Source organism: Gordonia sp. p3-SID1431 (assembly GCF_025143765.1).
GTDB lineage: Bacteria > Actinomycetota > Actinomycetes > Mycobacteriales > Mycobacteriaceae > Gordonia > Gordonia hongkongensis.
Genome location: NZ_JAMBDT010000009.1, coordinates 1 through 57671, shown reverse-complemented (window position 1 = coordinate 57671; position 57671 = coordinate 1). Strand labels below are relative to the sequence as shown.

Annotated in this window: 48 protein-coding genes and 1 tRNA gene (1 of these 49 running past the window's edge); 25 read left to right on the top strand and 24 right to left on the bottom strand. The window is 66.0% G+C overall.

The features are described from left to right. The 5 genes from M4D77_RS04375 to M4D77_RS04355 all read left to right on the top strand — a co-directional run. Positions 1-723, top strand: the final stretch of a protein-coding gene (locus M4D77_RS04375; RefSeq protein ID WP_259935625.1) for an NADH-quinone oxidoreductase subunit M. Its footprint begins 882 nt before the window's first position; only the last 723 of its 1605 coding nucleotides appear in the window; its start codon lies beyond the left edge, outside the window; its stop codon occupies positions 721-723. After that, positions 723-2495, top strand: coding sequence for an NADH-quinone oxidoreductase subunit NuoN (gene nuoN, locus M4D77_RS04370; protein ID WP_259935624.1), 1773 nt, complete (start codon positions 723-725; stop codon positions 2493-2495). The genes M4D77_RS04375 and nuoN overlap by 1 nt, the downstream gene beginning before the upstream one ends. A 191-nt stretch (positions 2496-2686) precedes the next feature. Beyond that, positions 2687-3565 (top strand): LysR family transcriptional regulator, encoded by an 879-nt coding sequence (locus tag M4D77_RS04365; protein WP_259935623.1) that lies wholly within the window; start codon positions 2687-2689, stop codon positions 3563-3565. Next, positions 3562-4488 carry a serine hydrolase gene (locus tag M4D77_RS04360; RefSeq protein ID WP_078111828.1) on the top strand — a complete coding sequence of 309 codons (927 nt, stop codon included), beginning with the start codon at positions 3562-3564 and terminating at the stop codon, positions 4486-4488. Before M4D77_RS04365 ends, M4D77_RS04360 begins: the two co-directional genes overlap by 4 nt. A gap of 99 nt (positions 4489-4587) precedes the next feature. Next, entirely contained in the window at positions 4588-6360 is a 1773-nt protein-coding gene (locus tag M4D77_RS04355) for a penicillin-binding transpeptidase domain-containing protein (protein ID WP_259935622.1), read from the top strand. A 67-nt stretch (positions 6361-6427) separates the two neighbouring features. On the opposite strand, the gene M4D77_RS04350 is transcribed toward M4D77_RS04355, so the two are convergent. The 3 genes from M4D77_RS04350 to M4D77_RS04340 all read right to left on the bottom strand — a co-directional run bounded on the left by M4D77_RS04350 (position 6428) and on the right by M4D77_RS04340 (position 10640). Then, entirely contained in the window at positions 6428-8029 is a 1602-nt protein-coding gene (locus M4D77_RS04350; protein WP_259935621.1) for an alkaline phosphatase, read from the bottom strand. 86 nt (positions 8030-8115) lie between these two features. Beyond that, positions 8116-9795: a nuclease-related domain-containing DEAD/DEAH box helicase gene (locus M4D77_RS04345; RefSeq protein WP_247451021.1), complete on the bottom strand. Its 1680-nt coding sequence runs from the start codon at positions 9793-9795 to the stop codon at positions 8116-8118. A 125-nt stretch (positions 9796-9920) separates the two neighbouring features. Continuing rightward, complete coding sequence (locus M4D77_RS04340) at positions 9921-10640, bottom strand: NrtR DNA-binding winged helix domain-containing protein (RefSeq protein WP_259935620.1); 720 nt, start codon at positions 10638-10640, stop codon at positions 9921-9923. A 141-nt stretch (positions 10641-10781) separates the two neighbouring features. Here M4D77_RS04340 and M4D77_RS04335 point away from each other — a divergent pair, with 141 nt between their 5' ends. From M4D77_RS04335 to M4D77_RS04320, 4 genes are all read left to right on the top strand, one after another. Next, positions 10782-12050: a VWA domain-containing protein gene (locus tag M4D77_RS04335; RefSeq protein WP_247451017.1), complete on the top strand. Its 1269-nt coding sequence runs from the start codon at positions 10782-10784 to the stop codon at positions 12048-12050. Positions 12051-12093: 43 nt separating this feature from the next. Beyond that, complete coding sequence (locus M4D77_RS04330; RefSeq protein ID WP_247451016.1) at positions 12094-13590, top strand: ADP-ribosylglycohydrolase family protein; 1497 nt, start codon at positions 12094-12096, stop codon at positions 13588-13590. Positions 13591-13679: 89 nt separating this feature from the next. Then, positions 13680-14231 carry an LppP/LprE family lipoprotein gene (locus M4D77_RS04325; protein ID WP_259935619.1) on the top strand — a complete coding sequence of 184 codons (552 nt, stop codon included), beginning with the start codon at positions 13680-13682 and terminating at the stop codon, positions 14229-14231. Positions 14232-14315: 84 nt separating this feature from the next. Then, positions 14316-15422, top strand: coding sequence for a protein kinase domain-containing protein (locus M4D77_RS04320; protein ID WP_259935618.1), 1107 nt, complete (start codon positions 14316-14318; stop codon positions 15420-15422). A gap of 66 nt (positions 15423-15488) precedes the next feature. Here M4D77_RS04320 and M4D77_RS04315 read toward each other — a convergent pair whose 3' ends face one another. The 3 genes from M4D77_RS04315 to M4D77_RS04305 form a co-directional block, all read right to left on the bottom strand. Further along, the gene (locus tag M4D77_RS04315; protein WP_137810108.1) at positions 15489-16229 is read right to left on the bottom strand and encodes a hypothetical protein; all 741 of its coding nucleotides are present in this window, start codon (positions 16227-16229) and stop codon (positions 15489-15491) included. Positions 16230-16439: 210 nt separating this feature from the next. Further along, positions 16440-19670 carry an exodeoxyribonuclease V subunit beta gene (locus M4D77_RS04310; protein ID WP_259935617.1) on the bottom strand — a complete coding sequence of 1077 codons (3231 nt, stop codon included), beginning with the start codon at positions 19668-19670 and terminating at the stop codon, positions 16440-16442. Between the two features lies 1 nt (position 19671). Then, positions 19672-22473 carry a PD-(D/E)XK nuclease family protein gene (locus tag M4D77_RS04305; RefSeq protein ID WP_259935616.1) on the bottom strand — a complete coding sequence of 934 codons (2802 nt, stop codon included), beginning with the start codon at positions 22471-22473 and terminating at the stop codon, positions 19672-19674. Positions 22474-22727: 254 nt separating this feature from the next. Here M4D77_RS04305 and M4D77_RS04300 point away from each other — a divergent pair, with 254 nt between their 5' ends. From M4D77_RS04300 to M4D77_RS04290, 3 genes are read left to right on the top strand one after another with little or no spacing between them, the layout of a single operon-like run. Continuing rightward, positions 22728-23609 (top strand): TY-Chap domain-containing protein, encoded by an 882-nt coding sequence (locus M4D77_RS04300; RefSeq protein WP_247451008.1) that lies wholly within the window; start codon positions 22728-22730, stop codon positions 23607-23609. 60 nt (positions 23610-23669) lie between these two features. Next, a complete protein-coding gene (locus M4D77_RS04295; protein ID WP_065631191.1) occupies positions 23670-24149 on the top strand; it encodes a 5' nucleotidase, NT5C type in 480 nt (159 codons plus the stop codon). A 10-nt stretch (positions 24150-24159) separates the two neighbouring features. Continuing rightward, positions 24160-25227, top strand: coding sequence for an HNH endonuclease (locus M4D77_RS04290; protein WP_137810112.1), 1068 nt, complete (start codon positions 24160-24162; stop codon positions 25225-25227). On the opposite strand, the gene M4D77_RS04285 is transcribed toward M4D77_RS04290, so the two are convergent. After that, positions 25211-25855: a hypothetical protein gene (locus tag M4D77_RS04285; protein ID WP_259935615.1), complete on the bottom strand. Its 645-nt coding sequence runs from the start codon at positions 25853-25855 to the stop codon at positions 25211-25213. The two genes, M4D77_RS04290 and M4D77_RS04285, sit on opposite strands and share 17 nt — an antisense overlap. A gap of 198 nt (positions 25856-26053) precedes the next feature. On the opposite strand from M4D77_RS04285, the gene M4D77_RS04280 reads away from it, so the two are divergent. Together M4D77_RS04280 and M4D77_RS04275 are read left to right on the top strand one after the other, a co-directional pair. Next, the gene (locus M4D77_RS04280; RefSeq protein ID WP_065631193.1) at positions 26054-26278 is read left to right on the top strand and encodes an amphi-Trp domain-containing protein; all 225 of its coding nucleotides are present in this window, start codon (positions 26054-26056) and stop codon (positions 26276-26278) included. A gap of 254 nt (positions 26279-26532) precedes the next feature. Continuing rightward, positions 26533-27051 (top strand): OsmC family protein, encoded by a 519-nt coding sequence (locus M4D77_RS04275; RefSeq protein WP_259935614.1) that lies wholly within the window; start codon positions 26533-26535, stop codon positions 27049-27051. A gap of 130 nt (positions 27052-27181) precedes the next feature. Here M4D77_RS04275 and M4D77_RS04270 read toward each other — a convergent pair whose 3' ends face one another. After that, the gene (locus M4D77_RS04270) at positions 27182-27727 is read right to left on the bottom strand and encodes a hypothetical protein (RefSeq protein WP_065631195.1); all 546 of its coding nucleotides are present in this window, start codon (positions 27725-27727) and stop codon (positions 27182-27184) included. A gap of 180 nt (positions 27728-27907) precedes the next feature. Here M4D77_RS04270 and M4D77_RS04265 point away from each other — a divergent pair, with 180 nt between their 5' ends. Beyond that, positions 27908-28633, top strand: coding sequence for a GNAT family N-acetyltransferase (locus tag M4D77_RS04265; RefSeq protein WP_259935613.1), 726 nt, complete (start codon positions 27908-27910; stop codon positions 28631-28633). 16 nt (positions 28634-28649) lie between these two features. Here M4D77_RS04265 and M4D77_RS04260 read toward each other — a convergent pair whose 3' ends face one another. After that, positions 28650-29072 carry a hypothetical protein gene (locus M4D77_RS04260; RefSeq protein ID WP_259935612.1) on the bottom strand — a complete coding sequence of 141 codons (423 nt, stop codon included), beginning with the start codon at positions 29070-29072 and terminating at the stop codon, positions 28650-28652. An 86-nt stretch (positions 29073-29158) separates the two neighbouring features. After that, positions 29159-29395: a hypothetical protein gene (locus M4D77_RS04255; protein WP_259935611.1), complete on the bottom strand. Its 237-nt coding sequence runs from the start codon at positions 29393-29395 to the stop codon at positions 29159-29161. A 120-nt stretch (positions 29396-29515) separates the two neighbouring features. On the opposite strand from M4D77_RS04255, the gene M4D77_RS04250 reads away from it, so the two are divergent. Beyond that, on the top strand, positions 29516-30487 hold the full coding sequence (locus M4D77_RS04250) for a hypothetical protein (protein WP_259935610.1): 972 nt from the start codon (positions 29516-29518) through the stop codon (positions 30485-30487). Between the two features lie 13 nt (positions 30488-30500). Here the strand turns inward: M4D77_RS04250 and M4D77_RS04245 are convergent, their stop codons facing one another. After that, positions 30501-33869 carry a DEAD/DEAH box helicase gene (locus M4D77_RS04245; RefSeq protein WP_259935609.1) on the bottom strand — a complete coding sequence of 1123 codons (3369 nt, stop codon included), beginning with the start codon at positions 33867-33869 and terminating at the stop codon, positions 30501-30503. 129 nt (positions 33870-33998) lie between these two features. Here M4D77_RS04245 and M4D77_RS04240 point away from each other — a divergent pair, with 129 nt between their 5' ends. Beyond that, a complete protein-coding gene (locus M4D77_RS04240; protein ID WP_259935608.1) occupies positions 33999-35783 on the top strand; it encodes a DUF3556 domain-containing protein in 1785 nt (594 codons plus the stop codon). Between the two features lie 28 nt (positions 35784-35811). Here M4D77_RS04240 and M4D77_RS04235 read toward each other — a convergent pair whose 3' ends face one another. Next, positions 35812-36768, bottom strand: coding sequence for a DMT family transporter (locus M4D77_RS04235; RefSeq protein ID WP_171011641.1), 957 nt, complete (start codon positions 36766-36768; stop codon positions 35812-35814). A gap of 36 nt (positions 36769-36804) precedes the next feature. Between M4D77_RS04235 and M4D77_RS04230 the strand changes: the two genes are divergently transcribed. The 3 genes from M4D77_RS04230 to M4D77_RS04220 all read left to right on the top strand — a co-directional run bounded on the left by M4D77_RS04230 (position 36805) and on the right by M4D77_RS04220 (position 39789). Further along, positions 36805-37401 carry a TetR/AcrR family transcriptional regulator gene (locus M4D77_RS04230; protein ID WP_226512227.1) on the top strand — a complete coding sequence of 199 codons (597 nt, stop codon included), beginning with the start codon at positions 36805-36807 and terminating at the stop codon, positions 37399-37401. A gap of 101 nt (positions 37402-37502) precedes the next feature. Further along, entirely contained in the window at positions 37503-37979 is a 477-nt protein-coding gene (locus tag M4D77_RS04225) for a hypothetical protein (RefSeq protein ID WP_249356385.1), read from the top strand. 73 nt (positions 37980-38052) lie between these two features. Then, on the top strand, positions 38053-39789 hold the full coding sequence (locus tag M4D77_RS04220; protein WP_259935607.1) for a SulP family inorganic anion transporter: 1737 nt from the start codon (positions 38053-38055) through the stop codon (positions 39787-39789). A gap of 21 nt (positions 39790-39810) precedes the next feature. Here M4D77_RS04220 and M4D77_RS04215 read toward each other — a convergent pair whose 3' ends face one another. The 4 genes from M4D77_RS04215 to M4D77_RS04200 all read right to left on the bottom strand — a co-directional run bounded on the left by M4D77_RS04215 (position 39811) and on the right by M4D77_RS04200 (position 46004). Further along, entirely contained in the window at positions 39811-41133 is a 1323-nt protein-coding gene (locus M4D77_RS04215) for a CdaR family transcriptional regulator (protein WP_259935606.1), read from the bottom strand. Then, complete coding sequence (locus tag M4D77_RS04210; RefSeq protein WP_259935605.1) at positions 41130-42551, bottom strand: NAD(P)/FAD-dependent oxidoreductase; 1422 nt, start codon at positions 42549-42551, stop codon at positions 41130-41132. Before M4D77_RS04210 ends, M4D77_RS04215 begins: the two co-directional genes overlap by 4 nt. After that, a complete protein-coding gene (locus M4D77_RS04205; protein ID WP_259935604.1) occupies positions 42548-44410 on the bottom strand; it encodes a DUF3556 domain-containing protein in 1863 nt (620 codons plus the stop codon). The genes M4D77_RS04210 and M4D77_RS04205 overlap by 4 nt, the downstream gene beginning before the upstream one ends. A gap of 127 nt (positions 44411-44537) precedes the next feature. Continuing rightward, entirely contained in the window at positions 44538-46004 is a 1467-nt protein-coding gene (locus M4D77_RS04200; RefSeq protein ID WP_137810122.1) for a class I adenylate-forming enzyme family protein, read from the bottom strand. Positions 46005-46275: 271 nt separating this feature from the next. Between M4D77_RS04200 and M4D77_RS04195 the strand changes: the two genes are divergently transcribed. Further along, positions 46276-47781 carry a sigma factor-like helix-turn-helix DNA-binding protein gene (locus tag M4D77_RS04195; RefSeq protein WP_259935603.1) on the top strand — a complete coding sequence of 502 codons (1506 nt, stop codon included), beginning with the start codon at positions 46276-46278 and terminating at the stop codon, positions 47779-47781. Between the two features lie 28 nt (positions 47782-47809). Here the strand turns inward: M4D77_RS04195 and M4D77_RS04190 are convergent, their stop codons facing one another. Continuing rightward, the gene (locus M4D77_RS04190; RefSeq protein ID WP_238994992.1) at positions 47810-48496 is read right to left on the bottom strand and encodes an AMP-binding protein; all 687 of its coding nucleotides are present in this window, start codon (positions 48494-48496) and stop codon (positions 47810-47812) included. 290 nt (positions 48497-48786) lie between these two features. Between M4D77_RS04190 and M4D77_RS04185 the strand changes: the two genes are divergently transcribed. After that, on the top strand, positions 48787-49455 hold the full coding sequence (locus tag M4D77_RS04185; RefSeq protein ID WP_159369866.1) for an MspA family porin: 669 nt from the start codon (positions 48787-48789) through the stop codon (positions 49453-49455). 47 nt (positions 49456-49502) lie between these two features. Then, complete coding sequence (locus M4D77_RS04180) at positions 49503-50183, top strand: MspA family porin (RefSeq protein WP_238994991.1); 681 nt, start codon at positions 49503-49505, stop codon at positions 50181-50183. A 63-nt stretch (positions 50184-50246) separates the two neighbouring features. Here the strand turns inward: M4D77_RS04180 and M4D77_RS04175 are convergent. The 5 genes from M4D77_RS04175 to M4D77_RS04155 all read right to left on the bottom strand — a co-directional run bounded on the left by M4D77_RS04175 (position 50247) and on the right by M4D77_RS04155 (position 52214). After that, positions 50247-50337 (bottom strand) — tRNA-Ser (locus tag M4D77_RS04175). Between the two features lie 77 nt (positions 50338-50414). Continuing rightward, positions 50415-50624, bottom strand: a complete 210-nt coding sequence (locus M4D77_RS04170; protein ID WP_058250988.1) for a CsbD family protein — start codon at positions 50622-50624, stop codon at positions 50415-50417. Between the two features lie 170 nt (positions 50625-50794). Then, on the bottom strand, positions 50795-51064 hold the full coding sequence (locus M4D77_RS04165; RefSeq protein ID WP_259935602.1) for a hypothetical protein: 270 nt from the start codon (positions 51062-51064) through the stop codon (positions 50795-50797). A 123-nt stretch (positions 51065-51187) separates the two neighbouring features. After that, the gene (locus M4D77_RS04160; RefSeq protein WP_203235883.1) at positions 51188-51652 is read right to left on the bottom strand and encodes a nucleoside deaminase; all 465 of its coding nucleotides are present in this window, start codon (positions 51650-51652) and stop codon (positions 51188-51190) included. Positions 51653-51671: 19 nt separating this feature from the next. Then, positions 51672-52214 (bottom strand): tRNA adenosine deaminase-associated protein, encoded by a 543-nt coding sequence (locus tag M4D77_RS04155; RefSeq protein ID WP_058250986.1) that lies wholly within the window; start codon positions 52212-52214, stop codon positions 51672-51674. 78 nt (positions 52215-52292) lie between these two features. Between M4D77_RS04155 and M4D77_RS04150 the strand changes: the two genes are divergently transcribed. Beyond that, positions 52293-53267, top strand: coding sequence for a prephenate dehydrogenase (locus M4D77_RS04150; RefSeq protein WP_065631209.1), 975 nt, complete (start codon positions 52293-52295; stop codon positions 53265-53267). 50 nt (positions 53268-53317) lie between these two features. On the opposite strand, the gene M4D77_RS04145 is transcribed toward M4D77_RS04150, so the two are convergent. Then, positions 53318-53872 carry a putative glycolipid-binding domain-containing protein gene (locus M4D77_RS04145; protein ID WP_082652894.1) on the bottom strand — a complete coding sequence of 185 codons (555 nt, stop codon included), beginning with the start codon at positions 53870-53872 and terminating at the stop codon, positions 53318-53320. Positions 53873-54032: 160 nt separating this feature from the next. Next, positions 54033-54818 (bottom strand): hypothetical protein, encoded by a 786-nt coding sequence (locus M4D77_RS04140; protein ID WP_068972623.1) that lies wholly within the window; start codon positions 54816-54818, stop codon positions 54033-54035. 618 nt (positions 54819-55436) lie between these two features. Between M4D77_RS04140 and helR the strand changes: the two genes are divergently transcribed. After that, positions 55437-57563: an RNA polymerase recycling motor ATPase HelR gene (helR, locus tag M4D77_RS04135; protein ID WP_259935601.1), complete on the top strand. Its 2127-nt coding sequence runs from the start codon at positions 55437-55439 to the stop codon at positions 57561-57563. Positions 57564-57671: the final 108 nt, after the last annotated feature.

Below are 57671 nucleotides of genomic sequence, written 5' to 3'. Positions count from 1 at the left end.
TTCCCGGACGCGTCCCAGTACTTCGCGCCCCTCGTCTGCGGACTCGCGGTCGTCAGCATCGTCTACGGCGCGGTTCTGGCCATCGGACAGACCGACGTGATGCGGCTCATCGCCTACACGTCCATCTCGCACTTCGGCTTCATCATCCTCGGCATCTTCGCGATGACCGACCAGGGCCAGACCGGGTCGACGCTCTACATGGTCAACCACGGGATCTCCACCGCCGCACTGTTCCTCATCGCCGGCTTCCTCGTATCACGTCGTGGGAGCACCCTGATCGCCGACTACGGCGGCGTGCAGAAGGTCGCGCCCGTCCTCGCCGGCACCTTTCTCGTCGCCGGGCTCGCCACCCTCTCGCTCCCGGGGCTGGCCCCGTTCATCAGCGAGTTCCTGGTTCTCATCGGCACCTTCACCCGCTACCCGGTGGCGGCGGTGATCGCCTGCTCGGCGCTCGTCCTGTCGGCGATCTACATCCTGTGGACTTATCAGCGCATGATGGGCGGACCGACGAAACCGGCCGGCGACCGCTTGTCGTCGATGCGGGACCTGGCGGGTCGCGAACTCGTGGTCGTCGCTCCGCTGCTCGCCCTCCTCATCGCGCTGGGGGTGTATCCGAAGCCGATGATCGACCTGATCGATCCGGCGGTACAGGCAACGCTCACCACTGTCGGCGTCGAGGCGCCGGAACCGGCCGTCGCCGAGTCTGATCCGGAGGGCAACTGATGACATCGACCACCCTCGTCGACGGTCCGATGACGCTGGCCGCCATCGACACCCCCAGCGTCGAATACGCATCTCTCGCACCGATGCTCATCGTGTTCGGCGTCGGGGTCGTCGGGGTGCTCGTCGAGGCGTTCGCGCCGCGTCGTCTGCGGTATCCCCTGCAACTCTCGCTCGCGCTCGGCGGGTTGGTCGTCGGGTTGGGTGCCCTGATCGCGGTGGCGGTCGCGCAGACACACGATGGCGCGAACGGCGAGTTCGCGATGTCGGGTGCGGTCGTGATCGACCGACCGGCGCTGTATCTACAAGGGCTGCTGCTGATCATCGCGGTCATCGCCGTCGGGTTAATGGCCGAGCGCCGACTCGAGCGAGTGGTCGCACCGGTGACGATGCGAAGGCTCGCCGGGGTCGGCGGCGGAGACGACGCGATCACGCGTGGCGGCCCGGCCGGTGGCGGTGTGGACGCCGACATGTTCACCCCCTCCGGTGCCTCGGTACCCAACACCGATGCCGAGTTCGAGGCCACCCGCGCCGGAGCGGTGACGACCGAGGTCTTTCCCCTGGCCCTGCTCGCGGTGGGCGGGATGATGCTGTTCCCGGCGTGTGGGGACCTGCTCACGATGTTCATCGCGCTGGAGGTGTTCTCGCTCCCGCTGTATCTGCTGTGCGGACTGGCCCGGCGCCGGCGCCTCATCTCGCAGGAAGCCTCCCTGAAGTACTTTCTGCTGGGCGCCTTCTCGTCCGCGTTCTTCCTGTTCGGAGCGGCCTTCGTCTACGGCGCCACGGGTTCGCTGAACCTCTCGACGATCGGTGCGTCGATCTCGACGACCGCCGACAGCGGCGGTGACACCACGCTCGCACTCATCGGGCTGGCGCTGCTCGCCGTCGGCCTGCTCTTCAAAGTGGGTGCGGTGCCGTTCCATTCGTGGATTCCGGATGTCTACCAGGGCGCTCCGACGCCCGTCACCTCGTTCATGGCCGCCGCCACCAAGGTCGCCGCTTTCGGCGCGTTGCTCCGGGTCTTCTACGTCGGTTTCCCGGGCCTGCGTGAGCAATGGGAACCCGCGTTGTGGGCGGTGGCCATCGCGTCGATGGTCATCGCCTCGGTCATGGCGGTGACCCAGAACGACGTCAAGCGGATGCTCGCGTACTCGTCCATCGCGCACGCCGGGTTCATCCTGCTCGGCCTGATCGCCTTCGACGAGGCCGGACTCGGCGCCACGCTGTTCTACCTCGCCGCCTACGCGTTCACCACTCTCGGCGCCTTCGCCACCGTCGCCGTCATCCGCGAGCCCGACACCGACTCCAGTCCGTCCGCCCGTACAGTCGCCATCCACGGCACGGCACCGCTGCCGCGAAACCCGCACCTGTCCGGCCGCGAGGCCACCGACCTCACCCAGTGGTCGGGGTTGGGGCGCCGTTACCCGCTGGTGGGCGCCATGTTCTCGGTGTACCTGCTCTCGTTCGCAGGCATCCCGCTGACCAGTGGCTTCATCGCCAAGTTCGACGTCTTCGCCGCAGCAGCCGGTTCCGGCGGCGGCGTCCTAGTGGTCATCGGCGTCATCAGCAGCGCCATCGCCGCCTACGTCTACGTCCGCATCATCGTCGCCATGTTCTTCGACGACGTTCCCACCTCCGGCGCCCCGCACGTGGTGAAACCCAGTGTGCTGACGACGACCGGCATCGCCCTGTGCACTCTGATGACGGTCGCCCTCGGCATCTTTCCGCAACCGCTGCTCGACCTCGCCGACGCGGCAGCGGTGTTCTTGCGCTGACAGATGATCAGGAACGGATCCGTCAACGAAACGTCGACCACTGCGGAGTTGTGCAGGATCGTGCACGGTCACGCGTCGAGTTGGGGCATTTGGGTCCGGTATGCGACGCATACTGCCCCAACGTCAGGCGCTGTGTGTGGTCACTTCCCAGCTGAAGCCTTCCCGGGTGCAACCATGCCATCCTGGAACCCGTGGATCTGATCAGGCACTTGCGGTTCTTCGTCGCCGTGGCCGAGGAGGGCCACTTCGGCGAGGCCGCGGCCCGCCTGGAGATGACGCAGCCGCCGGTGTCGCAGGGTCTGCGTCGCCTGGAGAAGCAGCTGGGACTCCAACTCATCCGACGTACAACTCGCGGCGCCGAACTCACCGATGCCGGACGCGAACTGCTTCCGCGCGCACGTCTACTCGTCGACGACGCTTCGAGATTCGTCGGCGAGGCCCGTCGGCTCCACGAGCGGACCGAGGTATTGCGTTGGGGTATCCCATCACTGGTCGGCCCGACGATCACGGCCACGCTGGCACGCCGCATCGCCGGGGTCGCGTCCGGACAGGACACGATCAGCTCCTCGACCGTCGATCTCATCGAACAGGTGTCGGCCGGGTCACTAGACCTCGCGGTTGTCGAAGCGCCCTGTGTCACCGGCTCTTTGAGCACCGGCCCGATCGTCGTCCTCAAGCGTTCGGTCGTGGTGCCTGCTTCGCATCCGACAGCGTCCGCCGATCGGCCGCGCCTGCGTCACCTGGCCGGGCTGCGCTTCTGCCACACGCCACGGTCGTTCAACCCGCCTGCGCACGACCAGCTGATCGACCGGCTCCGAGAGTCCGGCCTCGACCCGCAGCTGAATACGGTGACCTCCGCCGACCAACTGCTGGCCGCGGTCGCCGCCGGGCACGCCTTCGCGCTGACCGTCGATCGCGGTGTCCTCGCCGCGGTCGATGCCGTTCGCTGCCTGTCCGTCGGACCGGACGCCACCGCGCTGCGCCTTCGCGTCGTCTACCGCGAACCCGGCCTCAGCGAGGTGGCGGAGGTCGTCACCGCCGCCCTCTACCGGATCGGCAAAGCGACGTGAGCTCGTCGGCGCCCCTGCCCGAGTCGGTCCGCACCGAGCTCGACCGCGCTGTCCACGAGACCTTCGCCGACGCCGGCTGTTCGGGGTGCGTGCATGTTCGGACGATCGGTCCGGCGCCGGTCGAGTACTGCCACGACGCCGACACCCCGGTCGTCCTCGCGTCGGTGTACAAACTCGCGGTGCTGGTCTCCCTGTGCCGGATGGCAGATCGCGGCGACATCGATCTCACGGCGTCGATCACCATCGATCCCACCCGGTGGGCGCAGGGCCCGACCGGGCTCGCACTGTTCTCGGACCCGGTGGCCGTGTCCTGGCGTGACCTGGCCACGTCGATGATGACCGTCTCGGACAATGTCGCCGCCGACGTCATACTCGCCCACATCGGACTGCCGCAGATCCACGACGACCTGGTCGACCTCGGCCTCACGCACACCCGCATCGTCGGTGGTGTCGCCGAATCGCACGCACGTCTGCAGCGGGAGACCGGCACGAGCACCGTTGCCGAGGCGTTCGCCGCCCTGGCCGATCCCGACTTCGACGCCTCGGTCAGCGCCTACGACGCCGCCTACTCCAGTGCCGCGACACCGCGCGACTGCACGACGCTGCTCGACGCAATCTGGACCGATCGCGCAGCGTCCGCGGCGTCGTGCGAGTTCATTCGCCAGACGATGAGGAAACAGGTCTTCACCTCGCGCCTCGCTTCGGGGTTTCCGTTCCGACGGGTGAGCGTCGCGGGAAAGACGGGCACGCTCGTCGCCGTTCGCAACGAGATCGGCGTCATCGAGTTCCCCGGCGAAGTGCCGATCGCGGTCGCGGTGTTCACGATGAGCGCGAGATCCGAGATGGCGCTACCCGAGGTCGACCGCGCCATCGGAGAGGTGGCCCGCGTGATCGTCACCGAACTCCGAAGACCGGACGACTGAGCGGAAACTCGCCCAGGAACAGCGACGATAGCGAACCACTATCGGCCGATCGCGTGCCGAAACTTGGCATCGCTTCGTCCCGATGGGTTGGCTCGGGTCATGCGTCGATGGTGGGCACTGGTGAGTGCATGTGCGGTGATCGTGGGCACGGTGTCGGGTTGCTTCCTGCCCTCAGACTCACCTGAGGACGCGCTACGGTCGTTCGCGGCCGCGCTGCAGGAGGGCGATGCCACCAGGGCCGCGGCCCTCACCGATGATCCGGCCGCGGCAGGCGCGGCGATCACCGCCATGTTCGACGGCATGGGCCGCACGCCCAAGCTCTCGGTCGCGGCCGACCTGGTCGACGACAAGGAGGTCAGCGGCACACTCGACCATCGCTGGCAGATCCGCGATCGGAGCGTCGAGTATCAGACCTCTGTCGTTCTCGCCGAGTCGGATTCCCAATGGAAGATCCGGTGGCAGCCCTCCGTCCTGCACCGGCAACTCCGTGCCGGGGAATCGTTCTCGTACACCGACGATCGCGCCTACCGGACGCCGGTCCTCGACACCAACGATCGGCCGCTCATGACCTGGCAGGCCGTCACCCTGGTCGCGTTGCAACGCGCGCAACTCGATTCGGCGGAGATGCTCGCCCGCGCCCTCCGACCCGTCGAACCCGGTATGACCGCCGCCGGTATCCGCGCGGCCTTCGCAGGCTACAATGCGCCGCAGCACACGGTGATCCGGCTCCGCGAGTCCGATCTCCGGCGCGTCCGGCGCTCGGTGGAGTCGATTCCGGGTGTCGCGCTCAGCGAGCAAGGCGCGCTGCTCAGCGCCACCAGAGCACTGCATTCGCCGGCGATGTCGGGACTCGAGGAGATCTGGCGCGAGCACATCGACGCCACGGCGGGGTGGTCCGTCCAGATCGTCGGCGCCGACGGCACACCCACTCATCTCGTCGACTCAGCGCAACCCGGTGTCACGCCACCGGTACGCACGACCCTCGATCGCGATGTCCAGACCCGAGCACAACTCGCCGTCGACGGCGAACGACGCCCTGCCATGGTCGTGGCCATCAAGCCGTCCACCGGGGGCATCGTCGCCGTCGCGCAGAACGACGCCGCCGACAGGTCGGGATCGGTCTCACTGTCCGGGCTCTACCCTCCGGGTTCGACGTTCAAGACCATCACGACCGCAGCAGCACTGGACGCCGGAGCCGTGCAACCGACGTCACAGGTCCGCTGTCCTGGCCGCACCACGATCGAAGGTCGGACGATCCCGAACGAGGACGACTTCGACCTCGGGACCGTGGCACTTTCAACAGCTTTCGCGCGCTCGTGCAACACGACGATGGGCGCCCTCGCGAACAGGCTGCCCGACGACGCGCTCACCGCCATGGCACGACGGTTCGGCATCGGCGCGGACTACACCGTTCCGGGCCTGACGACCGTCACCGGGTCGGTGCCCCGCGCCGATTCACCAGCGTTGCGGGTCGAGAACGGCATCGGTCAGGGTACGGTGACCGTCAGCCCCTTCGGTCTCGCCCTGGCCGAGGCGAGCCTCGCGCGCGGTGAGACCGTGACCCCCGGCCTGGTTCGCGGAAGGGACACGACGGGAGACGTGGAACCGCAACAGATCCCGGGCGACGTCACTCGTGCACTCCGAAGCATGATGCGCGACACGGTCACTCGCGGCACGGCCACCGCACTCCGCGACATCCCCGGTCTCGGCGGAAAGACCGGCACGGCGGAGTACGGCGACAACAAGAACCCGCACGGCTGGTTCGCCGGCATCGTCGGGGACCTCGCGTTCGCGACGCTCGTCGTCGGAGGCGGGTCGTCCGCACCCGCTGTCGAGGTGACCGGAGAGTTCCTGCGGCCGCTGAGCGAGTGAGCGCTTCCGCAAAGTGCGGGAAAGGTACCGGATTCCGGGACGAATCCCGCACTCTGTCAACGGGTCGTCACGACGCCGGCTCGAGGTCCTTTCGGTACAGGGTCTTGCCCGACGCGTCGACCAGATCCACGCTCAACACTTTGGTCCTGCCGTCGATCGTCACCTCGCCGAAGTGTTGAAACCCCTCCGCCGGTGACACATTCGACCCGGTAGGTGCATGGACGAATTGGTACTCGGCACCGAATGTGCTGTCCAACGGGCTCTCCGGGAACGCACCGGCGTGCAACGGTCCGGCGACGAACTCCCAGAACGGCGCAAAATCCTTGAAGCCGGCGCGGTCAGGCTCGTAGGAGATCGCGGCGGTGTAGTGGACATCGGCGGTCAGGAACACCACGTTCCGGACGTTCTTCGTCTGAGACAGGATGCGGGAGAACGCGATCTCACGACCAAGCGGATCGCCGGCATCACCCTGGGCCACCGCTTCCATTGCCTTCGGACCGTCCGGCGGTGTCGTGTTCTTGTCCGCCACGACGATGCTTAGCGGCAGGTCATTGGCGACGATCTTCCAGGTCGCCGTCGAACCCCGCAGTCCGTCGATGAGCCACTGGGTCTGTTCCGGACCGAGCAAGCCGTCGACGTTGTCCCCCGACCACGCATCGGGGTTCGGGTCCTTGTGGCTGCGCATGTCGAGGATGAAGACGTCGAGCAGTGGACCGTATGACGCCCTGCGGTACAGACGATCCGAGGCACCGATCTCGACGGGTTGCCATTCCTGCCAGGCCTGACGTCCGTTGCGCGCCAACACGTCGACGCTCATCTCGGTGTATCCCTCGCGGCCCTGCCCCTCGAGACTCTCCCCGGGGAACCAGTTGTTGACGACCTCGTGGTCGTCCCACTGCACCAGTTGCGGGACTGATCCGACGAAGCGTCGGAAGTGGTCGTCGGTCAGGTTGTACGCGTAGTTTCCACGAAACTGATCGACGGTCTGCGCCACCTGCGCCTTCGCCGGACTGGTGATGTTCCGATAGGTCTTGCCGTCGTTCTGTTCCTGAGTCGCCTCGACCGGGTTGTCGGCGTAGATGGCGTCACCGGAGTGGATGAAGAACTGCGGATCACGGTCGGCCATGGTGGCGAAGATGGTCATCCCGCCCATATCGGGGTTGATGCCCCACCCCTGCCCGACCACGTCGCCGGACCACTGGAACCTGATGTCGCCGTCTCGTACCGGAGCTGTCGTGAAGATTCCGGTCGCCGGTTCGGAGAGCGCGCCGTCCTCACCTTCGAAGGTGACGCGATAGTGCACGGTCTGGCCGGGCTCCAGGCCGGCCACCCGCAGTCGGCCGGTCCCGTCGCCGGCGGGCGTCACCTGCGGTCCGCGGAATTTCCGTGCAGCGCCGAAGGACTCGCTCGATGCGGTCTCGACGATCATGGTCGCCGGCCGGTCCGACCGCGCCCACACCAGCGCCCCTCCGCTGGTCACCTCGCCGGTGGCCACCCCGTGGGTGAGGACCGGCCGGTTTCTGACCAGACTCGGCGTCGCCGAACCAGGATTCGACGACCCGCAGGCTGCCAGCGCGGACCCGACCGGGACGAGGAGCGCCCCCGTAGCGGCAGTCCGCAGAATCGTGCGCCTGGACGTGGGACGGTCTGCTCGATGAGGTCGGGCCATGGGCGCCAGCGTGGCGTAGCACTTCCAATGGCTGGTGAAGCGCAGGTGAAGTCTCGGCGTCCGTCCGGCTCGCGCGCGGCAACACATCAGCGAGATCTACGCGTTCCGTCCCCTGATGGAACGAGACGCCGGGCCACCTCGGGACCGCCGACCTCCAAAACGAATTGCGGGTCTCCGCAAACGATCAACTGATCACGCGCCCGAGACAGCCCGACGTAGAGCCGCTCGCGTGACCGCTCCCACGACTTCTCCTCGTTGAGCGCAAGCACGATGACGCGCCGTTCCAGACCTTTGAAACCCAGCACGTGACCGTAGAAGACCTGTTCGGCATCCCAGAACGACGACCAGTACTCCCGGTTTCCCTGCGACTGGCGCGCCTTCTGTTCCTCGTGTCGGCTGCCGGTCGTCAGCAGCGCGATGTCTTCCGGGCGCCATCCGTCCTCGAGCAGCGGGTCGATCTGATCGTCGGCCACACCGAGTGCTTCCTCAGCCGTGCAGGCGATGAACCGGACCGACGGCCCGTCGCCACCGTTGAGCCTCATCCGTTGTCCGACGAGCGGTTTGAACGCCTCTGCGATCTGTTTGGTGTTGCGCAGATTGTGGTCGAGGACGAGTGGCACCAGGTCGACGGGCGGCGACCCCTGCCGAGCGAACACACGCTGGGCCTCGTCGCTGAACACGAAGATCCCGCTGGTGTCCTCGTCACGCAGGCAGGCGAGCATCGGCTTCCACCATTCGTCGGCGAAGTCCTGCGCTTCGTCGACCACGATCGCGTCGAATCGCCTGCCCGGCGAAAGCGCCTGGGCCAGTTCGTACATCTGCTGCGGCAGCGTGTACTCCCAGAAGTCCGACGCGGCCTTGGTGCGCTCCTGCTCGTCGGGTCCGCTTGCGGCTCCCCACGTGATTCCCAGTTCATGGAACTCGCCCACATAGGCGGGTCGTTCCTTGCGACTCCAGGTTGCGGTGAGCCGCTCGAGATACGAAGCGAGTCCGTGTGAATAGCAAACCAGCGCAACACGTTGTCCGTCACGCGCCAGACGCCGAGCTTGTTCGATGGCGAGGAACGTCTTGCCGCTTCCGGCGCCACCCCGGATCTCGACGCGACGGAGTTGATGGGCGGCCCGTAGGATGACAGCCTGCTGAGAGGTCAGAGCGTCGGCCACCTCTTCGTTCTCCAGCGCGCGGGCCACAACGTCGCGCTGCGGCAGGCCACGCCCGCTCAGCACCGTGGCGAGCTGCTCGATCCCGGGACCGTCGAGGACCGGAAGGCTCCCGACTTTCTGCAGCAGAACCTCTCGAATCAGCGGCGATATCTGCTCAATCTGATTGCGGTCGACGATCTTCCACCGCGGACAGTCCGCCAGCGCGAACGCGGGCCCGACTTCCGAGTGCGGGAACACGGCCATGTGATCCCATCTCACCCGCCCCTGAGTCCATCTCGGATCCGATTCGACGAACTCTCGCAGTGCGTAGCAGCCGCCGCGGGCCTGCCCGACGGGGTCGATACGTTTGGCAGACTGCCCTGCCCGCTCCTGCCACCACGATGTTCCGTCGTGCCACACTTCACCGCCTTTCACTTCGACGCAGACGATTCCGGCGCCGGCGATGGCAACGAGGAAATCGATCTCGTGATCCTTCGCGTGGTCGGTGACGCGCTGTCCGACGATCAGCAGGTCGTCCTCAAGCAACTGTCCGACGATCGCCTTGAACACAGTCTCTTCACTCGACGCCGCGAATCGCGGAGTCGCAGGAAGTACTGTCACCACCGCGTTCCCCTTCCACCAGGCGGTTCATCTACGTCGACACCTCGACTGTCACTCATCCTGCCCCCACTGAGGACCAGGGCGCAGGACTCGCAGGTAGGGACCAGCGATTTGAAGACTCTTTCGCATCAGAAAGCCGGCGGATCCGCACTCGGCAACCGCCATCCGAAGGTTGCCGTCGGCGGCGCCTCCTTCGCGAACAGCCGCGCCGGACGGCCGCCGGCGACACGTGTGACCGGGTTTCCGTCGCCGTCGGTCTGCGGCGCCAGCAGAGGCTGGACCCGCCGGTTGAACGAATCCCGCATCAAGCGTCGCCCCAGGATCGCCTCGTGAAGCTCTCGCAGTTCTGACAGGGTGTACGGCTCCCGCAGCAGATTGTCCGGGTCGGGCTTGTCCTCGTAGCGCTCGCGCAGATTGTCGGTGGCTGCTGCCAGTATGGCGTCGTGGTCGTACAGCAGCCGCTCCCCTGAAGCCAGAGCCCCGTCCGGCGTCACCTCGACGAGTTCTCCGGTCACCCCACCCAGGTCGTCGGCTCCCAACGCGACCACATGCGCGATCGAGATCGTCCAGCCCCGTGGATCTCGATCAGGATCACTGAACACCGCCAGAAGATGCGGATGAACGTGATCGGGCGAGAGCCCCAGCTTCAGCTCAAGTACCTCACGCACGGTGTCAGTGACCGAACGTCGCTCCCTCACGAACCGACCTGGCAAAGCCACGCGCCCCGAGTCGGGATGCCGCTGTACGACAACGTGCACAGCACCTGCAGCGACGGTCAGCACGGCGATGTCGACGGCGACGTTGGGGCGCGGATAGTCAGTCAATTGTTCAGACGATCTCGAAGCCACCGCTTGACACTATGCGAGAATTCGCGCAAACTACTAATCGCATTCCTGCGTAAAGGGTGTCTCAAGGCGCATTTCCCCGCCGTCCGCACGGGCCTCACCTCTCCAGGGCGCACACGCCCACCTCACCACCGAAGGAGCATCATGAAGCTCTCTGCCGCACTCGATGTCGACGTCGTCGCCCTGGAATCCGCCGATGAGCTGACGGTTCTCGTGGAGCTGGTGGCACCGGAGGCGCCGACTGCGAACCGGCCCCCGACGGCCCTGCAGGTCGTTCTCGACCGCAGCGGCTCCATGTCCGGCGCGCCGCTCGACGGCGCCAAGAAGGCGCTGGCCGGGGTGGTCGCCCAACTCGACCCGCACGATGTGTTCGGCGTCGTCACGTTCGACGACACGGCCCAGGTGGCGCTGCCTGCGTCGTCGTTGATGGACAAGCAGCGCGCCGTCGACGCGATCAGGGCCATCGAAACCGGCGGTTGCACTGACTTGTCGTCGGGTTATCTACGCGGCCTGCAGGAGATACGGCGCGCCGGGGAGTCTGCCGGTATCCGCGGCGGGACCGTCCTGGTGATCAGCGACGGTCACATCAACAGCGGGATCCGCGACGTCGACGAGTTCGCGGGCATCACGGCGAAAGCAGGATCCAAAGGGATCGTCACCTCCACCATGGGCTACGGCCGCGGGTACGACGAAACGTTGCTGTCGGCGATCTCGCGCGCCGGCAACGGAAATCATGTGTTCGCCGATAATCCGGATGCCGCCGGTGCTGCCATCGCGGGTGAGGTCGACGGCCTGCTCTCGAAGTCGGCGCAAGCGGTCACCTTGACCGTTCGATACGACCAGCGCGTCCACGAGCTCGCGTTGTTCAACGATCTTCCCGCGCACCAGATCGGCGATGGTGAGGTGATGATCGAGCTGGGTGATCTCTACGCACTCGAGGAACGAAAACTGCTGCTGCGCATGAAGGTCGGTTCGATTTCCGCCCTCGGCCTGACCGAACTGGCAACGTTGCAGCTGCGCTACGTCGAGACCGCGTCCCTCGTGGAACACACGGTGTCGCTGCCCGTCGTCGTGAACGTCGTCCCTGGCGACGAGGCTGCAGGCCGTGTCCCTGACCCGAAGGTGTACTCCGAGCGTCTCTACCAAGAAGGTCAGCAGGACAAGCTGGAGGCCTCCCGAGCGTACGAGGCCGGCGACATCGACGGCGGTTCGCGGCGCCTCGCACGATCGCGTCAGAAGCTCGAGTACGCCATGCAGGAGGCTCGTCCCGAGGACCGTGCGGCCATCGCCGACGAGATCGCGATGCTCGACCGCTTCGGAGTCAGCGCAGGCGCCCTGGACAGCGTGTATGCATCCAAGGCGATGCGCGCCTCGTACCACCGGACGAACCGCAAGCGTGGCCGACGCCATTGAGGATGTCCGCTTGTTCCCACCCATCCGACTGAAAGGACCTCACGTGAGTCGACTCACCATCGCCCAACTCGACCGAGCCGCAGGGGTTCTCCTCGGTACAGCCGCCGGGGACGCGCTCGGCGTTCCGTACGAGTTCGAAAGCAGAAGTCTGGGTTCTGACGAGAGACCGATGATGCTCGGCGGCGGACTGGGCGACTTCGCACCCGGCGAGTGGAGCGACGACACGTCGATGGCCATGGCGATCGCACTCGTTGCTGCCAAGGGCGCCGATCTCACCTCTGAGGACGCGATCGACGCCATCGCGACGAACTTTCTGAGTTGGTTCGACGGCAACCCACCAGATGTCGGAGTACAGACCCGCGCGGTGCTGAGCGCCGTTCGACGCGGGTCAGCTTCCAACCATGAGCGCGTCGGGTCCCTCATGCGGGACGAGGCAGCGCGTTTTGCGCAGACACATCCGCGGTCGGCAGGCAACGGAGCGCTCATGCGAACCGCACCGGTCGCGCTGGCGCACCTCCACGACCGGGACCGACTGGCGATCGCCACCCGCGCCGTAGCGGAGCTGACCCACGCCGACCCGCTGGCCGGCGACTCGTGTGTGCTGTGGTCCGAAGCCATCCGCACAGCCGTGCTCACCGGGCGGGTCGCTGTGTCCACCGGCCTCGACCTGTTGCCCTCCGACCGCAGGTCGCGGTGGTCGCAATGGCTCGACGAGGCGACGACCGTAGATCCGAAAACGTTCACTCCCAACGGTTTCACGGTGACCGCGCTCCAGGCCGCCGTCGCCGCGATCATGCAGACGCCGATCCCGGACGACGTTCCGTGCCGCCACCTGCAGCACGCGCTCGATACCGCCATCCGCATCGGGAACGACACGGACACCGTCGCAGCAATCGCGGGCGGTCTACTCGGTGCCCGTTGGGGCGCAAGCGCGGTGCCCTGGTCCTGGAGGCGCGCGCTACACGGTTGGCCTCGGCAGGGTTGCTCACCGGAGGACCGGCCGAGCGATGCGCGGGACCTGGTGCGCCTCGGCACCTTGGCCGCGCGCGACGGGCGCGCAGATCCGAAGGGATGGCCGACCGTCGAAGACGTCCGCTATCGGGAGCATGTCGCCACCGAGGTGGTGGCGCATCCGTACGACGACGGCGTGTTGTTGGGGACGCACGCCACGGTCGACCATGGGGCTGACGCAGTGGTGTCGATGTGCCGGGTCGGTCGACGTCAGACTTGCTTCGCGGGCGCTGCCGACATCGTCGAATCACGGTTGATCGACTCCGACGATCCAGCCGACAACCCGAACCTGGAGTTCGTGATCGCCGACACCGCAGACGCGGTTCGTGGTCTGCGCGCCCAGGGCAGAACCGTGCTGTTGCACTGCGTGGCCGGACACCAGCGAACACCCAGCGTGGCTGTCGCTTACGGTGTCCTGCTCGGCCATCCGGTCGCTGAGGTACAGCAGAAGGTGCTCGAACTACTACCGGCGGCACGGGGTCGCGGACTCGTGTGGGACGCCGGCTCGTCTTCGATCGCAGCTATTTGACCGCCTCGGCCGAATCCAGCAACCGCGGCGCCTCACCGGCGTAGCTTCGCAACTGCATCCACCGTCCGACGCTCCCAGGGGAGACAACCATGTCCGGCTCACGCCTACGTGCCGTCCATCAACTGATCGTGGTCGCGGTTGCGCTACTGACCATCACCCTGGCCGCGCCCGCAGCATCAGCTGCTCCGCAACGGAGCCAACCGGTGGCCGGAACAGCGGGGCACGGATTATGCCTCGATCTGAATTCGTCGGAGGTCAAGCTCGGCCTCCGCGCGGTCGGTCCCCCTTTCGGGCAGCCCGGACTGCGATGGGTAGCGCGTCGCGCACCGATGGCGCGATCGCTGGATCGCGCGCCTAACTGCCCGTCCCTGATGTGGGCGACGTTCGACGTCGCGGGCGGCACCGTCTCGTCGCCGGCCGTGGTGCTGCTCTTCCGGCCCGGAAAGTACCTTGGTGTCACCAACCGCCCGACCGGACACACCCGGGTCAGCGGATTCACTCCGGTGAGCGTCACCGTGACCTACCGCTGGCCACGTGCCGCGGACGCCAATGCCAATCCGACGGGTGGCCCGGTCTCATCGACTTTCGTACAGGTCTTCGACCGCGTGTTCAGGTTCGGGGAGTTGCCGCCGGGGGTGTGACAAGCGACTTTCATAGCTTGGGTAAAGATGCGAAGGTTCTCGATTCTCGGTCTCACGTCTGCCGGCGACGCCTATCGTTGAACGATGGCGTCGACTTCACCCCGGCTCCGCACAGGTCAGACGATCACCAACGACGATGGCCGGAAGTACTGTATTCAGGCGTACATCGCCGGTGGAGGTTACGGCTCTGTGTACCGCGCGACGGCAATGTCGGGCCGCGGACAACGCAAAGCCACCACCGTCTGCGTCAAAATCTGTGCGTCCGCTGACGACTGGCATTGCGAGGCACACTTCGGCAACCTGCTGTCCGGATACTCGGAGGTGGTCGAGCTTCTCGATTCGTTTGCGTTCGGCACCGGGGCGGGCCGGCGCACTCGCTATGTCCTTGTGACGGAGTACATGCCCGAAGGGACCGTCGCCGATCTGGCAGACGACCGGGACTGGCACGGTTGGACTCCAGGTCGAGTCCGTCGCGAGATCAGCCGCCTGCTGAAAGTGCTCGCACTCATGCACGCAAGTGGCGTGACCCACCGTGACATCAAGCCCGCCAACGTCTTCATCCGAGATGGGCATCTCGTTCTGGGCGACTTCGGTATTTCCAAACATTCGCTGACCCCCAGACGCTCTGCTATCGACGCCTACACCCCTGCCTACTCCCCGAACAACATGGACGAACGACAGAACTGGGCAACGTGGGTGGACATCTACCAGGTCGGGTTGCTAGCCGGTACCTTGCTGACGGGCAACGATTTCGACAGCAGTCACGTGGGCGGCATCCGCGACTTGGACATCCCCGACGATCTGAAATGTTGGATGTGGCACGCCACCGCACATCACGGCCTTCGATACGTGAGCGGGTTGCAAGCATCTCAGGCGCTTCGGCAGCTACGAGATGTCGACATGAGAGACAAGTCCGGGCCGAAATCGATACGGGGACATCATGTGACGCTCACAGGTCGGTTCGCCACCGGGTCGCAACGCAAGTTGGCGCAGATGATCAGTCGCGCCGGTGGAACCGTCCAATCCACGGTCACCGACAAGACGACAGTCCTCGTCCGGGCCGGCAATATGGCGAATACGGTAGGGGTTGGCGAGGGAAGCAAGCTGTTCGAAGTCCGCGAACGCAAACGTCGCGGCGAACGAATCCATGTCATCAACGAGGAGCGGTTAAGCACATTGCTCAACCGCTGACCCGTGCTGTTCATTCTCAAAAAATGGCAGATCCATGTCGCCCTACGAGTTCGAGTTAGTGCTCAATCAGCGAGCTCGGCGCCAGCGTCGAGAACCATCTTCTGATGTTCCATCCGGATCGAGCGGCTCTTTTGGATCGACCAGGCTCCCCAATTTACCAGCATCAGGGGAGTGCAGCTTCCCTTCCTCAGGGAAGTCAGCCTCCAACCGAAGTAATCGGACCTGAGTTCGTTCAGCACTCGCGCCTAACGAGAACCCGATCTTCGTCAACCGGTTGGCGATATCTGAGTCCATTCGAAACGCCGACTGGCTCTCGATGTTGATCGCTACCCGTCGAGCACCATTCAGCAACACAGCACGACGAGCAGCCTCAAAGCCTGCCTCATCAGGATAGACGCTCTGGCCCGGGTCAACAGGCGGTCCCCCTGTACCAAACTGTTCGAACGCCACTTCTTCTCGAGTGGTCCTCGAGAGGTCTGCAGATCCTCCTCCCGCCTGAGGAATTCGTCCCCGAATTGACAGTCGCGACACGCCACCGCGAAAACTCTTTGTGACGACAGTGTGTGCCCCTAGAGTCTGGACGATTCGCAGAGCCTCGTTGAACTTGTCCGTCATGACCAACGTGTCGTACTGCCCATAGGGAACTAGCCGCGCCTCGATTCGTGGATGTCTAACATAAATGACCTTCGCTATTGTCGGTTCGTTGCCGAAGGTATAGTCGCTGGCCTCTGTGAACGGAAACTGTAAGACCGACGCGTCGTCGGTCTTGACAGGATCCTTCTCATAAAAAGAAATTAGCTGCATCATGCCACCTCGATTTTCCTACCGTAGTGCCCACCATCATTGATCCATGCCGACTCAGTTTGTCCACCGTCGCGCCGACAGTAATCTGGACATTGCGTGCACGTCCCAGCTTTGGGGCACGCCCCGGCGCGAGAGACTTATCGGACTCAGAGCGTCCACCGGTCCGTCCACTGCGGCCGTGGGCTGATCCCCGCGATTCCATACCGGCGCGCATCAGACACTCCTTGCTATTACAGCTGCCGCTCCCACCCGACAGAACACCAACTCCAGTCGAACGACCCTCTCCCCCGTCGCCTTTCGCAGCAGATCGGCGTAGATCGCCAGCTGCGCCCAGTAGGCCTCGAGCGTGTGCGCAGCGACACCGACGTCGGTCTTGTAGTCCGCGATGACGAGTCCGCCGTCGGGGTCGCGGTAGACCAGATCCGCGATGCCCTCGACCACCGTTGTGCCATCGGGACCCAGCCCCGCGAGCTGCATCTCCTTCCAGTGCTCGCCGACAGCCGCGCGATGGACGGGTTCGGACTCGAGTGCAGATCGGGCCAGTGCGACGAAGTGGTCGACGTCGACGATGCCGACGGCAGCAGCAGCCTGGCGGGCGACCGCCTCGAAGGTCTCGTCGAGGACCGCGCCTAACTCGGTCTGCTCCAAGACCCCGTGCAGGGCGGTGCCCAGCGAAGCCCCGCTGTCGACGCCTCCAATGCCGGGTGAAACACGCTCTCCTGCAGTGACAGTCAAGAGACCGGCTTCACGGTAGCGTTCCAGCAGCGCAACCTCGGCGGCATCATCACCATGCACTATCCGCGTCGCCGAGTACGACGCACGCAACGCCGACGACACCTCGATTGCGGCCGTCTCGGCTGTCCACTCATCCCAGGGCTGCCGCTCGAACTGCTCGATCGGATCGTCGTCGCGTCGTACCGGTTCGATCAGCTCGGGCACCCTGTTCGGCAGACCGTCCAGCGCGGGAGCCAGCGTCGCACCCCACGAGGCACCTTTGCCCGTGTATCCGGAAACGGCGAGGTGACTCTCTGCGCGAGTGCAGGCAACGTAGAGGAGTCGCTTCTTCTCAGCCTCGGCGTGGACCTTCTCCGCGTCGGCTGCCGGCTTGTACCCCTTCGACGTCACCGACTTCGACACGCATGCCTGCAGTGTGCCGCTCGCATCCCAGAGCAAGGACTCCGGCAGCGTGCGGAATCCGCCGCTCATCCCGGCGACCACGACCATCGGAAATTGCAGACCCTTGGCGGCGTGGATGGTCATGATCCGCACGGCGTCCACGCCGATCTCGGGAAGGACGGTCTCGGCCACACGCGCGTTTTCGTCGGCCTGGGTGTCGGCCCAGTCGATGTAGTCGCGCAACGATCCCCGATCCTCGGCGTACCACGCGCGAGCCTGATCGATGACGAACCGCAGTCGTCGCCACACGTCGCGGTGTCGGGGCGAATCCATCGAGACCTCGAAGACGCGTCGGTCGGTCGCCAACCGACTCAGCAGGGCACCGGGATTCAGGTCACCGAGCTCGAACGACAGCTCGCGCAGGTACCGATATGCGGCGGCAACGGGTGAGGATCCGAGCACCTCGGTCGGAGCGTCGGCGTGGATACTCCATCGGCCGTTCGCTGTGCTCCACCGCAGCAGGTCGTCGTCGCCACAACCGAACAGCGGTGTGCGCAACGCCGCGACGAGAGCCGCTTCGTCGGCGGTGTTCGCCGGCGCCCGACAGGTCACCAGCAGGTCATGAACCTCCTGCGTCGAATAGACGAGACTCGACGCTTCCGAACGGAATTCGATCCCTGCCGCATCCAGACTCTTCTCCAGGAAGGGCAGAACCGTGCGCGACGGGATGAGGATGCAGATGTCTTTCCATGTCAATGCCGCATGCTCGTAGGTCTCGTCGTCGGCTCGCGACTCTCGACACCAGCCCTTGTCGACAGCCGTTGCGATGATCCGGGCGACATCGCGAGACTCCCGTGCTCGAATCGCCTCCGCCGGCGACAGCGAAGCCTCATCGTCGACGGGCTCGTCGTTGTCAGGGAATACGAATGGTTCCGGACCCCACTCGATGTCCCACCGAGGCCTGCTCGGCACGGGGTCCAGCGGCGTGTAGGTCGCCTGGACGTGACCGTCGGCGACGATCATCCGACCGAACACCGTGTTGATCCATTCGATGACCGGCCGTGTGGAGCGGAAGTTGGTCGTCAGTTGGACGACGTCGGCGGCAGGGGTCTGGTCACGCGCGGCCATGTAGGCGGCGATGTCGGCCCGGCGGAAGCGGTAGATGGACTGCTTGGGGTCACCCACCGTGAACAGCCTGCCCGCTTCGTCGGGGCCGGCGACGATGCGTTGCGCCAGCTCGAGTTGCAGCGGGTCGGTGTCTTGGAACTCGTCGAGCAGCACCCGTTGGTAGCGCTCGTGGGTGGTCGCGGCGACGGCGTGATTGCTGAGCACGTCGCGTGCAAGGACGAGTAGGTCATGGAATTCGAGTTGGCCGCTCCGCTGCCGCTCGCGCGCTTCGTCGAGGACGATCTCGGACAGATGCCGCACCACCACGCGAACTGCGCCGTCGACATAGGTGCCGACGATGTCGGGACAGATCTCGTCACGCAACGCCTTGATTCGAGTCTTGATCTCTTTGACCTGAGCGGACCCACCGCGCCAGTTCTTCCCTGTGCCAACGTTTCCCGGGCCTGGACAGAGAGCCGCGACGGGTATCCATCCTGTCGCATCCCGTTCTGCCGCAACAAGGATGCGCCACTCCTGCAGCTCGGTCAGCTTCTGCGCGAGCTTGTCGTCGAGGTCGAGGCAATCGGCGAGGTTGTCGGCGATCGCGTCTGCCTCCCACAGCATGCGGTCGATGTGTGCGGGAGCGATGCCTTGTGGGTTGTCGTCGAGGGTGAGGCGGTCCCAGTTGCGGTCGAGTGCGTCGGCGAGCGCGCGCATCTGATCGAGCGAGGCGCCGGCCGCCATGATGATGCCCATGGCGTCGACGAGAATCGGCGGCGCGGCGTCGGTGAAAAGGCGGGTGCGCATGCGTCGCCAGCGGCGTTCGAACGACAGCTGCGACCCCATCGCGTCGACGACCGCGATGCGCGGGGGTACACCGGCTTCGAGTGGATGCTCACTGATGATGCGGGCGGCGAACGCATGCAGGGTGCCGATGGCCGCGGTGTCGATCTGTTCGAGGGCACCGCGGGCACGTTCGGTGTCGTGCTCAGCCAACTCGACTCGGATTCGTTCGCGAAGTTCGGCTGCGGCCTTCTCGGTGAACGTGATGGCGGCGATCCGATCGAGTTCGATGCCGTCGTGCAGGACGAGCCGGCAGATGCGGCCGACCAGGGAGTGGGTTTTGCCGCTGCCGGCGCCGGCTTCGACGAACAGGGTGGTGGCGGTGTCGGAGGTGATCCGATCGCGGGCTGCTTGGTCGGCAAGAGGGAGTGCGGTCATGTCAGCCTCCGTACTTCCGTACATAGTCGGCGATTTCGTCAACGTCCTCCAACGCAGCCCAGGCACGGCGGAGTCCGGCGCGGCCGAGGAGGTCGATGACCGGCAGCTCCCAGTGTGTGTCCTCGACCTTGGGCGGGAAGTGGCCGGCGAGAATCGAGCGGTGGACGAGGGCCATGTCGTCGATCAGGGTCGCGATGACGTCGTCGGTGACGGGATAGCCGATGGAGGCGAACTTGCCTGTGGAGGTCACGAACCAGTACCGGGCCTCGACGTCGGCTCCTAGCGTGCGGGCGAACAGTCCGTAGACGGGGAGCTGGAACTGTAGCCCCGAATTGGTGGGAGCGACGTCGGAAAGGTCCTTGTACTTGTCACCCTTGCCGGTCTTGTAGTCGGTGACGCGGATGCGGCCGCCGCTGTGTCGGTCGATGCGATCGATCTGGCCGCGGAAGCGGATTCTGTTGTCGCCGAACGCCAGTGACACCTCGGCTGCCGAGTCGGTGCCGAATGTCTGTTCAGCGTGCGTCGGGCGCCAGCCATCGTCTTGGTCGGCGCGGTTGTGCTTGTGCCAGTCGGCGAGATCGCGGAGCATGATGCCGCGGTCTTTGGCCCACAGTTGCTCGAGCCAGCCGGGACTGTTGGCCTGCGCTTCGTCGAGTACCTCATGGGCGACGAGGTGCAGACGGGCGAGGTCCAGTTCGGCGCCGTCGATGGTGTCGAGAACGTAGCGCTCGAGGATCGTGTGAATGAGAGTGCCGCGGGTGAGGGCGTCGATCTGGGCGACCTCGTCGGGGTCGCCCAGCGCACGGAGCTGCAGAATGTGTTCGAGGAAGTACTGATAGGGACTTTGCACCCAGAGTTCGAGACCGGTCGGCGACACCGGGCGGTCGAAGGTGGTGATCAGCTCCTTGACCGTCGACAGGTTGCCGTTGAACCGGGTGAAGCGGCCGTTCAGGCGGTCGCTGCGCAGGTTCATGCCGAGGTTGATGATCGGGTCGTCGAGGGCGCCGCGGCGTTGATCGGCGGGGACGGCTGCGAGCTCGCGGAGCCGCCATTCGGTGTCGGATGCGGCTGATGCACCTATTCGGTCGTCGGCGCGCTGGGCGGCGACGTCGAAAGATTCGACCGCGACGATCGGCTCCACGTTCTCGGTTTCGCGTTGCCAGTTCACGACATTGACGTCACGACCGGCCAGTCCGCCCATCGCCGGGATGAGCCATCGTGACGGCACCCTCTCCGCGCCACCGCGCAGGTTGCCGCGGGGGAACGTGACGATCCGTTCCGTGCGCCCTGTGCTGACCGCACTCGCAAAGGCGATACGTTGCCGTTCCATACGCTCGCGGGCGGTGATGCCGGTGAGTTCTGCAGGTAGCAGCGGATCGTCGCGGCGGGGTGCGGGGATGATCCCTTCAGCGCTGCCCATGACGACACTGACGTCCAGGTCGCGCCCGGCGCCCGCGGCGATCGGTCCGATGGTCACGCCTGCGCCGGAGTCTCCATGCATTGTTCGGTGCGCAGTCAGGCGCACGCTGACCGCATCCAGAACGCGCGCAGCGTTCGGCGGCGGTGCGATGCCGTCCATGCCGGCAAGGCTGATGCAGTCGGCCCGGGTAGTGGCAAAGTCGGCCGCAGCGACCTCGCGCGTGGGTGTACGGAAGTAGCGGTCGACCAGTGCAACCAGCCGTCCGGCCGCGGTGGTCCAGTCGGGCGCTTCGACGATGGCGTGCAGGTCGGCTTGCAGCTGTCTGACGTACGTGTACAGCGCTACGGCCATCGCATGATGCTCTTCATGTGCACCGACACGGGTGAGTCGTTCCCAGTCGGCGCCGCCGACGATGGGTTCGTCCTCGCGGGTGAGGCGTTCGAGCCGACGTTGCGAGATCGGGTCGTCGTCGATTTCGGGGCGCCGGACTGCACCCCCGGCGAGGAGGGTGAAGAGTTCGCGGCGCGGCATCCCGTCGAGGTCGAGCTTGAGCAGCCCGAGTAGTGCACGGCCGGTGGGTCTGTCGACGAGCGTGTGGCATTCGGGCCCGGTGAAGGCGATGTGACCGGCGGTGAGGTGTTCGTGGAGCAGTGGTAGGTATGGGTCATCGCTGCCGTAGAAGACGCCGATGCGGTGGCCGGGTGTGCCCCCGGCCAGATGCTTGCGCACGAGGCGGACAACGGCTCTGACCTCGTCGTCGGCGTCAGAGGTGTGGATGATCCGGGTTGGCGAGACGGTGACCGCCTGTTCGACGGTCTCACCGTGTTGTTGGAGTGCACGCAGGAGCTTCTGCTCGGCGCGGGTCCTGCTGACAGGGTGGTAGACGATCACCGCGCCGAGGTCGGCCAGACGTTCAACTGCAATCGCATACGCCTCGTGCGGGAGGTAGTACCTGGTGATCAGACGCTCGATCGCTGCGCGATATACGCGGAGGAGGTCGGCGACCAGGGGCGTCGGTGAGTCCACCCGCGGCTCGTCGATTGCGGTGAGTTCCCAAGCCGCGCCGGCGAGGGCTTGCGCCGTGATGGATTGGTCGGCGACGTCGGTGAAGACTCCCGGGACGTCGGCGAAGACTCGCGCAATCGCGGCTTCCAGCAGTGGATATGCGAGTGCCAGGCGAGGTGCGAGAGTTGGACCCGCGAGATTCGAGACGACTTGCTGAAGCGTGAGAACGCTAGTGCTGGCCACGGACCCTGCTCGAGCCAGACTGTGGAGGACATCCCGTCCGGAGCCGTGGTCGGGCACGACGACACTGACCTTGGCGAGTGGCGCACCAGCTTTCATCCGCATAACAGCTTCGGCCAGGAGGTCGATCGGGGGCATGGGGTCATGATGCCTGGTCCGTCTGACACATCATCGATGTTGGACTGACCGGTGGGTCGTGGTGCTCTCGGTCGAGAGCCTCTCCGCGATGTCCGGCTACAGAGTGTCGGACCTGCGTTCTATCCTGAGGGCGTCAAGTGATCCTGCGCCGGCTACGGCGCGGACCATCTCACCGCTCCCATTCGAGAGCACTCCCCAGCTCGCCCGCGTTCGGGTCCTCGTCGAGGTCGAACGTGGCCGGAAAGGAGACAACCATGGCCAAGGACACCTTCGAGGCAGCCGTAGAAACGGCGTGGGCTCACTTCGAACGCACGCTGACAGCTCGGCTGGCAACGATGGAACTCGACGACATCGTCTTCGTCATGCCGACGGAAAACACCGGCCTCCGCTTCGCTCTGCGATTCGGCCGGCGGAGACACGGGTCATTGCACGCCACCATCGCCTGTGAGACGACCGGTTTGGACGATCTCATTCGAACGTCCGGTTGGCGGAAACGAACTGACGGGCGCTTGACCTGCGAACGGCACCAGGGACCCGCCGCCTTGGCGGAGATCGCCGCGCAGACGCTGCGCGAAGTCTGGAACGTCCCGGATCCCAGCTTCATCTGTGATGTCGGTCGGCCCCGTCCAGACCGGGCGCCGGTGATCGACCCCGAAAATCTCGGACCGGATCGGTTCCGCCTGCTGATCCGCGACGAACTCGCCACCTTCTGCGGCGGGTCCTTCCCCATCCGTTCCGACGCCACCATCGCACTTCCTACAGCGCATTTCACGTCGTCGATCGGCATCTCCCTTGACGCTCCGTGTATCGACATCTTCGGGCACCTCGAATCGGACGTCAGGCGCCCGCGATTCACTCAGGGCCTACTCGACGATCTCGCGGGTGACTACCCCACCGTCGAGTTCGTCCTCGACGGAACCGACCTTTGGGCTGTTCGACGCGTCGACGCCCGCTGCTTCGGACGCGACCATCTGTTCACGGGGCTCTACCAGTGGTTCGACTTCGTCGACAACGGGCTGCCCCGACTCCACGACCGGCTTCACCCGGCCCCACGGTTACAGACCGTTCGACGGGGTAGGCCCGCCGGTGACAGGATCGTCAACCTGCAGCCGCGGCTCCAGCACAACAGTGACTGACGCTCGGGGACTGCGACCCACTCTCAATGTGACAGTTCAATTCTCACCACAGGAGGAACCATGAGCACACCTTCCAAGAAAGTCCTCTACATCGACATGGACAACACTCTCGTCGACTTCGAGTCCGGCATCGCGAAACTGAGCGAGGCCGAGCAGCAGCGGTTCCACGGCGACCTCGATGACGTCCCGGGAATCTTCTCGTTGATGGAGCCGATGCCCGGCGCCATCGAAGCGTTTCACGAATTGTCCGGGCTGTTCGACACCTACATCCTGTCCACCGCACCGTGGGACAATCCGCTGGCCTGGACCGAGAAACTGCTCTGGGTGAAGTTGCATTTCGGTCGAGGCGAAGACTCGCCCGCCTACAAACGCCTGATTCTCTCGCATCACAAGAATCTGAATCTCGGCCATTACATCATCGACGACCGGACCGCGCGTGGGGTCGAGCAATTCCAGGGCGAGCACATCCACTTCGGGCAGCCGGACTACGAGAACTGGGAGAAGGTCGTCGCGCACATGCGTCCGCTGGCAGCGACATAGACTCGACCCCATGTCCGCGCCCGCCGATCCGCTCGAGCTCGGGCAGAAACTCGTGGCGATTCTCGAGGGCGGTAGGCGGACGGCAACGTACAAGCTGGCCGTGCTCGTCGCACTGTTGGACCTCGCAGTCGAGTCGGTTCCCGCCGACGCAAACGCTGAAGTCGACATCAGCCTCGACGACCTGACCGACCGCGTCATCGAACTGTACGCGCGACAGCTGCGACCGCTCGACGGTCACCGACTTCGTCAGTCCACTGACGGTCGCGGAGTCATCTTCAATGTCGTTGCGACTCTGGGTTCGTCCAATGTGGGGCCACGGGTGAGCGGGCTCAGAGTCGGCGGGCCCCACGACTCTGACGCTTATCGAGCCGCACACTCGACAGTCAAACGCACGCTGGTGAGGTACCCGCTGAAACTACTCCAGAACCTGACATCAGGCGACACCAACTCGCGCTTCCTGTACGACGATTCCTGGATGGGGACCGACTCCCGGAAAGTGGTTACCGCACACGGCGACAAGCTGACCTTGTTCCCCGGCGTATGCACGGCGCTCGCCCGCTTGGCACCGCTGCTCAAGCCGGCCTTTCAGCTCGCCTGGATCGACGACGTTCGACGCATGAACAAGTACATCCTCGACGACGGCCCCGATTTAGCGCACCATCTGTTCGGCGCCGACCGCGTATCCCTGCAGCGAGCAGGCGACGCACTGGTCGACGAGTTCGGGGCAGTGTGCTTCTACTGCGGCAACACAATTCGGCGCAACCGGCACGTCGACCACATCCTTCCCTGGTCGCGCGTAGGTATCGACGGACTCACCAACCTTGTGGTGGCCTGCCAGGTGTGCAACTCCAGCAAGTCCGATCGGCTTCCCGCCCCGACCCACGTGAGGCGCGCCCTTGGTCGCGGGAGGCCCACGCTCGACGCCATCGCCAGCGAGATCAACTGGCCGAGCCAGTACGACCGCGTCGTCGCGGCGAGCCGCGGACTCTACGCCACCCAGCCGATCAACACGCCAATCTGGCTGGACCGCAACACCATCACGCTACTGGCGCGGACCGACATCAGCTGGAACGCCTAGGTCCGCGTCTCGGTACACGTGTTCGCTGCGCCTCGGCGAACGTCCCAACCGAGACTCTGTTCCGTGATCCGACGCTCAGACGCCAGGCCGCGACAGCGAATGCTCCTTGACTGAACGTGTTGATCGACTGCTCGACCCACTGCAACGCGACCGTCTGCTCCTGCCCTGCCAACGGCCCCAACGTGTAAGTGCCCACCAGACAGACCACCAGAAACGCCACCGTCGTCACATCTCGGTCGCGCCATGCGTCGCGCGCGAGAGCTGCGTACAGCGCGGTGGCTCCGACGATGACACCGACCAGGTACCGGCCCGCGATATCCGGTACCGCGACGCCGATGGCAGCCGCACCCACTACGGGCGCCGCGAGAGCAATATTGCGGACTCCCCACGCGCTAGCGGCCAGAAGCAGGAACCCGCAACCCATCACAGGGAACAGGGCATCCGCGAGCCTCGGGATGTCCGCGATACCAGTGGCCGACAAGAGCTTCTCCGTCGCCTTGGCAAACCCACCCGCGAAGATCATCGCGGCACCGATGTACGCAAGCGCCGCCCCCAGGCGTCGCGCGACGAGGAAGGCTCCGACCGCACCCAGCACGACCGGCACATAGTCGAACAGTGCGAGCGGCACCGAGACCTGATCCACGGGTGTCACACTCACACCCGAGCTTCCACTGCCGTACGCACGGCGCGTCGTTCACCCATATTATTCAGCATGCTGAACAATATACTGGACGCGTCCACTGCCACCGCATTGAGCTGCGGTGAACTCTCGACTTCGGCACGCGACACGCTTGACCGCGCTCCAGCGGTGGGCTCAGATGGACTGATGAGCGACGAACTGTTCGAGCACAAGACCAAGACACAGCTCACCCGTGAAGAAGCAGCGAAGCGAATTCACGAACTCGCCGACGCGATCGCACGCCACAACGAAGTGTCGTATGTGGAGAACAACAAGACAGTGCGCGTCGACATCCCGGACACGGTGCAGTTGAAGATCGAGATCGAACGGGGCACCGAGGAGTCCGAGCTGGAGATCGAGATCTCCTGGTAGACAGGCGCAGCGTCTGTACTCAACAGTCCGTTGGGTGACCCGGCCACCGGCGAACCTCATCTCGACTCCTGGACTTCGATCGAGGTCTGGCCATCGAGTTGAGGTCTGGCGGTCGCGGGGGTACTGACCCCTGTGGTGCAGGATGCTCCTGGCTGCGACAACATCCAAGTGTTCCGCTCACGGTGATGCAGACTGTCGGCGTACTCAGCTGCGCCCGATAGCTTCGTCGGCAACCAGACCGTCGAAGGAGCACCATGACCGAGACCGCCACCCGCCTCAACGACGTGGACATAGACGCCGTCGGCCAATTGGTCGCAGCGATCCACGGAGATGCGACCAAGGCACAGACAACGTGGGCCGCGCACGTCCGGTGGACCGGTTCGTTCGCATCCGAGGCCCGTATTCGAAACTTCCCGCCTGTGGCGTCAGATGAGCCCGCCGTCCTCGGTGGCGGCGACACGGCACCCAACCCGGTCGAGCAGTTGCTCGGCGCCCTGGGCAACTGCCTGGCTGTCGGCTATGCCGCGAACGCCACCACTGCGGGCATCGAACTAAAGGACCTGCGAATCGACCTGAAGGGCGACCTCGACCTGCACGTGTTCCTCGGCCTTGCAGAAGGTCACGCAGGCTTCGAATCCATCACCGCGAGAGTCACACTCGACTCCGACGCACCGCGCGAGAAGCTCGACGAACTGCACGCCAAGGTCCGGGCCAGCTCACCTGTCGGACACACCCTCGGCAACGCGGTGCCAGTGGAGATCGTACTGACCTGAGGACTCCGAAGTTCTCGGACTCGGCGACCGTCTGGTCTACGAGTCGGCTATCGGATTCTCGCGTACCCAACCGGGCGCATCGTCATCCAGTGATCAAACGATCCAACTTCAGACTCTTGGGCTACACCACTTACCGTCTCATCGCCGCGAGGACATCCGAAGCTATCGAAAGGCCCTTCTCGGATTCGATGTTCGGGAAATCCTCGAGAACCTGTCTTCTGAATTCAATCAATTCGCTGTTGGCCTTGCGGCGCGGCGCCCCAGGCGGCAGTTGCGGCGCCATCGGAACGAACAGCGCAAGCAACATGACTACGAAACCGGTCCAGAACAGCGACATTGCGATCGACTCCATTGCAGCGTCGTCGGCTATCACTCCCGCGAGTCCGATACCGCTGCCGGTGAGAGCGAGGATCCCACCCGGAACGAACAGAAGAAGAAACCAACGGGCACGAACACGGGTGGAACTCAGTAGTGCGCCGCGCACGAGCACATCCCTGTACTGGTCGAGCCGAAGACGCAGGTTGCCTTCCGGCAGCTTCTCGCTGATCTCTATCAGCAGCATTATTCTCTCCCAGCTCCCCTTGGTAGCCATGTCGCCGCGCGCTTTCACAGTCACAGCAAGCGCGCCGATCAACGCAGTAGCCAATCCGCCGATCAGCGGTATCCATTCAGTCATATGTCGATACTCGCCCAGGGGTCCGACAAAGCCTCGACCTGACGTCCCCTTATCTGGCACCGAGACCTGGATGCGGGTCACGGTGCTGCGTGGGCCAGGACGCCCTGGGTTCGGCGGACGACCCTGAAGTGCGAAGACACCCGAGCACCGGCCCCCACCGCGCGGGCGTATCGTCACCGTGTGACCGACCGCATCACCGACGAACGAACATCCGAACATGGCGTCGCAGGTCACGCGATGCTCGATAATCCGGCTCTCGCGTCCCTGACCGGACCGCATGCCCACTTCGCGCAGCGCCACGGTGCGGCCCTGCGGTACCACCCCGACGTATGCCCCATGGCGGCTCTGCCCGACTCCCCCACCGCGGAAGACTGGTCGGACGCCGCCCAACTCGTCGGTCCGGGTGGCTCCCTGTTCCTGCCGGTGGTCACGAATCGAGCTCCCGCCGAATGGGATACGACGATGGATCTGCCCGGCGTGCAGATGATCGACGCCGGACTCGACACTCGACCAGACGACGAAGCCGTGACACTGGCGCACGAGGATGTGCCCGAGATGACCGAGCTGGTCCGACTCACCCGCCCAGGCCCCTTCCGGCCGAGGACCATCGAGATGGGCACCTACGTCGGGATCCGACGCAACGACCGCCTCATCGCGATGGGTGGCGAACGGTTGAGCCTACCGGGATACACCGAGATCAGCGCCGTGTGCACGGACCCCGACCATCGCGGCCTCGGACTCGCCTCACGACTCGTACTCGACCTGGCGCACCGCATCCGGGCACGCGGCGACATCCCGATCCTGCATGCTGATGCCCGCAACGTCGGCGCAATCCGACTGTACGAGCAGCTCGGCTTCGTCGTCCGCCGGGAAGTGCTGTTCCAGATCGTCACTGCCCCAAAGTGATCACGGTGCCAGAAGCCTACAGTCGATCGCGCCTCAGCGATTTCACCAGCGGCGCAATCTCATCGAGGTAGATCGAGGCCAGCACATCCGATTCGTCGGCCAGGTGCCGCACCCGATCGGCCTCTGCCCGATCCCATTCGGTGGCGACGGCGTGCTCGAAATCGTCGATCTCACCGACACGGTCGAGCCACGCTTGCTTCTCCTGGCGATGTTGAATCTGCGCGACGATCTGCTCGTACCCGGCGAACGCCTCGAGTCGCCGCACGAGTTCGTCGAGTCGCCCCGAAAGGAGGAACGATTTGTCGGCGAAGGTCGAGACCACTTCCGGGTCGGCGGCCAGGTGTCCCGACGGCGCCTCGCCGAGCAGCGCGAACTGGTCGCGAAGGCCGACGGCCGCGCTCGCGATTGCGGTGACCTCACTGCCCAGGTCGACGCGCACGGAGTGGCGATCGAAGAAGTCGAGACGCCACGCGGGTAGTTCACTGATGCGGTCGGCAACCGCCGCGGTCGTCCACGCGATCTGGCCTATCGGGTCGGATGCGAAGCGGTCGAGTGCGCCGGTGTCGGATCCGTCGGGGAGTCCTGGGGTGCCCGCGCCGGGCCCGGGTTGCCCGACCGCAACCGTACCTCCGACCTCCGGGCGCGTCGGTCGTCGCGCATGCCCGAGAACATCGCCGAGAACGCGCCGATGGCCATTCCCATTAAGACGACGAGGGCCGCCGCCATGACCACCACGAAGACGGCAATCACGACGTACATCATCAATCCAGTACACCACGGTTGACGACGAGGTGGCCGATTCCTGTGCAGGACAGCGCACGCCTGAAGATGTCGGACCCCGTGCATACCCTCGAGCCACAACCGACTCCGTGGAGGTCCCCAATGCCCATGACCATCGACGACGACTGTTTAGACTTCGCATTCCCGGAGGTCCACGCCGAGGCCCGCCTGTCCATCGCAGTGCAGCGAACCCTGCGCGTCCCCGATGACCAGACCACATTCGGTCTACCGCCCGGGCTGGGACGCTTCCACCTCACGAACGCAGGCAGACTTCGAGGCCGGCATGCCGATTGGTCCGAGTCCGACACGCTGCTCCCCATGTGGCAGGCCGAGGCGGCATGGTTTCGCTTCACCTCCCCGACCGACTACCCGTTCCTCGTACGCATGTCTGTCGGCGGGATCGATGCGATCACCGGCGAGGATTTCGCGCAAACCGTGGACTTCGACGCCGAGGACTATTTCGAGGTACCCGAACAACCCTGGCTCGACGGTTTCCGCGTCGACGAGAGATCCGTCCGTCAGTTCGTCGCCATGCCACTCGGCTCCGGTTACACCGCCGCGGAGCAGCTCGTCGGGTCCGACGACGGCGCGATACGCATCCAGGTCACGCCCCTCCGCGCGTCGACATGGAACGAGCGCCTGGCTGCTCGACGCGCGACACCGGAGCCGCCGGCTGATCTCGGCACCCTGAACTTCTGTCCCGCACCTACATCCGACTCCGCGATGGGCCTCGGCGCGGGTGGGTCGATCACCCAGTCCATCGCCAGTCCGCTCGAGCCGCGCGAGAACTGGGCGGTGGGCGACACCGTCGAGGCGACCGTGCGGATCGTCAACAGTGACGCATGGCACGATCTCACCGGGTCCGCACCGCACCATGCTCCACCGACGATCACCGAGTACCAGCGATACGGCTATCCGTGGTTCGAGTGGTACGACGACTCGCTCGCCCGCCGCGGCGCGTCGAAGCTGTCGGGAGTGAAGACCATCAAGGAGATCGGTGACGGTCTGGGTCAGACACCGCTTCCGGACAATCCCAGCTTCGACCCACCTGAGCCGCACATCGTCGGGCCCTAGGCGGCTTCGCTCGTCAGCCCCCCGGCGTGGTCCCGCCGAGCAACTCGCGGATGTCATCGGCGCCGATGGCGGCGCCGAAAAGGTCACCATCGTCGACGACGGCGTCGAACAGGTCGCGCTTACGTTGTTGCAGCGCAACCACTTTCTCTTCGATCGTGTTCGCCGACACCAGGCGATAGACCGTGACCGGACGAGTCTGACCGATGCGATGGGCGCGGTCCACGGCCTGGGCCTCGGCCGCCGGGTTCCACCACGGATCACACACGAAGCAGTAGTCCGCCTCGGTCAGGTTCAGCCCGAAACCGCCCGCCTTGAGACTGATCAAAAACACCTTCGACGCCCCGCTCGTGAACTGCTTGATCGCCGCAGTGCGCCGACGCGCGGTCATCGATCCGTCGAGGTAGCTGTATTCGACTCCGGCATCGTCGAGGGCGCGTTCGACCAATCGGAGGAAACCGGTGAACTGGCTGAAGATCAGGGCGGAATGACCTTCGGCGATGAGCTCGGGAATCTGCTCGACGAGGAACTCGATCTTGGCCGAGTCCATGTCGGTGTGCTTCTCGTCGACGAGCCCGGCGTGCAGGCTCAGTTGCCGGAGCATGGTGAGCGATCGGAAGATCTGGAACCGGTTGGCTTCGAAGTCGTCGAGCAGGCCGAGCACGCTCTGCCGTTCCCGAGTGAGGCGCGTCTGATACAGCTTGTCGTGCTTCGCGTTCAGGCTGATCGACAGCACCTGTTCCTGCTTGGCGGGCAGGTCCGTGGCGACCTGGTGCTTCGTGCGCCGCAGCATGATCGGACGAATCCGTCGTCGTAGCAACGCCAACCGCCCGGGCTCCGTGCCACTTTCGATCGGCTTCCGGAAGTACGACGTGAAGGTCTTCGCCGACGGGAACAGACCCGGCACGGTCAACGCCATCAGCGACCACAGTTCCATCAGGTTGTTCTCCAGTGGCGTGCCGGTGATCGCGATCTTGACCTCGGCATCAAGACGGCGAGCGCACTGATGAGCTTTGCTCGCGTGATTCTTGACGAACTGTGCCTCGTCGAAGAACACGGCCGACCAACTGGCCGATGTGAACTCGTCGATCCCGATGCGCATCAGCGCGTACGAGGTGACGACCAGTTGCGCTCCCGCAATACGATCGGCGAACGCGATCTTCGCCCGTCCGCTCGTCTCGGTCACCGTTGCAATCCTCAGACCTGGTACGAACCGTTCCGCTTCGACCGCCCAGTTCGAGATCACGCTGGTCGGTGCGACAACGAGAAAGCGAGCCTGCGGTTCCTCCTCGATGACCTTCGCGATCAATGCCAGGGACTGGAGGGTCTTGCCCAGCCCCATGTCGTCGGCCAGCACTCCGCCGATTCTGTTCTCCCACAGGAAGTTCAGCCAGTCGAGGCCGGCCCTCTGATAGTCACGCAAGTCCGCATGCAGCCCGGTCGGCACCGGACAAGGCACCGGCGGTGTCGCGGCGGCCAGACGACGCAACTGCTCGCGCCACTTCGTAAGATCGTCGTCGACCGTCCCCAGTTCGAGCAGCTCGTCCCACAACGTGGCGTTGTGCGTATCCCGGCGGACCCGCCCACGGTCGAGTTCACCCAGTGCGCGGGCCTCGGCCACCAGTTCGGCCAGGCGTTGCAGCTCCGGGGTGTCTAGCACGAAATAGGCCCCGTCGGGCAACAGCATGTGTGTCGCTCCGTTCGACAACGCCGTCAGCACCTGGTGCAGCGGCACTGCGACGCCGTCGACCTCGACGGTGATCGACAGGCCGAGCCAGTCGTTGTCATCGGACCGTTCGGCACCGAAACCGATCTCGGGGACGACCTCGGCGGCACGGTAGTCGGGGAGCTCGCCGACGATCTCCACCTCGATCCCGTCAGCCCGCAGCTCCGGGGCGACCTCGGTGACGAACCGCGCAGTGTCGACGGGCGAGTAACGGTAACGGCGGGTCAGGAGCGCAATCGATGCCGATGCGAGAGCCTCGTCGCGCGTCATCTCGGCGAGTTCCGGATCGTCTGCGAACTTGCTTCCCGGAAACCCGGCCACCTGGATCTGCCATCGATCACACACCCGAGCCGCAGCTTCGAGGTGACCACGGAGTTGCTTCCACAGGCGACGTTCGGCCACGTCGTCACCGAACCCCGAGCTCTGCCCGGACGGGAAGAATCGTCTGCTCCCGTTCACGCGGTAGACGACACCCCACTCGAGGTGCGCGCCGCCATCGTCGGCGACCCGAAGCGTGACTGCCGCGTCGGGACCGGTGATCTCGGGTCGGGTCACGGCGCCTTCGGCCACGGTCACAGACATCCGACCGGCGAGGTCGGGGAGGACCTCGTCGGCGAACTCCGCGATGTCGGTGTCGGGAATCCTGATCGTTCCGGCGTCGAGAAGTGCCCGGAGGGCTTTCGACGACCCGTCGTCGACGAGCGGCGCCAGGAACATCGTGCCGCCTCGTACCAGGCTCGCTCCGTGAGGTACCGAGCCGAACAGCATCAAAGCGTCGTCCGCGGACGGCCCGACGGTCGGGAAGTCGACACCGCCCGACACCACGAGACCCTCGTCGCCGCGATCAACGGTCAACGCGGGCGTCGCGGGTGGAAGCAGCTCGACTTTCTTGGCGCCCGTCGACTTGTGCGCCACCAGTACGACACCATCGTCTACCGCCGCCCGTAGAGCGGTCCAGATCTCGGCGGACGCCTGGTCCAATCGGTGAACCTGGGAGGTCCCGTACAGGTGTTTGTCCCCGGCGCAGAGGTGGACGGCACGGACTCGTGCCAGGTGAACGGGGTCGAAGTGCTCAGCCGGATGGTCGGTGGTGGACCTGTAGTACTCGGTCACATATCCCGGCTCGATGGAACTCCACGTGATCCCCGTGCGTACCCAGTTGCCCTTCTTGCCGGGGGTCACCAGGCGCAATGTCACCGTCTTCAGGCTCATCCACTCGGGATCGTCGAGCTCGACGAGCAGACCGATGGGAGCCGATCCCGGCTCTTTCGAGGTGGCACCGGCGACAAGGTCACCCAGCAAAGTCCGCCACGGCTCCGACGCGTGCCCAACGTGTTGAGGCAACGCACCGATGAGCCCAGCACGCATCACCCCCAGCGCCAGAGCAACGGCGTGCTTGCAGTTGGCACCGACCGGACAGTCGCATTCAGCGACATCGACCACGTATCCGCGGGCGCCGTCACCGAACCCGATCTCGAGTGAGTAGAGTTCGCCACTCGAACCGACGCAGGTCCCGGTCGCCGACATGAATAGCGGGTCCCAGTCGTCGAGAGCTACGCGCCCCTGCCGTGCGTAAGCGGCACCTCGGCTGATCGTGGCGTCGTCGAAACCCACGAACAGGCCCGACTCCGCGGGCGATAACTGATCGAACGCTGCCACACGACGAGGCTAGGCGATTCTGCCGGCGGCGGGACCCGACGTCTGCACCGCATCGGATGTCATCCACGTTTCTCCACAGGGTCACCGAATCGGCGCCAAGCAAGCACTTGGTTTGTTAGCTTCTCGTCGATGGGATTCCTGAAGCAGACCACGCCGGAGATCGACTTCCCGACCTGGAGTCAGGGCACGCGCGCGGAGAAGATCAAGCCGATGGCGCGGCACTGGGCCGAGGTCGGGTTCGGGACGCCGGTGGCGCTGCACCTGTTCTATGTGGGCAAGATCCTCCTCTACGTGCTTGTCGGCTGGGTCGTCGTGATCAGCACACCCGGGATCGACGGCTTCTTCGACGTCACCGACTGGTACAGCGAGCCGATCGTCTTCCAGAAGGTCGTGCTCTACACGATGCTGTTCGAGGTCGTCGGTCTGGGATGCGGGTTCGGTCCGCTGAACAACCGGTTCTTCCCGCCACTGGGTTCGATCCTCTACTGGCTACGCCCGAAGACGATCCGGCAGCCACCATGGCCACGGATCCCGTTGACTGCCGGCGATTCCCGTAACCCGGTCGACGTCATCCTCTATGGCGCCCTGCTCGCCTTGCTGGTCATCGCGCTGTTCAGTCCGGGTAGCGGCGCGATCCCGGAGCTGGACACGACCGTCGGCGTCCTCCCCAGCTGGCAGATCTGGGCCGTCCTGGGTGTGCTCGCGGCGATCGGTCTGCGTGACAAGACCGTCTTCCTCGCGGCGCGCGGTGAGGTCTACGGCGCGTTCACCGTGGCGTTCCTCTTCAGCGGGGTCGACATGATCATCGCCGCGAAGCTGGTCTTCCTCTGCATCTGGCTCGGGGCAGCGACGTCGAAGCTGAACAAACACTTTCCCTTCGTCATCGCGACGATGATGTCCAACAACCCGATCTGGCGTTCCCCGAAGATCAAACGGAAGTTCTTCGAGAGCTTTCCCGACGACCTGCGGCCGGGCCGTCGATCACGATGGATCGCGCACTTCTCCACTGCGGTCGAAGGACTCGTGCCGCTCGTCCTGTTCTTCTCCCACGGCGGGTGGGTGACCGCGGTGGCGGCGACGATCATGCTGATCTTCCATTTCGGCATCCTGTCGTCGATCCCGATGGGCGTCCCGCTGGAGTGGAACGTCTTCATGATGTTCGGCATCCTGGCGATCTTCGTGGGTCACCCCGACATCGGACTCGCCGACCTCCAATCACCCTGGCCGCTACTGCTGTTCGCAGTTTCTGCCGGCACGGTGATCATCGGGAACCTGATGCCGCGCAAGGTCTCGTTCCTGCCCGGCATGCGCTACTACGCCGGCAATTGGGACACCGGCCTGTGGTGCATCAAGCCGTCCGCGTCGGCGAAGATCGAACAGGGCATCGTCGCCATCGCGTCGATGCCGGCCGCGCAGCTCGAACGGTTCTACGGCAGCCCCGAAGCGGCCCAGATACCGCTCTACATGGGATATGCGTTCCGCTCGTTCAACAGTCACGGTCGGGCCCTGTTCACGTTGGCGCACCGAGCGATGGCCGGCGCCGGGAGCGGAGCGAGCGGGCCGGATGAGAACGGCGTTGCGGAGTCGGAGTATGTACTGACCGACGGCGAACGAATCTGCAGCACGGCGATGGGATGGAACTTCGGCGACGGGCATCTCTCCAACGAGCAGCTCATCGAATCCCTACAGCGGCGTTGTCATTTCGAGCCCGGGGAGGTCCGGATCGTGCTGCTCGACGCGCAGCCGATCCTCCGTCAGACGCAGGAATACCGACTCGTCGACCCGGCCATCGGCGAGTTCGAACGCGGATACGTACGCGTTGCCGACCTGGTCACGCGACAGCCGTGGGACGACCAGGTTCCCGTCACGGTGACCTGGCGCGCCGACGACGGCCGGGCAGATCCCACCGGGTGAGTCGGGGCGATTGGGTCCGCCAGGCGGATCACAATGCCCCCACAGCTTCAGCAGCCCGGCGCCGGTCACGCACCTTGGTCGACGACTCCGCCCGATTCACGACCCAGGTGGCGCCACCGGCCATGGCAAGCCCGAGAGCCGTTGCCCAGCCGAAGGGTTCGCCGTACATAGCGGTGCCCCACACCGCGGTGACGGGCGGCATCAGGAACATCAGCGTGTTCACCGAGGTGACGCCGGACCGTCGTAGAAGTATCCAGTACAGCCCGTAACCGCCGAGCGTCGACAGGATCGACAGCCAGGCGATCGCCAGCCAGAAGGTGCGGTCGGCCGGCGGCACCGCCACCCCCGCGAGAAGGCCTGCCGCGGTGAAGATCACCGCGGAGACGCCGCAGTGGATCGCCAGGATGATCATGGGTGACGGCGGGTCGACGACGCGTCGTTCGCAGAAAGTGGCGGCAACCAGCGCGGCCATACCGAGCAGCGGGACGAGATACGCCCACCACGGCGCGTCCGCGGATGACGTCGCGTCCGACCAGGTGACCAGTACAACCCCGGCCGCCCCGACGAGCAGACCCCACCACTGTCGTCGGTGGGTGACCGCCCCGAGCAACGGACCTGCCAGTGCGGCGACGACGAGCGGTTGGACACCGTCGATGAGTGCGGTCGTCCCGGTGCTGACGCCGAGAGCGATCGCCCAGTACACCGTGACCGTGTAGCCGGCTTGCGAGAGCGCACCGATGACGACCTGGGAACCGACCGCTCGCCCGGACATCGGCGCGAGGCCACGCCGACGCCACCGGAAGTACACCGCGGCCCCGAGTACGACCGCGACCACCAGGAATCGCCACATGAGGACCGTGAGCACCGGCGCCTCACCCGCGCCCAGCTTCGCGCCGATGAAACCCGACGACCAACAGACGACGAACACCGCCGACATGACAACTGTCACCCATCGCGCAGGTATACCGATCTGTGAAGTTCGCATGCCGACGACCTTACCGATCGGTGTAGTCTTTGTCATGTGACTGCCGAGACCACACTCTCGACCGTGGAGTGGACACCCAAGGCCCGACTCATCCTCGACGCGGCCTCGGCACTGTTCTACGAACACGGCATCCACGCGGTCGGTGTCGACTCCATCGCGGCAGCCGCGGGCGTCACGAAACGCACGCTCTACGACCGCTTCGGCTCCAAGGAGCAACTGGTCGTCGAGTATCTGCGTGCCCGCAACGCCGCCTGGCAAGAGTTCCTCCGGTCCCGCCTGGACGCCGCCGATGCGTCGCCGAGCGCACAACTCGCGGCGATCTTCGACGCCACGCGGGACTGGTCGGAGGACCGCGGCCACAAGGGCTGCGCAATGATCAACGCGCACGCCGAGATCAGCGATCCCGGGCATCCCGCGTTCTCGATCATCGTCGGGCAGAAGCACGAGCTCCAGGACCTCTTCACCTCGATCGCGACGAAGGCCGGCGTGCCCGACTCGCACACATTGGCACAGCGACTGTTCATCCTCCATGAGGGCGCGCTGGTGACCGCCGGGATGGGGGTCGAGCCGGGAGCTCTCGACGCGGCTCGCGACTTCGCACTCGAGACCTTCGACGGCCAGCAGTCGAATTGACGAACTCTTAGCGCCCGGATGCGTTCCGCAGCAACATGATGCGGAGTAGATCTGATGCGGTGACCTTGTTCGACATACTGCCCTCTCTGAAAGGCGTCACCGTGACCAGATCGTTCGACACCGCGACGTGGGGAACACCGTTACGCACCGTCGGACCGGACGTCGTCGCCGGCGACCTGTCCCTCCGCACCGAATCGCTGCACCGCAAGATCGCGTTCTACCTCGATGCCGACGGCGAGCCCGTCTGCCAATCCCTGTGCCCGACCGGGGTGTGGTTCCCGACGCTGGTCACCCGGGTCACGTCTGCGATCGTCGCCCGGGAACGCGTCGTCGTCCATGTCGACGCCGCCCTCCCGCTTCACTCCGCACTGCTCGACGTCGCCTTCCCGGGGTCACATCTGGCGGGTGCGACCATGGTCGACATCACCGTCGTCGACCTGTCCCGGCATCGTCGCACCCTGCACGCCGAAGCCCCCGCGCATCTCACGGTCACCGGCACCATCGCCCTGGCCCTGTCGCCCGTGATCCCGCCGCGGACAACGGACCCGCGACACGCCCCCCGGGCGGTCACCGCCTGACACAATCGCAAACGGCACGACAACTACTGGGCAAAGAGAGGCCGAAACCGCCGCCAGGGCTCATAATCGCCTGATGCAACCGGAAACGGTCTCACGATTCCTGCCCGGACTGGGAGTGCTCCGCAGCTACGAGCGGTCATGGCTGAAGGGTGACATCGTCGCCGGGATCGTCCTGACGGCGTTGCTCATTCCCGCCGGCATGGGGTACGCCGAAGTCGCCGGGTTGCCACCGGTCACCGGTCTCTACGCAACGGTCATACCGCTGCTCGTCTACGCCGTCGTCGGACCGTCCCGCATCTTGGTCCTCGGCCCCGACTCGTCGCTCGCCCCGATCATCGCGGCGTCGATCATTCCGCTCGCAGCATTCGACGCCGAGCGCATCGCTTTGGCCGGCGTACTCGCCATCGAGGTCGGTCTGGTGCTGCTGATCGGCGGCCTCCTCCGGCTCGGCTTCGTCACCGACCTGCTGTCCAAACCCATCCGCATCGGCTACCTCAACGGGATCGCACTGGTCGTGGTGCTCAGCCAGTTGCCGAAACTGTTGGGCTTCAGCGTCGACGGTGACTCGGTCATCCAGGAGGCGATCAACATCGTCAAGGGTGTCGCGTCCGGGGAGGCCGAACTGCTGCCGACGGTCATCGGGGTGTCGTGCCTGGTCCTGATCTTCGCACTCAAGTTCTGGCGCAAAGCCATTCCGGGAGTCCTGGTCGCCGTGGTGGCCTCGATCATCGCAGTCGCGGTCTTCGGCTGGTCCGATGACCTGCCGGTCGTCGGAGCGATGCCCCGCGGATTCCCGTCGCCGTCCCTGGAAGGCGTGACCCTCGACGACGTCATCAGCCTGATCGGCCCGGCCGTCGGTATCGCGCTGATCGCGTTCGCGGACACCAGCGTGCTGTCGCGAACATTCGCCGCGCGTGCGGGTGACCAGGTCAACGGCAGCCAAGAGATGGCGGCCATCGGCACCGCGAACATCGCCACCGGCTTCCTGAGCGGCTTCGCGATCTCGGCGTCGTCCTCCCGCACCCCGGTGGCCGAACAGGCCGGCGCCAAATCCCAACTCGCCGCGGTCGTCGGGGCGCTTCTGATCGTCGTGTTCATCTTCGTCGCACCGGGAGTCACCGCCTACCTTCCGTCAGCAGCGCTGGCCGCCGTCGTGATCGCCGCGGCCATCTCGCTGATCGACATCTCCGGCGTGGTGGCGCTGTTCCGCGCAAACTGGGTCGAGGGTGCGCTGTCGATCGCCGCGTTCCTCGGTGTCGCGCTGATCGGTGTCCTGCAAGGCATCCTGGTTGCGATCGGCCTGTCGTTCATCGCCTTCGTGAATCTCGCGTGGCGACCGTACCGGACGGAGTTGGGGCGGGTTCCGGGACTGCGCGGCTACCACGATGTGACCCGCCATCCCGAGGCCGAACGCATCGACGGTGTGCTCATCATCCGATTCGACGCCCCGTTGTTCTTCGCCAACGGCGGCATGTTCGACGACTACGTCCGAGGCAAAGTCCGCGAGGCGAGAACAGCGGGGCGAGAGCTCCACACCGTGATCATCGCCGCCGAACCCATCGTCGACATCGACGCCACCGCCGTCGACGAACTCGTCGAACTGGACGACTATCTCCGTAGCCACGGCATCACCCTTGTCTTCGCGGAGATGAAGGACCCGGTGCGAGACATTCTCCGACGCTATGACCTGCGCGTCGACGGCAGACCCCGGTTCGACGACACGCATTTCGCGCCCACTACCGGCGCGAAGATCGACGAGATCACCGGGCAACCCCGCCGAGACGTCCAGAAGTCGAACGACGGGATCTGACACCGCGACATCGGACGCCCCTCAGTGCGCGAAGATCACCGGCCCGAGGAATTCACACACCGTCAGCGCCAGGGCGAGATCCAGGCGGTCGCGGTCCGCCGGGACCTCGGCGAGCGCCTTGCCGACGCGATACTTCACCGTGTTGCGGTGGAGGTTGAGCCGTTCAGCGGTGTGGAGGTGGCTTTCCTTGGTGGCGAAATACACCGACAGCGTCTCCCGCAGCATGTTCGCGTTCGGGGAGTCCTCGGCGAGTCCGCCGAGGACTTCGTGGACCCACGCCCGCGTCGACTCGAGGTCCTGCGCCAGCAGGGACACCACGGCCACACCTCGGTCGCCGAATCCGATCACCCGATTCGCCGCACCACCCGGCATGGTCGCCACCGAGTAGGCGGCGAGTGCCTGCTCGTGGGTTCTCCGGAAACCCTGTGCCCCGGATGCGGGAAGGCCCACCGCGACTCGGATTCCCGCCGGCACGGTCGAGCGCACCGCGGTCACCGACGAACCGTCGGTGACGTCCCGTCCGACCAGTGGAATCCAGGCCCAGACCGTCGACCGGTCGATCGCGGTGACGATCGGCGGGGAGCCTCCGCCCAACCGGGTACCGAGTTCGCGGGCCGCGTGGGTGAGCGCGACCAGTTCGCGGGGTTCGTCGTCGAATGACCACAGGATGAACGCGAGGTGCCTGCGGTCGAGCGCGTAACCGGTCTCGGACTCGAAGGCCCGCTCATCGGATTCGGCGCCGTCGAGGAACGAGTGGATGGCCGCCGATTGCACGTTGCCCTCGACGCCGAGCCACCGTCGGCGTTCGTCTTCGTACGCCTCGAACACGTACAGGGAGATCCAGTCGATGTATCCGGACAACACATCGGAGATGTGCCGGGTCAACGCCATCGACTGTCCGGCGTCGAGGTCGAGATCCTCGACCAGTCGGTAACATTCACGCATCACGCTGTTCTGCCCGAGATGGTAGGCACGCACGAGCGAGTTCGACGGCACGTCCCGTTGCGCCAGACGCAGCGCGTATTCCACTGCGGCGGTGGTCGGTTGCAGGTGTTCGATCGGAATGTCGTTCGCCAGGACGTGGATGATCGTCGAGACGTTGCCGTGCACGCTCGCCTCGAGCAACTCCACGAGCTTGGGATCGGTGTCGAGCTGATCGATCTCCCGGGCCATCATGGCACTCAACTCGGAGACGATCTCAGACACGTTCTCCTGCAAGTTCTTCGCGATCACGGCGGCCTGCTCGAGCAGCTCGGACCCGGCCGCCGCGGGGACTCCGGCCAGCCGGTCACGCGCGGCGTCCCCCGCTGTCCACAGCGCACGCGACGATCGCGAGGCGGTCATCGTCGCGACCGTGCGTATCGCAACGCCGACTCGGCGGCGTGGTATCCGCACAACCCGTGGATACCGGCACCGGGTGGACTGGCCTGAGAGCAGATGTACACGCCCGGTACGCCGATCGCGTACGGATCGAGCGCGGCACGGGGTCGCAGGACCATCTGCAGGCCGTCGTTCGCTCCGCCGATGATGTCCCCACCCGCGAAGTTGGCGTTCGACGAGTGGAGTTGTTCGGTACTCGTGCCGGTCGTTGCCACGATCCGGTCGCGGAATCCCGGTGCGAATCTCTCGATCTGCGCGACGATCTGCTCGGTGGCATCGCCGTCGAAACCTCGAGGGACATGCGCGTACGCGTAGATCGGATTGATGCTGCCCGCACTGCGACCGGGATCGGCGATGTACTGCTGACCGAGCAGGACGAACGGCCGTGGGACCATCACACCGGCCGCTCGCTGTCGCTCGGTGTGGGCGATCTCCGCGAAACTCCCGCCGAGGTGTACTGTCCCGGCCCGCAGGCAGTCCGGATTCGACCACGGGATGTCCCCGTCGATCGCGAAGTCGACCTTGTACGCCGACGACCCGATCCGATAACGCCGGTACGCGCGGCGAATTCGGGCCGGCATCTCGTCACCGAAGATCGAGAGCACCTGCGCCGGGGACAGGTCCAGGAGTGTGATGTCCGCCCGCGGCAGGTCGGCACGCGAGCTCACCCGGACACCGGTCTCGATCTTGCCGCCCGAGTCCCGCAGTGCGCCGACGATTGCCGCGGTGATCGCTCCCGAACCGCCCTCGGCCACCGGCCATCCGTAACGGTGCCCGCTCGCGGCGATCATGAGCCCGAGTGACGCGGTGAGCGGACGGTCCAACCGGGAGAACAGGTGTGCCGCGATCCCGCCGTACAGCGCACGGGCACGCTCGGTACGGAACCAACGCGCGAGCACGGTGGCCGGCAGGATGGCCCGCGGGCCGAACGATGCGAGGCGAATCGGATGACCGGGAACGTGCACGACCGGGCGGAGCAGATCGTCGCCGAGATCGTCGAAATGCTCGGCCAGATCACCGAACATCGCCTGCCAGCGCGATCCGTCGGCGCCCAGTCCCGCCGCCGTGGCACCGATCGACCGGAACAGCAATCCGGCGTCGCCGGAATCGAGGGGGTGCGCGCAGTCGGCGTCGGGCCATTTCCACACCAGCCCGTACCGCTCGAGACCGACCTCCGCCCAGAACGGCGATCCCACGCCCAGCGGATGGAACGCCGAACAGTGGTCGTGGATGACGCCCGGGACCGTCAGTTCGCCCGACCGGGCCCCACCACCGACGACCTCGGCCGCCTCCAGGACCTGCACGTCGACACCGTCTCGCGCCAGGTGCAGAGCGGCGGCGCGCCCGTTGGGCCCGCCGCCGACCACGACAGCTGTGGTCACTGCGGCGCCTGATCGGTCAGCCGGACCGGTGTCGCGCTGCGGTCATCGGAGCGCATCTTCGGTTCATGCACCACCTCAGGATCGGTGACGGCGCGGCGAGCGTCAACGTCGAGAGTCCAGTCGACCTGGAACGGGATGGGCCCGTTGGGCAGCCACGGTTGCTCGTTCACCGCGTCGACCACCCGGTAGGTTCCGGTCTCGATGACGCCCAGCGCCGCATCGATCACCTTGAACCGCTGCGTGCCCCGGTGGATCGGCTGGGACTCGATCCAGGCCACCGTGAACTCACCCGGCGCGAAGCCGCACCGCTTCTGCAGCGCCGCGATGAGCCGCTCGTCATGGAGATGCCCGTCTCCGAAGTTGAAGGCCACCAGCGAGTTACACGAGAACTCCGCCTCCCTCAGCGTGTAGGTGTCGATGTCCGACCCGAGATGACGGATCATCAGCGAGTACAGCGCGCGACCCTGGCTGTGCATCGAACGCCAGGCCAGCAGCTGGTGCATCACGACATCGGCCACCTCGGCCGGGTACGAGGCGAGGAGCTGGGTGCGGGTGTTCTTCGCCGGCCGCACGATGTGCTGGTCGAGCTTCTCCTCGGCACCGGGCGCGAAAGCCCACGTGGCCGACGCCCAGTTCCCCGCGTACTGGCGCATCGACGGCAGGAACGAGACCAGGTCCGGACGGAGGTTGCCGAGCACGGGGAAGAAGCAGAGCGCCGCGGCGATCAGCACCATCACCCACGGCATCGACGTGTCGGTCAGCGCGTAGCCGTCCCAGGCCGGGAAGCCGAGGAACAGGAACACCGAGGCGTACGCAAAGAGCAGGTTCCACTCGAGCGGAACGGCCAGTGGGAACGTCGACAGGATGAAGAAGTGGAAGCACACCATGAGGACGACCGCCGCCACGGTGAGCGACTTGCTCGACGAGAACAGCAAGACCAGAGGGGTGACGACCTCGACAATGGTGCCCAGGACGTGCCCGACGCCGCCGGCCAGCTTCGACGGCCGCATGTCCTCGGGGAAGTCGCGATAGTGCGCCCGCTTGATCTTCTTGCTCGGCAACCACGGGGTGTTCGACAGCATCGGCGGGATCACCATCGAGAAGTGATGTCCCAGCTTGGAGATCCCGGCACCCACCCACACCGACACGATGAGCAGTTTGAGCGCCAGGATCATGTCGACGAACGGGAGGACGCCGAAGAAGATCATCGCCGGGAGATACTGCTCGGAGCGAGCCGCGATGAAGATGACCTTGTCCCGCAGGCCGATCACGACGAACAGCGCGATGAGCGGGTACATCAGAACGGGGTTCACCAGTCCCTGGTTGTCGGCCACCACCGAGTCCAGCGAGCTCGACGCGATACCCGGGAGTGCAATCGCGACAGCAAGATTCGCGAGAATGAGTGCGTAGACCGCGATGTCGAACGCGGTGCGGGAGTCACCCTTGGTGAAGGGCACCTTGCCGGGCCACGGTGGGAGCCGGATCGTCTGTGGCCGCAGCCAATACAGGAAGCCGCCGGTCATCGGTTTGAAATGTCCGGCCAGCGGCCCCCACGACCCTCCGATGCCCAGGACCTCCACCAGCACGGTCCACAAGACCAGCTTCTGATAGACGATCGGCTGGTTCCACCACTCGGTCACGTGCAGTGGGTTGAGTCCGGACGTCAGCGTCGCGAGGACGATCCCGACACCGCCGTAGAAGACGAAGACTTTCATCAGATAGATCAGATGGACCATCTTCGGCGTGCCGAAGCCGTGATCGGCCCAGTGTGCTCCCAGCACGCGGATCCGATCGAAGAACGGCCGCTGGAGAAATGTCTCCGGATCCACCTGGGGAAAGTCTGGTTGTGTGAGTCCCATTGGTGCGCACTCCTTGTCGTGTGGTTGGGTCGGTTGTGGTGTGTGGGACCGGCGTCGCCGGTCTCGGCGCGCGGGCCCCCGGCTCGGCGTCCGCCGCGGGACGTCGAGATAGTGTCGATCAGGGGGATCAGATGGGCTGCGGACTGCGGAGACCGGACCGCAGCGCCGGTTTGTCGATCTTCCCGACCGGATTGCGTGGCAGTCGGTCCACGACGTGGATCGTGCTCGGCTGCTTGATTTTTGCCAATCGCCCGACGAGGTGGTCGGCCAGCTTCTCCGCGTCGACACCACGGTGTGGGTAGGCGACGACGAAGGCGACGGGCAACTCACCGTAGAGTTCGTCGGGTGCGCCCACGACCGCGCACTCGAGCACGTCGGGATGCGTCGCGAGCGCGTTCTCAATCTCCTTGGGATAGATGTTCTCCCCGCCGCGGATGATCAGGTCCTTGATGCGGTCCACCAGGGTGAGGTAGCCGTCCTCGTCGAGGCGGCCCACATCGCCGGTGTGCAGCCGGCCGCCGACGATGGTCGACGCGGTCGCCTCCGGTCGATTCAGGTAGCCGCGCATGACATTCGGACCACTGATGACGACTTCACCGATCTCACCCGTGGGTACCTCCGTGCCCTGTTCGTCGACGATGGCGATCCGCTGCCCCGGAAGCGCCGGGCCCACCGTCCCGAGTTTGCGTACTCCGACGACCGGATTGCAGGCCGACGCACAGGTGCCCTCGGTCAGGCCGTAACCCTCGACGACAGGTATCCCGAAGGCGCCCTCGACCCGGTCGAGCAGTTCTCTCGAGATCGGGGCGGCCCCGCAGACCGCGAACCGGAGAGACCCGGTGGCCTCGGCTGTCAGACCTTCCTGCGACACGAGGAGCGCGTAGATGGTCGGTACGGCGGAGAAGTATGTCGGGGTGAGCCGTGCGACGTCGTCGAAGAACCGTGACGGCGAGAACTTCCCGGTGATGCTGAGCTGTCCGCCCGCGAGCATCGGCGCCAGGAAGCTCACGCAGATGGCGTTCACGTGGAACAGCGGCAGCACCAGGAGGGCATGGTCGGCAGCGGTGAGACCGAAATGCGTGACCATGGTCGACGCCATGTAGTGCAGATTGTCGTGCGACAACCGGACACCCTTGGGCCTGCCCGTGGAACCGGAGGTGTAGATGAGCAAGGCGTCGTCGCCGGCGGCCGGTGACAGTGAGCCCCGCCAGTCCGCGCTCGGCGCCGTCGCCAGTTCCTCCACGTCGAACCGGGCACGGTCGGACCCCAGTTCTGCTGCGCGGGTCCCGATGACGACCCGTGCTCCCGAATCCGCCAGCTGGTACTCGGCTTCCTCCGGGGTGAATGCCGGGTTGACCGGAGTGGCGACCGCGCCGATCCGCCATGCCGCCATCAACGTGACCAGAAGTTCGATCCGGTTGGGCAGAAAGGTCGCCACGACGTCCCCGGGTCGAACGCCAGCACGGCCCAGTTGTTCGGCGACACCCTCGACGCGACGCGCGAAACCGGCGTAGTCCAGGGCGACCACGTCGTCGCGAACACACGGAGCGTCGGCGCGATGGGTCAGGTCCCATGCGAAGTACGTGCTGGTCACCGGGCTACCTCCGAAATCGTCGTGGTCGATGTGATCCAGAACACTATGAAATCGAGGGGCGAACGGAAACGGTCGCGGAGGCCAGACTTCGTCCGGACCTTTGTGCTCGGGGGACAATCCGACACCGGACGTCGTCGGTCCGGTCGAGCTCTGCGTGCGCGGGGTCCCGGTAGCGTGTGAGGTGCTCCGCGCAGGCCCTCGCGAGCGTTCGGCGAACCCGAGGCGGGCCACCGTTGCACGACGTCACCCGACCGCCGAGAAAGCACCATCCATGACCGCGCACGCCAACGGACCCTTACCGTCGAGACGGTCGCCGGACGACGGACGCGCGCTCGACGCGGTCACCGCCTTCGACGCCGGACTGTCCGACCGGGAGCGGCGGGTGCTGACCGAGCGCGTCTACGCTGCCAACCCTCGCACCCAGTCGGAGGTCGCCGACCTTCTCGGATTGTCCCGCGAACGAGTCACCCAGATCGATCGCTCCACACGACACCGCCTGCGCTCGTTGATCGACGCAGACCCGGCCCTCGCCGACCTGTCGGCGATGATCAACCGCCGGGCCGCTCCGGTCGCGGACGCCGCTGCGCTCATAGCCGACTCGACGCTCGCCGGGACTCCGGTGGGCGGCGTCGAGGCCCCGTGCTGGCGGGTGGTGGCCGCGGCGTCGGGTCTGCGCACGAGCGAGAACTGGATCATCCGGGGCAGCCTGCGCTCGGTCGCCGAGTTCACGAAGTCGGCGGTCGAGGCGGCGGCGCGCCCCGGCGAGGCGGCTTCGGTCATCACCATCGCGGATCACCTGGGCCTGTCCGGAGATTCGGCCGCACGGTGGCTACTGCGGGCGGGATACGAACTACTCGACGGCCACGCGATCGCCGCCCGGTCGACGACGGGCGAGATCGTCGTCGCAGCGCTCTCGATCCGCGGCGCGCCGTTGACCTTCGACGACATCATCGACGCGACTTCGGCGATCCCGCGTGCCCACAACAGTATTCGAAACGCGCTCGCCTCGGACGAGCGTATCGTCAGAACCGACCGCACCCGCTACGGCCTTGCCAAATGGGGCCTTCCACGATACGAGCCGGTCCATCTGCAGATCGATGCGATTCTCTCCGACCGTGACGGGGCCGTGCCCCTCGACGACGTCATCGCGACGATCCGCGGTCGTCACGACGTCAGCGAGGCCACAATCCGTTCGTATGCCGGTGCCGGCGAATTCCAGATCCGCGACGGCATCGTCACCCGACGCGAACGACCACATCGGCCGCGGCGGACGCCGGGACGAACGCGCGGACTGTACCGCGAAGACGACGTCGTGCACTGGTCGACGACGATCACTCCCGCGCAGTGTCGCGGAACGGGTTTCAACATACCCAGCGCACTCGCCGGCCTTCTCGGCATCGGCCCCGGTTCACCGGTCACACTCGAGACCGAGCTGGGCACACAGGCTTTCACGTGGGCATCGGTTCAGGCACGATCCGGCTCGATCAAGCGGTTCATCGATGAGCTCGAACTGGAGCCGGGTACGCCCGTGTTCCTCGACTTCGGGCCGCACACCTTCGCCGTTCGACGGGCCGAGCACGCAACCGCGTCGTCCGCCGCGGACATCCTGACCCGGATCGGGCGGCGACCGACCCGGCTCACCAGAACCCGACTCCTCCAGGTGCTCGCCGAATCACTGTGGTTGCCATCGAAATCCAGCATCGACGAGGTCGTAGAGCTCCTCGGCAGGCGTCGCGAGACCGACCTCGCGGACCGAGTCACGGCCGCACTGCGCTGAGCATCGGGCATCGGTCATCGGGCATCGGTCAGCGAGTGGTCGGGGCACCCCAGTGGGGCTCGCCGTACGGGGCGTCGACCGCGACGCATGCACCGGCCGACGCGCAGGCGAGGATCCGGACCATGGTGTCGCGAGTACCGAGATCGCCTTCGAAAGACACATACTCGCCACGACGCAGCCCGACGTCTGCCACCATCCGCTCCGCCTCGGCGATGAGTTGGCCTGTGGCGTCTTGTGATCCGTCGCCGAGGTCGACGACGAGGCCGCCCTCGTTCCGGAGCATGTCCGCCGTCCGGAGTGCAGCGAGGACGAACTCGTCGCCGACGCGGTACATCTGACGACAGTGCTTCCGGGGCACGGCGGCTTCGACCAGATCCTCGACCTCGATGCATTGGTCGACATGAGCAAGCACGAAACCGATCTCGCACGAATGCGCCGGTTCGCACGATGGGCCGAGGACGATCGGAACCGTGACGGCGTCGACCTCCAGCAAGGAATGCCAGGCAAGCACGAACTCCCAACCCGTGCGGATCACGAGGCCCACCCGACTGCCCGCGCGGACCCCGCAGGAGACCAGTTGCTCGGCCATCCATTCCACGGACTCGTAGAACCGTTCGAAGTCGATGACGGCGTCACCGGTGTGCACCGCGGGCAGCGAGCCATGGGTGTCGTGGGCGCCGCTCAGCGGCGAACATGAAGCCGACGTCTGACTCACACATCCCCGTATGTGTAGCGAGTTCGTCTGCCGTGCAGCCGAACTCGTAGAACTCGCGGGCGGCTCCGCCGGCTCGCACCGGCATGAGACCCTCGCCTTGCAGAGGTTAGGCTACCTTTACCAGGCGGTCGGTGTCCACCCCCTACATAGTTTTTCACTCATCTCATATTTAGGGTACGTTCACCTACGATCCCACCCTGCCGCACTGTCGGGCCTCCCCCTGCGATGAGTCCCGACGCGCATGCGACACCCCGTTTCCGAACGGGTAGATGACACGAGGAGAGCACGAGATGACACAACGAACCCTGCGGGCCGTCGGACTGTCCGCACTCATCGGCGGATCGGTCACTGCCGCGCTGCTGGCCGGCGCCGCGTCGGCGGGTGCAGATGCATTCGTCCGGCTTCCGGGCGGCACCGCGAAAGGTGAGGGCATCCAGATCGTCCGGTCCGAGGAGAGCGCGCGGGTCTCGGCGTCGATGGCCGCCAACGGGGTGTCCAGGACCACCTGGGTCAGCGGTCAAATCACCTTGTACGCACCGAATCTCAAGCCCGCCAAGGCAGGACCGAGCGTCGGCGCGGCCGGCGAGACGACGCTGCCCGGAAGCAACGGAACCGCGACGAACGGCGCCGCCGCCACCCTGTCCACCGGTTACATCATCGGGTGCCAGGTGAACATCAAGGGCCTTCAGGGCGGTCTGTCCGGATCGCTGACCCCGACCGCACCCTCCCTGTCGGGCACCCTGACCGTCCCGCTGGCCGCCGGCGACGTCACGTTCGTGGTGTTGAACACCAAGAACATCGAGAAGGCCGGTACCTACCACCTCGGTTACGACGACGCGCAGATCGACGTGCAGAACTGCGGCGGATACGCCCAGGCGCGAGCATTCACCACGATCGAGACCACCGGCGAGGTGCACCAGAAGGTGAACCTCTACGGCAAGCCGTTCTCCATCGGCTGACCGCGAACCCGTTGCCCACCACCATGACCCGCCGAATCGGAGCTCCCATGACCGTCGCCAAGCGCCGCACCGCGCGCACCCGGATCATCGCGTCCACGACCGCAGTCGCCTGCGCGGCACTGATACCCGTCCTCGATGCCGCACCCGCACACGCCGACACCACCGTCCAACTCCCCGGGCAATCCGTCACGAAGAAGTTGAAAGACGGTACGACGGTGACCATCACGCGCAGCAAAGAGTCCGCGCGGATCACCCCGTCGATGGGCGCCACGCCCCTGCACCGCAACGCCTGGGTGTCCGGCAAGTATGTGGTGACCACGTCCGACCCGGCCGCGAAGATCGGTGTCGGCGCCGGCTACATCGTCGGCTGCCAGCTGACGCTGGGCGGTAACTCGAACAGCAGGGCCGGCGCGACCGCACCCGACTTCGACCTCCAGAGCGCGACCACGACGGCCGAGACCGGCGCCGGCGTGACCATCGGGCCCGGCCAGGCGGTCAACTACGTCATCAACGACCGTGAGTACAAAGACGCGTTCGGTGCGGCCGGCCACTCGTCATCGATCAGCTTCTCCGGCGGCAAGGGCACGCTGGCGTACACCAACGAGACCATGATGGTGAACGGCTGCGCCGGTTACGCGCAGGCCCGGTCGTACGCCAAGGTGAGCATCACCACCGACAACGTGTCGCAGTCGATCGCCGTGTACGGAAAGCCGTTCAGCATGGGCTGACCGACCACCGCTCCCAGAGATGTGAAATGGGCCCCCCACCCGTGAGGATGGGGGGCCCATTTCTGGCGGTGGCGGAGGGATTTGAACCCTCGGTACGGGGTTACCGCACACAGCATTTCGAGTGCTGCACCTTCGGCCGCTCGGACACGCCACCGCCGAAGACTGTACCGCAGACCCGCGGTCAGACTTAAATCGGCTGCTCAGGCGGGCTTCGTCGAGCGGCCGGCTGCATCAGTGGCCGGTCAGCTTGTCCTTGACGTCGTCGATCTTGCCCTTGACGGCGTCGGCGGCGTCGGTGATCTTCTGCTTGCCCTCGGCCTGCGCCTGGTCACCTTTGCCCTCGTTCTTGAGGTCCTGATCGTCGGTGAGGCTGCCGGCAGCTTCCTTGCCGCGACCCTTGAGCTCTTCGGCCTTGTTCTTGGCGTCGTCCGTGGTTCCCATGAAGCCTCCTCGGTGAGGTTCGGCGCGGCCGGGTGCCGTCCGATGTTGAAGAACTCGGCGACGACCGACGCGCCGGCTGCTCGACACTGGCGCCGCCTGGGGAGCGGACTCCCGCATCCCACCGTGCCACAGGTGTGCACTGAGCTGCATGACCGCAGGTCAGTGACCTGTCAGCGGCTGTTGAACTTCTGGGACACCTCGTTGATCTTGTCCTTGGCGGTACTGAACGCCTCTTGGACCTTCTCGTTCTCGGCGAGATCGTTGAGCTTGTCCTTGGCGGTGTCCAGCGCGTCCTGGACCTGCTTGCTCTTGACGAACTCGTCGATCTTGTCGCGCGCGGTACCCAGCGCCTCCTGGACCTTGCCGCTCTCGGCGAGCTCGTTGATCTTGGCCTTGGCGGTGTCGAAGGCCGCGGTCACCTTGTCGGACGGATCGGTCATGATTACTCCTCGCGGATCGGGGATGCTGACGTCCAATCTGCCAGGACCGCCCGCCGCCGACCACCGGTCCGCACCCTGAGATCTCACCGATCTTGGCGTCTCACGACCCCGAGACGCGTGCGTTCACGGGTGTCGTCGGGTGGCGAAGAAGTCGACCATGAGTGCGCGGCACTCGGCTTCGAGGACGCCGCCCTTGACCTGGGGGCGATGCGCCAGCCGTGGATCGCGGACGACGTCCCACAGCGAACCGACGGCACCGGTCTTGGGCTCCCACGCCCCGAAGACGACGGCGTCGACCCGGGACAGCGTGATCGCTCCGGCACACATGGTGCACGGTTCGACGGTCACCGCGATAGTGCATCCCGGGAGCCGCCATCCATCACCGAACGCCCGCGCCGCGGCACGCAGCGCAAGCACCTCGGCGTGGGCCGTCGGATCGGAATCGGCCTCGCGACGGTTGGCGGCGCGGGCCAATTCGACGCCCTCGGGGTCGAACACGACTGCCCCGATGGGTACGTCGTCGGTCCCCGACAGTGCCGCCGCGTCGAGCGCGGACCGGACCATGGCCTCCCAGGCGGGCGCACTCATCGCGCGGCTTCGTGCGGGCTCAGTGGCCGAGGGAGTCGAGAACCTTGCCCAGCTCGTCGGCGAAACCGAGCCGCGCCGCGATCATGCCGAGCTGTTCGTCGGCATACAGATCGGTGTCCCCGACGATGATGCTCATGACCGCGTCGGGCAGTCCCAGGTCGGCGAGCAACCCGAGGTCCCCTTCCTCCCACGGATCGATCTGATCGAGCTCGTCCGGATCGATGTCGGGGACCTCGATGTTGAGGGCGTCCAATGCGTCGACCGCGATGTCGTAGTCGACGGAGGCGGTCGCGTCGGAGATCAGCAGACGCGCCCCGGTCGGCGACGGCCGGACGATGATGAAGAACTCGTCGTCGACGTCGAGGAGTCCGAAGACCGCGCCCGCCGAACGCAGCTCACGCAACTGGGTCTCGGCGTCCTCGAGATCGGAGAGCGCCGACGGTTTCATCGCGGTGACCTTCCAACCGCTCTCGTCGCGGACGACCGCCACGGCGAAACCGTCGATGTCGTCGTCCACGTCCTGCGCGTTCGACCCCGACTTCCCAAATCCGGCACCGGCCATGCGACAAACCGTAGCCCCTATCACCGGTACTCCCAAGTCCCGGTTCACCGGGCATGACCGGTATGGGAACGTGTCAGGGTGACTGCCGCGCCGTCGTCCCCCGCTGTCGCCCTTCCCACGCCGGTCTGTGTGCTGGGTCTCGGCCTGATCGGCGGCTCGCTGCTGCGGGCCCTGCACGACGCCGGGCACGAGGCGTTCGGCTACAACCGGTCGGCCACGACCGTCGATGCGGCCATCGGCGACGGTTATGACGCGTCCGCGGATCTCGTTGCGATACTCGAGCGTGCGGCGTCGTCGGACGCGCTGCTCGTGCTCGCGACACCGGTGACGACGATCGGCCCCCTGGTGACGGCCATCGCCGAGAACGCGCCCGGGCTCCTGGTCACCGACGTGATCAGCGTCAAGCAGGAAGTCGAGCGCCTACTCGCCGATCTGCATCCCGGAGGTCGATACGTCGGCGGGCATCCGATGGCCGGGACCAGTTCGTCGGGTTGGGCGGCAACCGACGCCACCCTCTTCGACGGGGCGATGTGGGCGGTCACCACCACCGACCACACCCCGGCCGACGACTGGCTCACGGTGGCCGCGCTGGCCGTGACGGTCGGCTCGCGAGTGGTGCCGGTCGCACCCGACGCGCACGATCGGGCGGTCGCCGCGATCTCGCATCTGCCACACCTGACCGCCGCGGCCACGGCCGCCGTCGGGGCCGGTGAGAGCGACCTCGCCCTACGCCTGGCCGCCGGCAGCTTCCGTGACGGCACCCGGGTCGCCGGCACCGCACCCGCCCTGCAACGCGCGATGATCGAGGCCAACGGCATCGCCGTGCTCAACGTCCTCAGCGAGACGATCGACCGCCTCACCGCCGTGCGCGACGAACTCCGCGACCACGGAACCGCCGAAGTACTCGTCGACGACGGGCACCGCGCGCGGAAGGCGTACGAACAATTGCATTCCGGCGCCGCGGAGGTGATCTCCGGGGTGACGGTCGGCGACGACGGCTGGCAGCAGGAACTACGCCGGCAGGCCCATCAGGGCCGGGTGTGGGTGGGCTGACCGCCGCGCACCTCAGGGATCAAGAGTTGTGCGGTTGCGCTTCTTTCGTTTCAGACCCGGCGTGCGAGGCCTGGGTAGTCGACGACGAAGTTGTTCTCGTCGACGGTGATGGTGGTCGTCGCCAACGGCGACACCACGCGGAATCCGTCCGTGCCCGGGGTGTACGACATCGTCGCCGGCTTCACGTCTCCGCTGGGCAGGTACATGTAGGCGACGGGGATCTCGACCGCTCCGGGAGTCGACGCCGAGAGGGCACGTCGCCGGATCGGCAAGGCGTTGAACATCGGTGACAGTGCGAGGTCCACGTCTTCGGCGCCGTCGAAGTCCGAGCGGGTGGTCTCACCGTCGGGACGACGGATCAGCCACGTGCCCTCGTCGTCGCGCGTGATGCCGAACTGCGTCTCACCGTCAGTGCGTACCAGGTGAACGGTGAGCCGCTTGACCACACCGGCATCGGTGGTCTGCAGTTCGTACGACGCGGAGAACGCCTCGTGGTCGGCGGTCGCCGCGGCGATGATCCGTCCATAGGCCTTGAGTCGTGCGCCGGACACGACCAGGCGGACCTGTTCCAGTCGATCGGTGTCTTCGCCTCGCCACGTGAGCATCGTCTTGAACTCGTCGTTGGTGGCGGAGGACTGACCGCTGTCAGGGGCTGTCTGCGGAGAACTCACGTGACCACGGTAGCGAGCAACCGCCCCGATCACACATCGGACGACCTGGTCACCCGACCGATCACCCCGCCCGGGGCCCTGAAGACGTGACCGTTCAGGCGATACAGGACGCGGTTCGGCGGGTCGATGACGGCGTCACGGTGTCTTCGACCACCACCTCGCCCGCCACCGTGATCGAGCAACTCACCGAGCTGCCCGTTCCGGCGATGACCAGGAGGCGCAGCGGGTTGACCCCGCCGGTGAACTGGACGGTCCACGGATTCGTCGGGGCGAACTCCGAGCGCAAGCCGTTGTCGTCGACGTAGAGGATGGTGGCCTGCCCGTCGATGGTCGCCTCGTAGGTCACCGGTTTGTTCTGCGGATCGATGCGCTCACCGGGTTGACCCGGGAGCCGCTGTCCCGGGTCGGGCGGGGTCAGGCTGGGCGGTTCGAAGGTGCGTGGGATCGGCATGGTGTCGGTGACCGTCGGCGAGTCGGCGAAGCGGTCCTGCGGTGCCTCCTCCCGCAGCCCGAGGAACCCGACGAAAGCCACCACGAGCAGCACCACCACGCCCAGGGTCAGGATCAGGGTCGCGGTGGGCACCTTGCGAATGCGTGATCCCGGTCGGCCGTCGGCGCTTTCGGCCTCCCGCTCGGCAGTCGCGACGCGTTCGGCCTCGGCACGCTCGGCGCGCTCGGCCATGGTGAGCTCGGTGTTCGTCGGCTGGCCGGGGCGGAACATCGGGGTCCCGTCCGCGGCGTACCCGAGCGGCGGATAGAGCTGCGGTGCGACGGGTTGCCCGTAGAGATCGCGAGGCGACCCGCCGGTCTGGCTGCCGCCTCCGTCGCGGCGTCGAGGGTCGTGAGCGCCGGGGTTCGGCCCCCCGTACGGCTGTCCCATCGTCGGCCTCCGGTCGGATTCTCGAGCGTCGTCGCCGACGCGGCGCGGCCTCGACCGAAACCTACGGTTCGGCTCGACGCCGCGCGTCATTCCCTCTCCGACCTTACGGCGCGAAGTCGGGAGCCCACCTCGACGATCGGAAAACCGCAGGCCACGACGATGCCGCGACGACAGTGAACCAGTCGGTCGAATGAGCCCGAACATCGATGACGGAGACGCGGAAACCGTGGCCGCGCTGCCGCCCCACCCCCGTGCCCTCGGGGGCGGCAGCCCCCTGACAGGCCCCACCGAAAAGAGTTCACCGTAGTGAACTGAAAGTACTTTCACATACAGCACCGTGGGCTGCAACAGCTGCGCGGACGTCCAGGACAAGTGATATCGGGGTCCGTTTCACCTGCGCACCCGCCGATCTCTGCCCCTTTCACCATAAGCCCTGGACAGGGGCTTGCCGCAAGACCCCCTATCCGGTGCAGAATCGCTGTCTCACCTGCGACGACCAGCCCTGCCACCTGCTGATTCGGAGTCATCTCTGTGCCCCCAGTCCCCGAAACCCCAGTCCTCGAGACCCCAGTCCCCGAAGCCCCAGTCCCCGACGACGCGACTTCGACGACCACCGCGGTGTTCGCCCTCCCCGACAGCCTGTCCCCGAAGAACGATCCGGCCCTCGTCGCCGACGACACCCGACACTTCGCCTCGATCACCACGAACCTTCGACGCACCTTGGCCGACGCCGACGAGCGCCTGCAGCACCTTCGGCGCGAAGCCGGTGGCAGGGGTCGCCGGGCCGTCGACCGCGACATGGAGATCCACCAGCTCGGCGCACGTATCCGATCGCTGCGGCGGTTCGGCCTCGACCTGTGCCTGGGTCGGCTGGTCCGCGACGACGGGGAGATCCTCTACATCGGCCGGCTCGGGCTGACCGATGCCGCCGGCGAGACCCTGCTCGTCGACTGGCGCACCCCGCTGGCCGCGCCGTTCTTCGCCGCCACCCGCCGCGACCCGATGGGACTGGTGAGCCGACGCCGCTACCGCTGGACCCACGGCCGGATCACCGACTACTGGGACGAGGTCTTCGTCGACGACCCCGCGGTGCTCACCTCGCACGCGGCGCTCGACGAGCAGTCCGCGTTCCTCGCCGACCTCGGCGCCAGTCGTTCCCCGCGCATGCGAGATGTCCTGGGCACCATCGCCACCGATCAGGACGCGATCATCCGAGCCGACTCGCACGGGACCCTCGTCGTCGACGGCGGGCCGGGAACCGGCAAGACAGTCGTCGCGCTGCATCGCGCCGCCTACCTCGTCTACGCCGATCCGCGCCTCGCCGGTCATCGGGGCGGGTTGCTCGTCGTCGGACCTCATCGGCCGTACCTCGCCTACGTCGCCGATGTGCTGCCGAGCCTCGGCGAGGAGAGCGTTCAGACGTGCACCCTCGCCGATCTCGTCGTCGAAGGTGATTCGGCGACAACCGAAGCCGACGTCGACGTGGCACGGTTGAAGTCGTCGGCTCGCATGGTCGAGGCGGTCGAGCCGGCGGTCAAGTTCTACGAACAACCGCCGACGACGCCGTTCGTGGTCGAAACACCCTGGACGGAGACGACTCTGACCGCGGGTGACTGGGCAGACGCCTTCGACGCAGCCGAGCGCGGAACCGCACACAACGAGGCGCGGGACGAAGTGTGGGAAGAACTGGTGTCGATCATCGCGTCGCGACACGACGACGACGTGCCCCAGCACGCGCTGCATCGTGCGTTGGCGGCGAATGACGAACTCGCGGCGGCCTTCTCGCGGGCATGGCCGATCCTGGACGCCGCCGAGATCGTCGGTGACCTGTGGTCGGTGCCGGCCTTCCTCCGCATGTGTGCGCCGTGGCTGCCGCCCGGCGAGGTACGCGCACTCCAGCGCAGCGTCCCCGACGCCTGGACCGATGCCGACCTGCCGATCCTCGACCGCGCCCATCGCCGGATCGGAGACCCGGCAGCGTCGGCCCGACGTCGCCGGCAGCGCACGGACCTGGCGAGGGAACGCGAGCGGATCGACCAGGTGGTCGACGATCTTATCGCCGCCGAGGTCCACGACGACGGCGAGGGACTCATGACGATGCTCCGGCACGAGAACCTGCGCCACAACCTCGGGGACGGGTCCGTGAGCGAGACCGCCCGCTCACTGTCCGGGCCGTTCGCGCACATCGTCGTCGACGAAGCGCAGGAACTCACCGACGCCCAGTGGCAGATGCTGATCGACCGTTGCCCGTCGAAGAGCTTCACCGTCGTCGGCGACCGCGCGCAAGCACGACGCGGATTCCCCGAGTCGTGGGCAGAGCGACTTCGGCGGGTCGGTCTGCGCGACGTCACCTCGGCGGGACTCACGATCAACTACCGGACCCCGGAAGAGATCATGGATGCGGCCGCCCCCGTCATCCGCGCGGCGCTCCCCGACGCGAACGTGCCGACTTCGGTTCGGCGCGCGGGCATTCCGGTCACCTACGGCGACCGCGCGGACCTCGACACCGTGGTCGACGACTGGATCTCGACCCATCGAGACGGAATCGCCTGTGTGATCGGCGAACCCGGCTTCGCCGGGACCGACCGCGTGCGGTCGCTCACCCCCACCCTCGCCAAGGGGCTCGAGTTCGACCTCGTGGTGCTCGTCGACCCCGACGCCTTCGGCGCGGGCACCGAAGGCGCGGTCGACCGCTACGTGTCGATGACCCGGGCGACTCAGCAGTTGGTGATCCTCCGCACGTAGACCCCACCACCGATTGGGGTAGTGCCGTACTCGTGTCGACGTCCCGGACGCCGGCGAGGATGGAAGACAGCACCGGCACCTCGTCCACCCACCCAGGGTTCCGGTGCA

Coding starts and splice junctions, on each gene's coding strand:
- nuoN (WP_259935624.1), top strand. CDS start 723: ATGACATCGACCACCCTCGTCGACGGTCCGATGACGCTGGCCGCCATC.
- M4D77_RS04355 (WP_259935622.1), top strand. CDS start 4,588: ATGCGTCGATGGTGGGCACTGGTGAGTGCATGTGCGGTGATCGTGGGC.
- M4D77_RS04350 (WP_259935621.1), bottom strand. CDS start 8,029: ATGGCCCGACCTCATCGAGCAGACCGTCCCACGTCCAGGCGCACGATT.
- M4D77_RS04335 (WP_247451017.1), top strand. CDS start 10,782: ATGAAGCTCTCTGCCGCACTCGATGTCGACGTCGTCGCCCTGGAATCC.
- M4D77_RS04325 (WP_259935619.1), top strand. CDS start 13,680: ATGTCCGGCTCACGCCTACGTGCCGTCCATCAACTGATCGTGGTCGCG.
- M4D77_RS04320 (WP_259935618.1), top strand. CDS start 14,316: ATGGCGTCGACTTCACCCCGGCTCCGCACAGGTCAGACGATCACCAAC.
- M4D77_RS04315 (WP_137810108.1), bottom strand. CDS start 16,229: ATGATGCAGCTAATTTCTTTTTATGAGAAGGATCCTGTCAAGACCGAC.
- M4D77_RS04310 (WP_259935617.1), bottom strand. CDS start 19,670: ATGACCGCACTCCCTCTTGCCGACCAAGCAGCCCGCGATCGGATCACC.
- M4D77_RS04305 (WP_259935616.1), bottom strand. CDS start 22,473: ATGCCCCCGATCGACCTCCTGGCCGAAGCTGTTATGCGGATGAAAGCT.
- M4D77_RS04300 (WP_247451008.1), top strand. CDS start 22,728: ATGGCCAAGGACACCTTCGAGGCAGCCGTAGAAACGGCGTGGGCTCAC.
- M4D77_RS04295 (WP_065631191.1), top strand. CDS start 23,670: ATGAGCACACCTTCCAAGAAAGTCCTCTACATCGACATGGACAACACT.
- M4D77_RS04290 (WP_137810112.1), top strand. CDS start 24,160: ATGTCCGCGCCCGCCGATCCGCTCGAGCTCGGGCAGAAACTCGTGGCG.
- M4D77_RS04280 (WP_065631193.1), top strand. CDS start 26,054: ATGAGCGACGAACTGTTCGAGCACAAGACCAAGACACAGCTCACCCGT.
- M4D77_RS04275 (WP_259935614.1), top strand. CDS start 26,533: ATGACCGAGACCGCCACCCGCCTCAACGACGTGGACATAGACGCCGTC.
- M4D77_RS04270 (WP_065631195.1), bottom strand. CDS start 27,727: ATGACTGAATGGATACCGCTGATCGGCGGATTGGCTACTGCGTTGATC.
- M4D77_RS04255 (WP_259935611.1), bottom strand. CDS start 29,395: ATGATGTACGTCGTGATTGCCGTCTTCGTGGTGGTCATGGCGGCGGCC.
- M4D77_RS04250 (WP_259935610.1), top strand. CDS start 29,516: ATGCCCATGACCATCGACGACGACTGTTTAGACTTCGCATTCCCGGAG.
- M4D77_RS04240 (WP_259935608.1), top strand. CDS start 33,999: ATGGGATTCCTGAAGCAGACCACGCCGGAGATCGACTTCCCGACCTGG.
- M4D77_RS04235 (WP_171011641.1), bottom strand. CDS start 36,768: ATGCGAACTTCACAGATCGGTATACCTGCGCGATGGGTGACAGTTGTC.
- M4D77_RS04220 (WP_259935607.1), top strand. CDS start 38,053: ATGCAACCGGAAACGGTCTCACGATTCCTGCCCGGACTGGGAGTGCTC.
- M4D77_RS04215 (WP_259935606.1), bottom strand. CDS start 41,133: ATGACCGCCTCGCGATCGTCGCGTGCGCTGTGGACAGCGGGGGACGCC.
- M4D77_RS04205 (WP_259935604.1), bottom strand. CDS start 44,410: ATGGGACTCACACAACCAGACTTTCCCCAGGTGGATCCGGAGACATTT.
- M4D77_RS04195 (WP_259935603.1), top strand. CDS start 46,276: ATGACCGCGCACGCCAACGGACCCTTACCGTCGAGACGGTCGCCGGAC.
- M4D77_RS04185 (WP_159369866.1), top strand. CDS start 48,787: ATGACACAACGAACCCTGCGGGCCGTCGGACTGTCCGCACTCATCGGC.
- M4D77_RS04180 (WP_238994991.1), top strand. CDS start 49,503: ATGACCGTCGCCAAGCGCCGCACCGCGCGCACCCGGATCATCGCGTCC.
- M4D77_RS04170 (WP_058250988.1), bottom strand. CDS start 50,624: ATGGGAACCACGGACGACGCCAAGAACAAGGCCGAAGAGCTCAAGGGT.
- M4D77_RS04165 (WP_259935602.1), bottom strand. CDS start 51,064: ATGACCGATCCGTCCGACAAGGTGACCGCGGCCTTCGACACCGCCAAG.
- M4D77_RS04160 (WP_203235883.1), bottom strand. CDS start 51,652: ATGAGTGCGCCCGCCTGGGAGGCCATGGTCCGGTCCGCGCTCGACGCG.
- M4D77_RS04155 (WP_058250986.1), bottom strand. CDS start 52,214: ATGGCCGGTGCCGGATTTGGGAAGTCGGGGTCGAACGCGCAGGACGTG.
- M4D77_RS04145 (WP_082652894.1), bottom strand. CDS start 53,872: ATGCTCACGTGGCGAGGCGAAGACACCGATCGACTGGAACAGGTCCGC.
- M4D77_RS04140 (WP_068972623.1), bottom strand. CDS start 54,818: ATGGGACAGCCGTACGGGGGGCCGAACCCCGGCGCTCACGACCCTCGA.